Below are 57671 nucleotides of genomic sequence, written 5' to 3'. Positions count from 1 at the left end.
GGTGCGCGCAAGCAACCAGTACGACCCCGATAGCAACCCACACCAGCCGCTCGGTCATCCATCCGCCGCGCTGCCAGCCAGCCAGCACCGACATGCAGACGGTGGTACTCGTTGCCACTGCAGCCAGGACGAGCGCGGGACGACAGGTCATGCAGCCTTCCCACCGAGCAGCGCCGCACGTTTATCCAGCCGGTCTTTGAGGCGGTGGGTGGATGGCTGATCGGAATTGTTGTGACCGTCATCGTGACTGCGATCGTCACCGGACTCTGCTGGATAGAACTCTTCGGCGACTGCGGCGCTCTCTTCGATACTGTCTTCGAACGCACCATTGGCGAAACCCGCGCGTGCCGCCGCATCGAGTGCTGCCTGGGCAAAGCCCGCCGCCCGTCGGCTGGCATTGAGCTCCCGCGCCTGTGTGATGGCTTCCTGCAAAGAACTCCCCGCCCGTACGCCCAAATCGACGTAGTAGATTGCCGAGCCGTAACTTTGCGTGGTGGACTTACCGCGCAGTTTCAGTTCCAGCGGCAGACAGGCGAGCAGGCCGCCGGATACCGCGTTGAAATACTGCAGCCGTGCCGAGAGCGTGCGGATAGAGTTGTACGAGGTGGTACGAAAGATAAACGAGCCGAGCTCGTCTTCCTGGCCGATCGTGACGTTCAGGCGCCCGTACGGCTTGCAGCCACCGGCTTCGCCGAACGCGCAGCCATCTGGCGTCGGACAGTCCATTGTGGTGATGCCACCGTCAGTCACACGTTTGCATGTCTCGCCATTTCCGACGCACAAGGGACGGCCCGTCCTGCGGTCAAAGAGACTGTATTCGGCCCTCAGGTTGAGGTCCGGATCGTTGAACAGCATCCGTACCGGTATCGAACGCAGTTTGCCGGTGGTCGCCTTGCGAAGTGTTTCGTTGAGTGGATGGAGGACCCAATCGCCTCGATTGATCACTTGAGTTGTTAAAGTAAACTGGTCGTCTTTCTCGGGGAGTCGCTTGCCGTTCTTCTCGACAATTCTGCCAATCGATATACGGCCGATAGCGGGAGGCGTAATACTGAGGCCCTTGAGCATTCTGGTTCTCCGGTAGATAAAGGAAAGAAAGGGGAAAGCTGCGGCGAAGCAATTCAGACGGATACGAGGAACCGGCGTGAACCGGGTTTCGTGAGCGCGTACTGGGAGGTGAATTCCGGATGATCGGCGAGCAGTCGTTTCAGGTCGACGCCTGCGCCATCGCGACTGCGCTTGTACGACACCGAACCGGTCTCAAAGAGTGCCCGGTCGGCTTCGGACATTGCCTGCTGGATCGTCTGCTTGAGTACCGCTTCCTGTGTCTCGCGTTGCTCGATGTCGGCCCGTACCGCAACCAGATCGGCGAACACCGACGACAGGTGACGGTCATCCGAGAAATCGACAGTGCCTCCGGTTCCTGGATAGAGACACCGTAGCGCGCGATCCGCCGATTCCGAGCCGTCCGCCGGTGGCGGTGTATCTGTCTCGACGTAGCGCCAGAACGCAGCTTCGAGTTCGATCAGGCGAGCAATCAGCGCGTCGTCACGCTGGATGCGATGCACTTCGAGTTTCTGTCCACAGAGCAGTACCGCGACATCCGCCGCCTGTTTGCCAGTGACCGCGAGCTGGTGCTGAACCTGGCAGACCACGTATTCGGGTACGCCTTCGCGCCATAGACGTGCACCGAATTCTCCGGCCGTTTTACACTCAAGGATCTGCACATCTGGCATGCCGACGACCTCGCGGTCGATGTTGGCGAGCATCCACGGAATGGTCGAATGCTGAAGTACCGCGTTGACCCGCCTTACCTTGTTGCCCGTCTGTTTGGTGTAACACGCGGCGACGATCGGTTCAAGGAGTTGGCCCCAGTAGACAGGCTCACTGGTATCGTCTGAGTCCGGCTTTGGCAGGTTGGCATCACGCCCCGTCTTTGTTAGCCAGAGTTCAAGTTGCGACTGGTACGGACTGAGGCCCACGGCGGCAGCAGCATCACTTCCACCGATCCCGGATTTCCTCACCTCTAGCCAATCCTCGCGCGGCATATTCTTCGTATCCACAAGCCGCAACGCAGCACGATTGCTGCGATGCCCTGTAGGTTCAGGCAAAGACATGTTCAGCCTCCACAAATGAAAATGCCCGGTGGGAGCGATCCCGACCGGGCATCTATGCGGTAATGAAAAGCGATCATGCGACGAGTCTCATGGCCTCGTCCCAGGCTTTTTGCTTAAGGGTGGCTCCCGTACCGAACCATGCAGCATCGCGCCGATGATCTTCGCTGCGAGCGCGTCGATGGTGATCACAATACTCCGTCACTGCATTCAGAAGTCCGAAGGCTGTACCGGATGCCGATGCAAGCGTCGCTCCCATCCCCTTGCCGGCATACAGTGACTGTACGGCCTTGATGGCGGAATCGTTGGTAGCCGGAACCGGCTGACCCGAGCCGACCGGATACGTCAGCACACGACGCAAGAATGCTTCCGTAGCCGTATCGTTGACCTTGCATTCGGACAGGGCTTTCATCCTTGCGATGAAACCGTCCCAACTGGAAATCGCGATACCCAATTGGCGCTTGACCGCCTGTGCGTCGAACTGGCTACGATGCGGCACCTTCACGGCCCCGGCCGAATCGCCGAGCGCGATTTGCAAGGTGTTGTTACACACGACCCGAATGCTTGTAAATTGAGCTGTCGTTGCCATCGACCCGTCCGCTGACGTCGAGAGCAACAGATAGCCGTTCACGGTGTCCTTGCCTTTAAGCGACACGCACTGGCCGGTACGGGCGAGTGCCCAGAGTTTCTTGCCGTCTTTTAGTACCCCAGCGGTCTCAAGTTGGTAGCCCCCCACGTCAACGAGATCGCGGTAGAACTCCAAAATGGATTCGGGCTGTACGACCTGATAGCGCGACGAGACAACTGAGAGCGGCATCTTGTTGTCCGAACGATAGAGCACCTTTTGCTCGGGGAATGCGTGGATTGAGCCCAGGTTGGAACCGGCGTTGCCGGAGACAAAGCGGACTTCGGTTTCCTCGATACGCCAGTTCATACCGGCCTGCTGCGCCCACACTTCGAGAGGCTGATTGGCGGCAAGCTGATTGCCCAGGCCGTGCCAAGGCGTTTCGTTGACATAGGCCATGCTTTGTACAAGGTGCATTTGATATCCTAATAGAAAGTTTGAGAAACAGACAGCACAAATGCCTGCAGCCCTTCTGGGCTGCAGGCATGGCATGTCGAAAGATGAAAGCGGTAAAGACAAAGCCCAGCGAATGCTAGGACGCGTGCTGCTTGCCGAATGTGTGTCCACACGCCATGCAGTCGTAGTTGTCGAGCATGTGGTTGTCGATCTGCTCGCCAACGGCGCTGCCTGCGGCACAGCCGGCAGCGCCACCGAATAGTGCGCCCATGAGCGCGCCAGCCAAGCCGCCGAAGATCGAGCCGACGGGGCCTGCGACCATACCGAGGACTGCACCGGCTTCTGCACCGCCGAGTGCGGCAGCAGCACTACCGGCGGCACCGGCCGCAGCGCCAACCGCCCCGCCGGCTTTTCGGGCGTAATCCCGTGTGGTAACACGGGTCGAGTTGCAGCGGGGACAGGAAACGGAGTGGTTCATAGATCAGCCTCATCTGAGTTCAGGGCAAACGACGTTGCCCAGGCATTCCGGGTTGGATGCTCACTAAGGTGATATATGCGCGAGATTTTCTGCGATTGGGGTATTGTTATTGACTGGTGCACGCCAGTGTCTTGTCGGCGAGAGACAGCATCTCGTGGGTCTGCAGCAGATAAGCCCTCAGGAAGAAGGCGCGGCTGTGGCTGAGCTTGAGTTGCGCGACCTGCAGCTTGGTACGCTCGCCGTTGATGACGGCCCAGTCCTCGCTCCAGTCGAACTGGAACGCTTCGCCAGCGGCAAAGCGGAGGGGAACGAACGTCCCGCGCCCGGTCGTCTTTGCCTGCTCGTGCTGCTCCTGTCGCCAGCGCCGGGCAAACGCCGCGACACGATCATAGGAGCCAGTAAAGCCCAGCACGCAGAGGTCCGCGTGAATCTGCTTGAGGGTTCTACGCTGTTTGCGGGGCCGGGTCGCCTCGGTCTTTAGCCAGCCAGCAAGCTTCGCAGCAAACCCGTCGAGCTTGCTGGGGCTGTGGCGTTCGGGATAGGCGGGCAGTACGGTGCCGGCCCGTATGTAACGCCTGACCGTGTTTCTGGACACGCCCAGCCGTTTGGCAATCTCGCGCAACGAGACATGATCGCGAAAATGCCAGCGTCGGATGATGCTCAATATAGCCACGTCGATCACTCCGTTCCCCCGCCCGTTGCCGAGCAGGTCAGTGTTCTACGTGGGTCAATATTCGATGCAAATTACTGCGTAGAGTGGGTCAGGATTCCGTGCATGTATGGCCCCGACGCGTTTTGCAAGCTCGTTATATTGATGGGAAATGGTCTGCATGCATGTATCCGGCTTGCTGGTGGGCAATTGCCGAAGCACGCCCGCAGCCTTGATGAGATCCGCGCACCCTTGTCCTGAACAAATCAACGGCTTGGACTACGCAGCCGGCACGGAAAGCAGGTTTCAGGATGCTGGTTCTACCAATTTCGTCATCACGTACTAGAGCTACGCAAACCTACGTTGGGTGATACCAGAAGTTAAACGTGGATGGTGTTCATACTGCTGCTGGTTTATACAAGGCGTTGGTACTCAACAGGACCTGGAGAATGCGTGCGTTTTTGTTGGCTAGCGCTACTGCCGCGCAGTTGTAGCCGCGTCGGGCAATGAGTTGCTGTAACCATCGGCTCCGCTTGTCAGTCTTGCCGGATGCGTATTGCAGAACGGTTCTTGCACCATGGATCAGAAGTGTTCGCAAATAGGTATCTCCACGCTTACTTATGCCTTGGAGACGAGCCTTGCCACCCGAGGAGTATTGACGTGGTACGAGACCTAGCCACGCTGCGAGATGGCATCCGTTGGAGAACTGTTTGGCATCGCCGATGGCGCCCACAATTGCGGTTGCAGTGAGCGGACCTACGCCCTCGACCGCCGTAATCTTGCGGCATAACGCCGAGTTCTTCACGAAGTCTTTTATCGCTGTCTCGAGACAGTGAATCCTGGCTTCCAGCGCCTGCAGATGCTGCAACATGTCTGTAACCAGCGATTGAGCGAAAGGCGTCTGTTCGGAATCTTCACTGCTCAACAGGACGGGGATGGCACGTTTGAAAGCCTGCACCGAACGCGCAACTATCAGGCCGCGCTCTGCCAGAAGTCCTCTGACCTGATTGATGATGGCCGTACGCTGACGCACGAGAATGGCACGCATTCGATGCATCGCCTGAATGTCTTCCTGCTCGATCGATTTGACGCTCACAAAGCGCATTGTCGGTCGGGACGCCGCTTCGACAATCGCCTAAGCATCGTTGCAATCGTTCTTGTTTGTCTTGACGAACGGCGTCACATACTGAGGACTTATCAAGCGAACTTCGATACCCAAGGCACTAACGCGTCGCGCCCAATGATGCGCCGAACTGCAGGCCTCCATTACAACGATTCGTGGGCGAAGCTTGTGAACTGTCTCGATCAATGTACCACGCCCTATCTTCGAGCGATGCACCGCCTGCCCACTACGCCCGGCACTGTGAAGCTGGAAGAAATGTTTGGCGGAGATCAATGCCGAGAATATCGATTTCCATGATGAACCTCCGATGCGGTCTGGTTAAGACAACACTCAGCAGTATCGCGCTTCCCCGAGGGGGCGTCGGGTCCATCTCAGTAAATCAACAGGCTAACCAAGTTGCGGACCACATCGATCCACTAGTGGTGCAATGCTATCGGGACGGGACAGTCGACGTCCCGGTGCATGTCAGACTATCCTAGCTGCCGTGACATAGCGTACGATTCGTCACTCTTCTCCTAGAAGCTAGATGGTCGGGGTCGGTAAGCAATGACTGGGAGTTGTCCGGAGCTGACGTGGCAAACTAACGATAGAAGAGCGCAAGCGCAGTTGGCAACGTACAAGACACCGGTCCAGCGCTTCCCAGACCAGACAGCGCGTCGAGTTGCACGAACGGTGATTCGCTGGTTGACACGATAGACTCGAAGGGTAACGTGGTTCGTGATGCGTTCGACAATGCACTGCAAACAGGTCTCCGGGACGTTCCCGGACGCAGTCCATGTAAGACGCATCCCCCCTCAGCGAAAAGGAGGCAAGTACGCCGTGGTTAGTCAAAAGCAATGCCAATCGACATGTATTGGGCTCTCAGTTTGGTATCGAGATCGAAGCCTCCGTCGACTGAAAAGCAGCGTCACTTCGGCCCAAGAGCACTTCAACGTAAAACGGTGCCGGACATCCTTGTCTTGTTACTGAAGAGTCGGGTGACGCTCGACATTAACGAACAAGCGTCGTAATGAAGCTCAGGTCCGAGTTGAACCCAGTGACAAGCAATGCGAGATCGGGTCTCCTCGGTATTATGGTCGGCCCGCTATTTGGATTTTGGGTTACTCATGCAGAAAGACGACGAACGGATAGTGATGTTCTTTGACATCAAGGTGGAGACTTACGCGTCCCTAGGGCGCGCCGGAAAGCTCATGGGCCTGAAGGCCCACACCCTTGCAGACCTTTTCAAAATCGTCAAGACGTTACGGGCAGCAGACGATCTGCTGTCAATGAAGAATCGTAAAAGTACCGAGATGTGCTATCTCGCGGATCTTCGGCTTGACGACGATCTGGAGTTCTTAGTATTGTTGATCAACCGATCAGACAAGGCTGCTCCAAATTTCGTCCTCTCGGACCCGGTGAAAAGGCAAAGGCGGGAGATCATCAAGCGCAAGGACGAAGGCGCCGATTATTCGGCACACTTGGCAATTAGGCTTGTGTCTGTTGCTCCTCAAACCTACAGGGCGATACTTGAGGTCTCTCCGGGACTGCCGAGCGCAAAAATAACGGCTTATCTCAATCACGTGATGAGGTTGTGCGACCTCGCCTTCCCACAGGCTTTTCACCGTCCGCACCCAGACGGTTCCGTCGATCGCGATGGCAATCCGCGGATTGTCAAGGCGCGCCATCGGTTCGAGTTGCGCGGTCATCCTTCAACCGGCTTCTTCAAAGATCTTGAGTCTGGCAAGCTCGAAGGCATTGAGTTACTGGATGACAAACACAAGGATAATCCGTGGGACGCCAATGGATATATCGTGGAGGAGAAGCGTTCAGTGTTTCTCCATGAGAGTCACCAAAAGATCAAGGGCAGAATAATTGATGCTGTGAAATCGGTATGTGCTGAAGCGCGCAAGAAGAGCTTCGATCGGATGCGGGTCAAATTTAAGACGCAGGATGAGATTAGCCGGACGGTCACACTTGAGACGGAATCGGCGCAAATCGCCGACGACGAGAGATACGTTAAGAAGGAGACCATCCGAGATTTTCCCGCTCCACTTCCCGCATCGTTCGAGGTCATTTCGACCGAGATTAGCGAGCGCATGTGTGTTCTTCTGAAAGGGTAAGCGATAGCTATGATCCTTTATCAGCTGTGTCGTCCGATCGCGTATTTGGCGATAAAGCATCCCGAGAAAAAAATTGCAGACTGGTATGTGCCGCTATTTTTGGCATCCCTAGGGAGCATAGGTGCATTGCTGGCCCACGGACATATCAATTTCTTCGGGGCCGGTGGACTGGTCAGCTCGGTGTTGGGTTTTGTTCAGAATCTTCCAGGGTTCTATATCGCGGCCCTGGCAGCAATCGCTACGTTCGGAAGAAACGACATTGATTCTGTCATGCCAGGGAATCCTCCGCCTCGACTTGAGACGCTGACTAACAGTGGTGTCAGCAACTTAATCAGTTTGACGAGGCGTCGCTTTCTCTGCTTGCTGTTTGCGTTCCTCACGGTTGAATGTGTAGCGTTGACTATGTTATCCATTGTTGCCATTGCAGTAGCTCCGACGTTGTCAACCTGGGCCACGAAATGGCCAGTCGTTCATCTCGTGGCGTTTCTTGGCGTGTTCTTTGTTTACGCGATTTTGCTGTCACAACTTCTCGTTGCGACGCTGTGGGGCCTGTATTACCTAGGTGACCGTATTCATCAGCCCGATTCGTGACAGTTTGTGCGTGCCGTGTGTTTTCCACGCATTCGATGCTCAGGCTAAAATGAGACCATGCGCAGGCGGCCGGAAGGGCTACCTCCACGATTGGCTGGCATAGCGCCCTGTCAGACGTTGTTCGAGGTTTGCTGGTCATCGTAACGGATGACACCCCGGCCACCTGCGTACTCGGCGAAGTATCTGCGACGCGCTGACTATGCGTTATGTCAAGCGCATATGACCATGCGAACGATCAACTTCGCCCGTACCAATTTAAAAATTAGCGCAGATAAGGTTTACAGGATATCGCATGCCAGCACTGCAGTGGATCGGCAAGGAAGCTGTCACTCAGCATCACAAAGACATACCCTTTCGGTTGATAGAGCCGGTACCGGAGATTTCCGCTGGCCAAGAAGACACCGGAAACCTAGTTATACGGGGCGACAATCTTGAAGCGCTCAAAGCGCTACTGCCGCGCTACTCGGGCCAGGTCAAGTGCGTCTACATCGATCCGCCTTACAACACAGGCAACGAAGCCTGGATGTACAACGATAACGTAAATAGTCCGGAGATTCGCCGGTGGCTGGGCGAAGTGGTGGGTAAAGAGGGCGAAACGTTAGATCGACACGATCGCTGGTTGTGCATGATGTATCCACGCTTGTTGTTATTGAAGCAGTTTCTCGCGTCTGATGGGGTGATTTTTGTTTCCATTGGCGACGACGAGCTGCATCACCTGCGCGCTTTGATGGATGAGATTTTCGGTGTCAAACGCCGCCTCACCACGTTCGTTTGGCGCACGGATGGAAACTTCGACAATCAGGCAAAGATCAAGAACTGTCACGAGTACATCCTTGCGTATGCGATGTCCCCTGAACTTTTTCCGTTCCCAAAACTTGTCGATCCATCCGTTGGTGGCAACAGCAAACTGAACCGGGATAAGATTCAGAACACTATCGTAAAGAACGGACCCAAAAATCCGGTTAGCGATGTGACATTGCCTGCTGGATTTCCGGCCAGTATTGAGTGTGCGAACATCTCAGCGCGTACGGATAAATGGCCGCGGTATGAGCATGACGTTTTAATTGAAAATGGCGCACTCGTTCGCGCGGTTGTTGCCTCTAGCGGGTGGTCGTCCAAGGATATTCTGCTTCAGTTCATCCAGAACGGATTCGAGGCGGTAAAAGATAGTAAAGGCCAACAGACGCGGTTCGTGTTGACCCACACCGGTGCTATTGAATCAATTAAGGAACGGCAGGCTGCGAGTCACGTAATCTCCGTCATCAGTGGGGTGGGTAGCACCCAATCACAGTCCGCGGAGCTCGAAGAGCTTGGATTCAAATTCCCATTTCCGAAGCCTGTCGATCTGCTGAAGTATCTGTTTTCCATGATCGATACGACCGAGGGTATTTTTCTGGACAGCTTTGCGGGATCTGGAACCACTGGCCATGCGGTCCTAAAAAAGAATGCCGAAGACGGTGGTAAGCGACGTTTCATCTTGGTTGAGCTTAGCGAGAAGATTGCGCAGACTGTCACCGCCCCGCGCCTAAAGGCTATCTGTGAGGGCTACAGGACGAGTAAGGGTGTCGATGTTCCTGGACTGGGCGGCGGCTTCCAGTTTTGCCACCTCTCGGATCGCGCATTGTTCGCCACAGATGGCGCGATACGGTCTGATGTGACATTCGATGAATTGGCCGAATTCGTGTGGTTCGTTGAGACAGGCACAGGCGTTGGTATGACGTCGCAGCGGCCCGGGCAAGCTCGCAGCCCCTTGCTGGGCGTCTTCGACGGGCGTGCGGTCTTCCTGTTCTACAACGGAATTCTCAAAGATCGGTCTGATGCCGGCGGTAATGTGTTGAATGCGAGAACACTCGCGATAATGGACGAGATATTGCCCCATTTCGGGGGAGCACGCGTCGTGTACGGCGCGCGCAGCCGGTTTGACAAATCGAAGCTCTCGCAGCTAAACCTCACCTTTAATCAGCTTCCCTACGAACTGGCGGTTAAATCATGGGCTTGAAGGACTATCAGACTAAACTGCTGGAAGCGTTCGAGACATTCTTGGCACGCACGCGCGAGCTAAAGAGTCCTGCTGCGGCGTTCGCAGAGAGCACTCTTGCGCACTTCGGGCATGCGTTGCCGTATCACCCGTTACCAGGTGCCGATGCTGTACCGTATGTTTGTCTTCGTGTTCCGACTGGGGGAGGGAAGACGCGCATAGCCGGTCAGGCGATTGCGAAGGTGAATAAGGCATTTTTAGCAACTGAAAATTCGCTCGTCTTGTGGCTTGTGCCGTCAGAGCCGATCCGGGAGCAGACATTACGCGCCCTTAAAACGAAAGGTGAGCTGCTTAATGAAGACATGTGCGCGCTATTCGGGAGAGTGAATGTCCTTGACGTAGAGGAGGCACTGGCAATGACAGCGCCCACTCTGAATGCAGCGAACACGATTGTCGTGGCGACCATGCAGAGTTTCAAGCGTGACACAGCCGATGGTCTGCGCGTGTACCGCCAAAATGGCGCACTGTTGTCGCATTTTGAAGGCTTATCTGGCCCGCAAATGGGTGAGCGTTCTCTTGCTGACGTAATCCGGTTGCGGCGTCCGTTCATCGTCGTCGACGAGGCGCATAACCAGGGCACGCCATTGGCCGTTGACACTCTCGTTCGGCTCAATCCTTCATGTGTTTTGGAGCTGACGGCGACGCCTGATCGAGCGAGCCAGCCGTCGAATGTTTTGCGTAGCGTTTCCGCATCGACCCTTCAAGCTGAAGACATGTTGAAGCTTCCGCTGGAATTGGCAACGCATCCTGAATGGCGGGTTTCGTTGTCCGAAGCCATCGGCCGTCTGCGATCGCTTGAGAGAGAGGCGGGCGAGGAAGTCAAGCTGACTGGTGAAGTTATACATCCGGTAGTTATGCTAATTCAAGCAGAACGCAAGGACGCGCGAAGTGAGACGTTCACCCCGGAACGGGTGAAGCGCCACTTGGTCGACGACTTTAACGTGGCACCCGAGACGATAGCCATCGCCACGGGTGCGCTTGATGAACTGTCAGGGCGACAACTGAGCGATGCGGACTACCCTCAGTTCATCATCACTGTCGACAAACTTCGTGAGGGGTGGGATTGTCCGTTTGCCTACATCCTGTTTTCATTTCGCAACACAACTTCCGCGACGGCGGTGGAGCAGGTGCTCGGTCGAATTTTGCGCATGCCGCACGTTAGCCGAAAAAAGCGAGAGGCACTCAACCGCAGCTACGCGTATGTTGTCTCAGGCGAATTGGCATCTACGGTGCAAGGTCTGCGAGATGGGCTTGTGCAGAGTGGTTTTGAGCGTCTAGAAACCAAGGATCTGATTCGAGGACCTAGCGATAGTGGAAAGATTGATGATTTATTCGCAGGCCATAAAGATCTCATCGTCGCACTGCCGGAAATTGGCAACGCGCTCGTCCTTCCCGATGAAGGTGCCATCGCCGCATTGCCCAAAAACGTACGGGAGAAACTCGAAATTTCTCCTGAATCGGGAACGCTTACAATCAAAGGCGGGGCTGACGAAGCAGAAATTAGAAAGATCTCTGAGACCTTTCGCCAGCCCGAGGCGGCAAGAGTTGTACGACAGCAGTTGGATGCCGAGATCGCCGCGCAGATGGCGCGTTTTTCCCGTGGCGAAACACCAGCTGAACGTGGCATAACGGCGACGGTACCTCTTCTCGGAATCACCCAGCACGGGTTCTTCGACGTGTTCAACGAGACGCCATTGCTTGATGCGGATTGGGAGATATCTGACTTTGATCCCAAACTGACTGAAAGCGAGTTTGCGCATGATGTCGAGGCCATGCGTCGTGCGGCTTTGTCGATTTCTCAACTTGAAAAAATCGAATGTGACGTGTTCGATAGGCTCGATAGTCAGCTCGCCCTGTTCGGCCGCGAACAAGGTTGGTCGCCGACGGACCTTGTTCATTGGTTGGACCGCAATCTGTATTTCCCGTACTCCGACCAAGGGGAAAAAGCTGCGTGGCTTAACGCTGCGGTTTCATATTTGACGGCGACTCGTACCTTTAGTATCGACGAGCTCGCATATCGCAAATTTCGTCTTCGTGGCGCACTTGAAAGGAAGATGGTTGCCGGTTTGGTGCTTGCCAAGCAACGCGTATTCGAGGGCCTATTTGGCGATGAGAGTTCGTTCGACGTTCGCGACGAGCATTGCGTCGAATTAAGGCCGGGACGCTACGCGTATGACACTCCGTATGTGGGACTGCTGCCTCTGAAGCGCCACTTTTTCCCCGTCATCGGCAACCTGAAACCAAGTGGCGAAGAGTTTGAGTGCGCGGAAAAAATCGCCAACGAGCTGGACGGTGTTGAATGGTGGGTGCGCAACGTGGAGAAAAAGCCGAGCTCCTTCTGGCTACAAACTGCCTCCGACCGGTTCTATCCCGATTTTATCGTCCGGCTACAGTCGGGTGTGACATTGGCAGTTGAGTACAAAGGTAGCCATATTGCTGACGGTACGGACAGTAAGGAAAAGAAGCGTATCGGGGATCTGTGGGCGCGACGCAGTCAGGGGCGATGTAAGTTTGTATGGGTAGAAAACCGCGATTGGGGCGTGCTCAAAGCAGCGATTCGCTAACGTCGCTACCCGTCAGCTAACATGTGCCGAGGGGAAGGCCACACTGGGCAGGGTGTTTGGTATCGGTAAGAGGTCTGTCGAGTTCGAAGGTCGCGTTGCGAGGATTCTTTGACTTCGCGTGGGCCACCAGCAGGCGCAGGTCGTCGTGGTAAGGCAGCACCTGTGTTTCGAGCGTGATGTTGTCTTGTCTTGCCAGTCGGTCGAGCCGCCAAGCCGGAAGGTACAGAGCGCCCATATGCCCGCGCAAGCGATGGCGACGCACGACAGGATTTTCAGACACAGGTCGGCGAGATCGATGGCTTTTTTCATAACTGTCTCCTCTGCTTCAACCAGGACTTCCGGCAGAATCTCTTGTGATCGCGCCTCGTCGACGAAACCTGTCATAAGGACCATCTCTAAAAGGATGCGCACGCCGAACGCCGAACCTTGCTGGGCTTTCAGTGCGGAGAGAACGAGATGATTCGTTAACGAAAGACGATCAGAATCCTGGCGAGGCATCGGCAGCAGAAGCATTGTCCGCCAATGCAGGTGTCGAAGGCTGGCTTTGCCGGACTGCCCTAGCCTTGACTCGCTCCAAAGAAATTGCCTGTCGATCGGCGGTGAAAGTCATGCGGAGGGCGGCGTTGCGGGTGGGGCATGAATGCCGCCGCGTTGTGCTGTCTGTCTCGGCTTCCTTGCCAGCTTCGACGCTCCGGCTGCATTTCTAGCGGGCTTATAGTTGGCGGTTTTCAGGAAGACTGGATCGACATCGATGCGTGCTAACGCGACTCCGAAGCCAAGCCCGTTCAAGCCGATGATGGCGTTCTTGAGCGTGATCTTCGAAAAGAACGGCAGATCTTTTGGAAGATCCTTCGTGGTTGCGATGGCGTAGACGATCCGGTAGTTCTCGGCCTTAGGACGCGCGAGAGGGTCGTCGAGCTTGATGCTGGCGGGGAGCTTTTCGTTGAGCTTGACCCGAAACTCCTCATGGCGCATGAAGGTCTCGGCCGATACGCTTCCTTGGGCGAAGAGGTGGCTGAGCGTGGCTGAGCTCCTATAGAGCTTCACGTGGATGAGATCGCGTCCGTCGCGCACGAGGTCGCAAAATTCGATCTTGTCGTAACCGTTGCCAAACGAAATGTTTTTCTTGTCGAGCAGTTCGTATCCGGAGTTTTCCGTTGCGACGCTCGCGTTATATAGCCCTTCATTGGCGTGTTGGTAGAAGGGCATCTTCGCCGGGTCAACTTCGAGCCGCCTGAAGTGAGCGTCTATCTCATCGACGAACTTGCGGCTGACTTCATACCACAGGCCGTTGCGTAGAATGAAGGTCTCGTCGCCCATGGGGAGTTCCGCGTATAGGCACCGATAGGCCGCCCAGCTTTTGATCGACTGGTAGTTTGCATCGTTCACGTGGACGGAGATGGATCGGAGCAGTGTCGCGTTAGGTTTGCCGCCATGGTCGGCGATGTAGTCGATCAACTGGTCGAGTTGGAGCGTGCGGTGGTGCGCTGTCTTGGACCGCTGGTCGAACGAGTAGCCGGTCTGCTTTTCCCAATCGACAATCTCTGGTTCCCCAAGCCAGAGGTTCTCCGGTCGGGGATCGGATTGCAGGGCGTCGGTGAGTGCGTCGTCGAGGCATTCGATCATCGTTGAGTCGCGCACTCGATGAACATTGTCTATCCAGGCGAATCGCTCGGGGAGCGGCTTGTCCCGGTGGGCCAGTGCCTCGGCCAGAATCTTTGGTAGGTCGTCGAGAGTCGCTGGTGGATTGATGGTCAGCGCGTCGCGACCGCTAATGTGCTCGCCGAAGAGCGCGACCTCAGATGTTCCTGTGACCGCATGGACCATGTCGAGCTCGGGGTCGATATTCAAATCGAATATATCGGCGTCTCGCGAGCTTTGGCTCCGTATGTGCAACGGATTGACCTCGTGGCTCGCCTTGTCGAGGCTGCGCAGCTTTTGCGGGTCAATCGAATTGAGCGTCACACGCAAGCCGAAGTCGCGATCGGCGAGGTCAAGGTTGATGAGGTGGTGCCCCATCCCGAACGAGAGCGCGAACACCGCGCCGGCATGCCGGACCAGCAGGACGGCTCCCTCCGACCGGTTACCCTCGAAAAGATCGGGCGGCACCTCTTGGTTGCGGACGAGAAACGGAGCCCAGTCTGGCAATTTCGGACGCGAGGTTTTCTTGGCGTAAAGGCGGGCGTTTCCCTCGCTAATTTTCAAGTCAATAGGCGGCTTTGCTCGGTCGGTTTTGACGATTTGGTCGTCTTTCAGCTTCACATCCCTGACCAGATAGATCGTAAGATGCTCTCGTTTGGATTGATGCTCTCTCATCATCGCCCCCGCCATCATTTTCGTTTTCCCGGCGTCGCGCCCAGCGGGCGTGAAACTGAGTTCCGAAACAGTGCTCCCAATATGCGGCGATCGTCAATATCCTTCGACAAAATGCAGCCCCAAAGGGTTGAAAGCAAATTGTTAGAAAGGATGGCTCGTTCCACCTACGCCCTTCTCTACATTGCTACGTCGTTGGCTATGATCGAACATAAACTTCGATTGCTTGGAACAAAGGGAAACGCCGATGACTGACGCCGGGATTTCGACTTTATTCAATCGCGAGCAACTATTCGGGGAGGTGTGGGCCGCTCCAATGGTGCGCGTTGGCGAGAAATACGGTATTTCTGGCGCCGATGTTCGGCGAGTATGTGACGCACTTCAGGTGCCGGTGCCTGCGCTAGGGCATTGGACGCGCGTTGAACTAGGGCGGGCAGTAGAGCGGCCCGCACTTCCGCCTATGTCGGCACAACAAATTGTGACGGCTACTTCAGCGATCGAAGCTGTAGTCGATCGTCCGAGACGGCGCGTAGGCCTGCGAATCCGCGAGCAGGCGCGGCGAAATGTCAGCGATTTGATTGAGACTTTGCAGGAACGGCGAGATTGGCATCGCGCTATCAAGGGATTGCGCGACCAAATGGAAAAAGACGCTGCTCGTGCCGATCACCTTAAAAAGAGACATGAGTGGGAGCAGGCTCATCCGGGAAAGCGTTATCCACCTGATGCCGATGCCATATATGGAAGGTGGGAGTACTTTTGTGACGCCGGTCAACTGCTGCTGACTGCCACGCATCGCAAGCTTGTTGCACGTCTGTCCCTGGGTAGTTATAAACGAGGGCTGTCGGTGCTCAACATGATCTGCCATTCGGCAGAGCTTGGTGGATACGCAGTCGAAATGACAAATGGTGACGAGCGATTAAAGTTGTCGAAGGATGGCGCCTATGTTGAGATTCGCGTCACCGAAAAGCTGACTCAGGGTACCCGATACCGTATCAACAGCTGGGACAAGTCTCGCGAACCCATGCGAACGCTGACGCCCACTGGAAAGCTTGCGCTATTTGTCGAGCAGCAAGGCACAGGTCACACAGAGCTACCTGACCTTCCGGATCAACTGCTCGAGCGCCAGCTTGAACGCATTCTTGCGGCCATCGACTATCGACATAGTGGCTCTCTCGAAAGGATCATCGAATGGGCCGAACGTGACCGGAAATGGAAAGAGGCTGAAATCAGTCGACAGGAAGATGAACGGCAGCGAAAGGAAGCAAAAAGGAAGGTCGAGGAAGAGGGTCAACGACGCGAGGAGTTACTTTTAGAAGTCGAGAGTTGGCAACGTGCAGAACTGATCCGTGCCTATCTCGCGTTGCTCGATAGCAGGTTAGGAGGCGCTGCTCGGCCCGCGGACGGATACAGCGCTTGGCGCGAATGGGCCGCGACGGTTGCAGATGAGTTAGATCCTACCCGTCGCCGCGTGAGCAGCATGCCCACAGATCGAGACTAGGCCTGCGATGAAGTGAAGCCGCAGTGACTTACCTCGTTGGCTCGAACGAAATTTGGGCTTGCTCGAGCATCCAAGCTTCGATTTTATCGTGCCACATCCTCAGTAGATCGAGCGGGCGGCGTCGATAATGCTTCTCCGCGATTGCCGACGGCTTATGCCCCTGGATTTGGGCGACGACCCCAACAGGGACCTCTACCCACTCCGACAGAGTACCGAACGATCGGCGCAGGCCGTGCAGTGAAATGTGCGGCAAACCCGTTGGGGCCAACGCGCGGTTGTGCGCATGCCGCGGTTCGGCAATCTTCCCATCTGATGCCGTTTTACTGGCAAATACCCACTCGGATGGTGCCCACTGCTTGCCATGTTGGGCGAGACGCGTGCCCTGCCGCTTGTTGGGAGGAGTTTCATTCAGTCGTTTCAGATTCAACAATAGACTCGCCAAATACGGAGACAGCGGGATAGTTCTGCCGCCGGTACCCTCGATTTTGTCGTTCATGGTTATGCTGCGCCAGCGGAAGTCCACATCTTCCCAGCGCAATGCCGCTAGCTCTTCCCGACGAGCGCCTGTGATCAGAAGGCCTTGCAGGTACGCACCGATGACAGGATTCTCGATGCAACGGACGGCGCCAAACCAAACATTCAGCTGTTCGCGCTGCAGACAGTCGTCTTTCGCGACGCTACGAGGCAGAATTCCCTTTACCTTTGGCGACGCGTAGGCGTCGTGGGATATAGTGCCTGCGTATGTGTCGTGCGTGTCACACCATCGAATGAACGCCTTAAACAGACCAAACGCATGAGCGGCGTTCGTCGGTCCTCGGGCTATTTCAACCTCAAGCCACTCGGTCATACTCGTTGCCGTGATCTCGGACAGTCTGTGTGGCATGAGTGGTGCCAACGGGCCGCGTACTTTTTCTTTGCCTCCACGTTTTGCGATACCACCGCCGGGCGCGGAGAGGTTGATATGGTCTGTGATGTACCTTTCCGACCTCGGCTTCTTCGTCTTGGGTGAAATCTTCGTTCTCAGATGCTCTAGGTACTGGTCCCAGGCTTCCCTGACGGTCACACCCTGACGGCGTTTGGCTGCCTGTCGCGCCTCGTGTACAGCCTTTTGCTCAGCCTCTCGTTCCCGCGGATCGATGCCGCCGTCGATGAGCGTCTGGAGGCTACGTGCTCGCTCCTGTGCCACATCGATTGCCCAACTTCTCGGATCACCGATGGTGATCCGTACCGTCGAACCATGTATTTTCCCTTGGAAAATGTAAGCTTTGGCACCGCCAGCTGTGGCCCGCAAACCCAGCCCCGGCGTCTTGCTGTCCCAGAGAAACGACTGTGACTTACCTTCGGTGCAGCGATGGGCTTCTATCCGCGCTGCAGTGAAATTGACCTTCGCCACCGAGCCTCCTTTTTTGTGAGTCGGCAATCCCGTGTAACTGCTGTGTAACCGAATTATGGGGTAGTGAAGGTATTTTGATCAACATGAATGAGTTGTTGATCTTAAGATATTCATTAAAATACAATGATTTGCGCGGGTCGATGTATGTCGATCTATCCAGATGAATCTCGACTTGTTCGTATTCGCAATGCGAAGGTCGGGAGTTCGATCCTCCTCCTCTCCACCAAACGGCCATATCAGAGCCCTGCAAGTCCAAAGACTTGCAGGGCTCTTTCTTTTCCACTCAAAGACCTAAACCCCGAGCGATGCAATCCGGGAGCAAAGGCGCATCCTCAACGCCAAAGCCTCGTTACAAGCCATCAACCCGAACCAACCCGTACTAACCCGCGTCAAGCGCCCTCGAACGTGCCCGGGCAGCTTCAGCCGGCGAGTTGGTCGATCGCGCCGAGCGGCTTGGCATTCGTCTACTCGCTGGCCGTCGGTTCTCGCCTAATGGCGAGGACATGCAAAGCGTGCGGGCTGGCTACGGCAATCTCGACGAAACCGAAATGGCCGCCGCACTCGCGCGGCTCGGCGGCGCGGTTCGATATTCGCGTTGATGCAAGGAAGCCGAGAGGAAACGTTTGTTTGATCTTCCAACGCTGGTCGCATGCCGCGCGTCTGCGACGCATCACGCCTCCGCATGCTTGCGCCGCGCACCCTGGCACCGCGCTTAGTCAGAGAAGAACGCTCAGAACCGATCCCACCCGTCATCCGCACCGACCGCCACGGCTGCCGTCGCCATTGCGGCAACCGGCGCGGCAACCGGCGCGGGCGTCGCGCGCACGGCGCGCCGGACAGGCGCAACAGCCGATTCGCGTCGCTGTATTTCCTTATGCACGGGAACAGCAGAACCAGAAGCCATTGCCGCATCGCTATTCAGAATCTGAAAGAATGCCACCGCCTCGTTCAACTGCTGGCCCTGATCTTCCATCGACCGCGAAGCCGCCGCCGCTTCTTCTACCAAAGCGGCATTCTGTTGCGTGACGTTGTCCATCTGCGTGATCGCGAGATTGACCTGCTCGATGCCACGGCTTTGTTCGCTCGATGCCGCCGCGATTTCCGACATGATGTCCGTCACCCGCGCCACCGCCTGGGTGACTTCGGCCATCGTCTTGCCGGCTTCACCCGCCAGTACCGAGCCGTCGCGGATCCTGTCCACGGAGCTGGCAATCAGGTCTTTAATCTCCTTGGCTGCGCTCGATGAACGCTGCGCCAGGCTTCTGACTTCGCTCGCGACCACCGCGAAACCGCGACCCTGTTCGCCCGCGCGTGCAGCTTCGACGGCCGCGTTGAGCGCAAGAATGTTCGTCTGGAACGCAATGCCTTCGATAATGCCGGTGATGTCGGCGATCTTGGTGGAGCTGTCGCTGATGTCGTGCATCGTGCTCACCACCTGGCCGACCACTTCGCTGCCTTTTTGCGCGACTGACGAAGCATTTGTGGCCAGCATGCTGCCCTGCTGCGCATTGTCGGCGTTCTGCTTCACGGTGGAAGTGAGCTCTTCCATGCTCGACGCCGTTTCCTGCAGCGACGCAGCCTGCTGTTCGGTACGCTGGCTCAGGTCCATATTGCCCGCGGCGATCTGGCGTGCCGCGCCGGCAATACTCGTGCTGCTGTCGCGCACGCGTGCGACGATCGTCGTCAGCCGTTCGTTCATCTCGCGCAGGGCGCCCAACAGCTTGCTGGTTTCGTCGCGGCCGTTCACGGTGATGCGCGTGCGCAAATCGCCTTCCGACACGGTGCGCGCAACGTCGATCGCCTGGCGCAACGGTCCGGTAACGGCGCGCGTGATCAGCACGCATGCGCCGATCGCGAGTGCCACCGCGATCAGGCTCATCGCGATCAGCAGGTTGCGCTGGTTCTCGTAGTGCGCCGCGTATTCGTTGATCATCTGTTCCTGGCGGCCGTGCGTGTAGTCGGCATACGCGTTAGTCGCGCGAATCAGCGCGGCGAGCAGCGGCCGGCATTGATCGTCCATCTTGACGATCGCTTCGTCGCGTTTGTTGTTCAGCGCGAGATTGACGATGTCGGTGGCGACCGGTCCGTACGCTGCCTCCACCCGATTGATCTCGGCGACGAGGCTGCGCGCTTTCTCCGAGGTGTCGGTCGCGGCGGCGATCATGTCGTTGAGCTTCTTCAGATTGGTTTGCACATCTTCATGTGCGCGCAGCACGTCGGCTTTCTCGAGGTCCAGATCCTGAGGTTTCGTTACGAGCACGAGATTACGCGCGGCGATGGCCCGGCGGTCGACGGCGGTTCGCACCTGCACCGCCATGTCGGCGCGCGCGTTGATGCCGTGCACGAAGCCGGAAAATCCATCGGTTGAGTCGCTCAGCGCCTTCAGCGAAAGCGAGGAGACCGCGACGACGATTAGAGACAGCATGCCGAAGCCGGCAATGAGTTTGGCTTTGATTGTGAGGTGCTTCAATGTCATGATTTTTCTCCAATAACGAAACGTGAATGCTTCGCAATGGACTCTCAGGTCCGGGCATGGGAGCGTCTGTGTGGCCGTCGTACATGGCGGCGGCCCCGCGCTGTTTACCGCTTCCGTGTCTCATGTCGAATGCATGACTTGCCGCATCGACGTAAGACGCAAAAGAGGCATCCCATTCACCGAATATCGGATCGCGACCGCTACTCCTGAAGGCTAATCGGGTATATCACTAGAAAGTTTGCGCACGATGACCGAAGAAACGCACAATTTCGTGCCGATTGAATAATTTGGTCATTGAGTGAAAGGCTCGGATTACACTTGCGTCTCGTGTCGGCGTTCTGAACGCGGACGGAGGACATGGCAAAAACCCGCCTTGCGGATCGTTCGGCGCGCCACAGCGTCTGGTACGCTACCGGTTCACGGTACGCGCCAGCCCGGACGCGGCCTTCATGCTCACGCGCGCGGGTCCGCGCCTGCTCGAACGAAAAACCATGGTGACGAGCCGACCGAACATCGTGATTGCGATCAGCATCGTGCTAGCTAGCGCGATTCTCGCGATCGCCGTGTGGGTGCTGGCGCAAATGCGCGACGACGCATTGCGGCGCGCGCAGGATTCCGTGTTTAACGTGTCGTTGCTGGTAGAGCGCGACGTGTCGCGTAATCTCGAGATCTACGACCTTTCGCTGCGTGCGGTGATCGATGGGCTGAAACAGCCCGGCGTGCTCGACCTGAAGCCGGCACTCCGCCAGATGGTCCTGTTCGACGGCTCGGCAAGCGCGAAAGACATGGGTTCGATCCTCGTAACCGACGAGGCCGGCAACGTCAGGTTCGACTCACAGGCCTCGCCACCGCGCCAGATCAATCTCGCCGACCGTGATTACTTCAAGGTGCAGCGGGACTCTCCCAATGCCGGCCTGTTCATCAGCCACCCGTTCATGCCGAAAGTGAGCGGCAAAGACGTCAGCATCGCGCTGAGCCGGCGGATCACGCGGCCGGACGGCAGTTTCGGCGGCGTGGTGGTGGGCACCATGCGCCTCACCTATTTTCGCAGACTGTTCGCCGGCATGAATCTCGGCGCCGGCGGATCGATGGCGTTGATGCTGAACGACGGCACGATGCTGATGCGGCGTCCGTACGATCCGAAAATCATCGGCATCAATCTGACCGGCACTTCCAATTACTCACGCTTCACCCAGCAGCCGAGCGGTGACTTCTTCGGCACGGCGGCGATCGACGGCGTCGAGCGCTGGTACGCGTTCCGTCATATCGACATGTATCCGCTGATCCTCGACGTCGCGCTGTCCACGCACGACATTTACGTGGAATGGCGGCGCCGTGCGTGGATCATTGGCTCGCTGATCGGCGCGCTCGACGTGACGATTATCGCGCTGGCTATGCTGTTCTCCCAGCAACTGCGCCATCGCCGCGCGGCGGAAGAAGAGTTACGCGTGCTGGCCCGCACCGACGGGCTGACCGGCCTCTTCAATCGCCGCACCTTCGAGGAGCAGGCGGAAGAAGAGTGGCGCCGCGCGCAGCGCAACGCGTGGCCGTTGTCGATGCTGCTGATCGACGTCGACAGTTTCAAGGGTTTTAACGATCTGTACGGCCATTCGGCGGGCGATGAAGCGCTCATTAGCGTGGCCCGCTGTATTGCGCAGAGCGTGCGGCGCCCAGGCGACACGGCGGCGCGCTATGGTGGCGAAGAGTTTGCCGTGCTGCTGCCGGATACCGACGAAACCGGCGCAACCCATATCGCGGAGAAGATTCGCGCCGCGGTTCAGGCGCTCCAGCTTCGCCACGTGGCGAGCTCGCACCATGTGCTCACCGTTAGCATTGGCGTCGCGACTGCGCTACGCGACACATTCGCCACGAGTCGCGCCCTCGTGAATGGTGCCGACGAAGCTCTCTACGAAGCCAAAGACGCAGGCCGCAATCGCGTGCTGTGCTACCACGCGACCACCCGTGCGATGCGTGTGATCCGTGCGACGCCCGGCTCTGCCTCTGCAGCGGAATCCGTCACCCAAGCGAAAAACTCCACCTGACGAATCGGGCGATGCTTCGATTGCGCGATGCAGATTGCTCGACGCGTCGTGCGCTGCCGGAGAGGACAAAGATCGCCAAAGACGTGCCGCGCAGGCGCCGCTTTCGCAACACACGCGTGAACGCCAACGCGTAAGTGCGCTTGCGCGAGTAACAGATCGTGCGCGAGCAACAAATCATACTGACGAAAAAAAACCGCTCACGCTGGGGGAGCGTGAGCGGAAAAGTCGGAGAGTTACAACATCGCATGCGCTTGCTCATGGGGATCAACGCAGCAGGCCAAGTCTAAGTGTCCGCCGCCGCCCCATAAATCAGACAAATCCCAATCGTGGCGTCAACTTGCCGATCGTCCGGTCTTTTGCGATCCGGCCCAGTCCCTTCGGCATCGCTTACAACATCCTGTCCCGGTTATTCCTGACATTTCGCGCATCAAGTCGCGGTGATGGCCGCCGTAAATGAGGTGGGAGCGTCGCTGCGCAGCCAGAAGGTCGCGAAATACTTCGCGATGGCGCGGCGACTCGAGCGTCCCGTCGTGACTCGTGAAGGATGGTGAAATGAAGTGGTTCGACCGCATGCCTGTGTTCAGGAAACTGCTGCTGGCGTTTTCCGTTGTGATTGGTTTTTGCGTCGTGATCGGCGTGACTTCGCTGAGTACGCTGTCGTCGATGCACGACATTACCGAGGCGATCGGCAATAAACACATGAACGGCCTCTATTGGATGGAAGAGGCGAACCGCCACAAGATCGACTCCGATCTGGCCGCCGCGAACCTCGGCTATGCGGCCGACGACGCCGGCCGTCAAAAGTTGAAGGACAGCATTGTCGGCTCGCTCAAGGAAATGCACGGCGGCTACGACCAGTACCGCGCGACGATCGGAACGAGCAAGGGTCAGGCCATGTTCGACGACGTGCTGCGCGCGTCGGCGGCGTGGGAAGGCATCGTGCATCAGCAGATCGGTCTCGAACCGGTTCCGGCCGGCGTCGACAACAACGAACTCGTGCGTCGCGCGATTGCGTCGAGTGAGGCGCTGCGCGATCGCATCATGGCGCTGATCGACTATCGCCGCGAGCAGGCCAACGCAGCGCAGCAGGAAGCCTCCGCCGGCTATCAGCACATGCGCATCGTCATGAGCGTGCTGGTGCTCGGCGCGATCGTCGCGGGGATGCTGCTCGCCATGGTGATCGCGCGCCGTCTGTCCGCGCAACTCGGCGGCGAACCGGATTACGCGATGCAGATCGCCAACCGCATCGCGGACGGCGACCTGAGCGTGCGCGTCGAGACCCGCACCGGCGACACCCACAGCCTGCTGTTCGCGTTGCGCAACATGCGTGAGCGGCTGGCCGGCATCGTGTCGGGCATCAGCGAATCGAGCGAGTCCATCCTGATGGCGTCGGGTGAAATTGCGCAGGGCAATACCGATCTGTCGCAGCGCACCGAGGAACAGGCCGCCGCGCTGCAGGAAACCGCGTCGAGCATGCAGGAGTTGACCTCGACAGTGAAGATGAACGCCGAGAACGCGCAGCAGGCGGGCGGCGTCGCGCACGGCGCTTCGGAAGTGGCGGCGCGCGGCAGCCACCTCGTGGGCGACGTCGTCGAAACCATGCGCGAACTGGCGGCCGGCTCGAAGCGCATGACGGACATCATCGCGGTGATCGAAGGCATTGCGTTCCAGACCAATATCCTCGCGCTCAACGCGGCGGTGGAAGCGGCGCGCGCCGGCGAACAGGGGCGCGGCTTCGCGGTGGTGGCGGGCGAAGTGCGCTCGCTCGCGCAGCGCAGCGCGTTGTCGGCCAAGGAGATCAAGGAGCTGATCGAAAGCTCGACGGCGCGCGTGGGCAGTGGCGCCGAACTGGCCGAGCGGGCCGGGCAGACCATGGCTGAAGTCACGCACGCGGTCAAACGGGTGACTGACATCATGGGCGAGATTTCGTCGGCGTCGCAGGAGCAGAGCACCGGCATCGAAGAGGTCAACCGCGCGGTCGCGCAGATGGACGACGTGACGCAACAGAACGCGGCGCTAGTCGAGCAGGCGGCTGCCGCAGCGGCGTCGATGGCGGATCAGGCGCGGCAGCTGCAGGCGGCCGTCACGGTATTTTCGCTGGAAGCCCGGCACGGCTGAACTTGCCAGGCCTGGTGGCACTCCGTACACTCGCGCGTAATTCCTGGGCGACGCCTTGTTCCGGCGCCGCGCCACCATAAATAGCGCCGAACAGAGGAGAACCCCCGCCATGGCCGATTCCTACTTCCCCCGTTGGCGTGCGCAGCCCGCACCGGCCGAGGGCCGCATCGTCGGCACCGACGAGCGGCTCGCGTGGCCGCAAATGTTCGCAATGGGCGTGCAACACGTCGTCGCGATGTTCGGCTCGACTGTGCTCGCGCCGTTGCTGATGGGCTTCGATCCGAACCTGTGCATCTTCATGTCGGGCATCGGCACGCTGTTGTTCTTCGTGCTGGTGGGCGGGCGCGTGCCGAGCTATCTCGGCTCGAGCTTCGCGTTCATCGGTCTCGTGATCGCGGTGACGGGGTACGGCGGCCACGGGCCGAACCTGAACATTCCGGTGGCGCTCGGCGGGATCATCGCGTGCGGCGTGGTGTATGCGGTGATCGGCCTGATCGTGTCGGCGGTCGGCACCCAATGGATCGAGAAGCTGATGCCGCCGGTGGTCACCGGGGCGATTGTCTGCGTGATCGGTCTGAATCTGGCACCGATCGCCGTGCACGGCGTGAGCGGCAGCAACTTCGATTCGTGGATGGCGCTGGTCACCGTGCTGTGCGTGGGCGCGGTCGCGGTGTTCGCGCGCGGCATGCTGCAGCGTCTGCTGATTCTGGTCGGCCTGCTGATGGCGTATGTGATCTACGCGATCGTCACGAATGGCCTCGGCATGGGCAAGCCGATCGATTTCGCCATCGTCGCCAACGCCGCGTGGTTCGGTATGCCGCACTTCACGGCGCCCGTTTTCAACATGCAGGCCATGACCTTGCTCGCGCCGATCGCGGTGATCCTGGTGGCGGAGAACCTCGGGCACATCAAGGCGGTGAGCGCGATGACGGGCCAGAATCTGGACCGCTACGTCGGCCGCGCATTCCTCGGCGACGGACTCGCGACGATCGTGTCCGGCTTTGCCGGCGGCACCGGTGTCACGACGTATGCGGAGAACATCGGCGTGATGGCCGTCACCAAGATCTATTCGACGCTGGTCTTCGTGATCGCCGCGGTGATCGCGCTGGTGCTGGGCTTTTCGCCGAAGTTCGGCGCGGTGATCCAGACCATTCCCGGGCCGGTGCTGGGCGGTGTGTCAATCGTCGTGTTCGGGCTGATCGCCGTGACCGGCGCGCGCATCTGGGTCGTCAACAAGGTGGACTTCTCCGACAACCGCAATCTGATCGTGGCCGCGGTCACGCTCGTGCTCGGCGCCGGCGATTTCTCGTTGAAGCTCGGCAGTTTCGGTCTGGGCGGCATCGGCACCGCGACGTTCGGCGCGATCATTCTCTACGCTCTGCTGAGAAGGAAGCCGGCGCAAGGTCCGGTGGCCTGAGCCTCCTCTCTCGTATCAAGCGGTTCGGCGGCGGCGCGGGCTTCTGTCTCCGTGATGTCTCATGCGGAGAAACGCGCCAGCCGCTGGAACCGCCATCACGCAGCGTCGCGCGTCAGCGCCTGCGCGCCGTCAGCGCAGTCTCTGACAGGTCCACTTCGCGCATCAGCTTGTTCAACGTCTCGTCATTGATCTCCTGAGTGCTGCGCAGCGCGAGCAGTGTCTTGCGCTCGGCTCGCATGGCCGCGAGCTTCATTCTGAACTCCAGCGCATCGGCGCGGCGCGCCAGCTCGCGGGGCTCCTGCTCTTCATCGAGCGTGGCGAGGCGGCGCCGATAGAGGTCCATGACTCGCGCGGTGACATCCGCCGCGTACGCCGAAGCCGATTCATCCAGATCAGCGCACTCGGTGTCGTGCACCTCGTCGACGGCCCGAATCGCCGCTTGCGCGGCCATCGTGCGCGCGAGCAATTCCTCGGCGGCATGCGGATCCTTGCCACGGCGCCAGCCATTCAGCAACAGCGGCAGCGCCACGACGGCCACCAGCAGCGAAAGCAGAATCACGCCGGATGCGATGAAGATCGCCAGATCGCGGCCCGGCAGCGGGACGCCACCCGGCAACACCTCCGGCAAGGACAGCACGCCCGCGAGTGTCACGGCCCCGCGTACGCCGGCCACCGTCGTGATCGTGACCGTGCGCAAACCCGGCACCGCATTCGCCACGCCCTGCTTCGCGGCGCCGCGGCTCGCGAACCAGCGCAGCAGCCACACCCACACGAAGCGCATCGCATAGAGCGCCACTCCGACCGCGGCGATATAGCCGATCAGCAGCCAGACCTGCGCGTTGCTGGTCTCGTGCGCGTCGAGCAATGCGCGTCCGAGAATGTGTGGAAACTGCAGCCCCAGCAGAATGAACACCATGCCGTTGAAGACGAACTCGATCATCGTCCACGTGCTGGTGGCGCGCACCCGTGACGACACCGGTCCGGCGTTCGCAATCGTCGCGTAGTTCATCATCATGCCGGCGGCGACCGCGGCCAGAATGCCGGACAACTCGAGGCGTTCGGCGATCAGATACGCGGCGAACGGAATCAGCAGCGTCATCACGACGCCGGGCGCCGGGTCGCCTTCTTCGGTGAGATTCAGGAAGCGCGCCGACACGAAGCTGAACAGCCAGCTCACTGCCGCGCCGATCGCAAGGCCGCCCGCGGCGATGATCACGAAACTGATCGACGCTTCGCGCAACGAAAACACGCCGGTCAGCGCGGCGGCAATGGCGAACTTCAACGCGACCAGTCCCGACGCGTCGTTCATCAGCGCCTCGCCTTCCAGAATGTGCATGAGCCGCCCAGGGATCTTGCCCTTGCCGACGATGCCGGACAGCGCCACCGCATCCGTCGGCGACAACACCGCGGCCAGCGCGAACGCAACCGGCAGCGAGATCGACGGCACCAGCGCATGCACGAAGTAGCCGACCACCAGCACCGTCATGAACACGAGGCCGAGCGCGAGCATCAGGATCGAGCGGCGCGCCATGAAGAATTCGCGCTTGGGAATGCGCCATCCGTCCGCGAACAGCAAAGGCGGAATGAACAGCATCATGAAGATTTCCGGGTCGAACGTGACGTGCAGCCCGAGCTTCGGCCATGCGAGCAACGCGCCGATCGCGATCTGCACGAGCGGCAGCGGCAACGAGACCGGCAAGATGCGGGTGACGACGCCCGAGGCGGCGACGGCGAGCAAAAGAATCAATACGGTAAAGACAATGTCCATCGGTCTATTTCGGGGGATATAACGGCGTTGCTTCGGTGATCTTCGCCTATCGGCCATGCGGCGCTTACGAAGTGCAAGGCCGAAGTTTAGCCCGTCGACGGCTTGTGCCATCGCCGGCGCGGCACGAGGGTGGCATGAGGGCGTCACGAAGGCGCCGCGAAGGCGCCAATCCGCGGCGCATGAGCGCCTCGACGAGGTTGCGCACCTTAACGGTGCGCTCTACGCCCACGAGCGGCGCATGCTCCCGTCCGCGTGCGCAATCTTTCGTATAAATTTCATTGGAATGTGCGTCAGCGTGCGCATGGAGCTTGCTTAAGGTATATCGATGACGCACATTTGAGAAACGGCGCCGAGGTTGTTCGCCTCCGCGTTCGGACCGGCCCGGCTCTCGCGTGAGAGGACTGCATGACGATTGCGCAACAGGAAAGAACGGCCAGCGCGCCGCATGGCTTCGAGGTCGAGATGACGTCGGGGCTCGAACGTTTTACGGTGCAGCATGGCGAGCTCACGCTAAGCAGCGTGTTTCAGCCGATTTTCAGTCTGTCGCATATGCGGGCTGTCGGCTACGAAGGGCTGCTGCGGGCGCATGATGGGCTCGACCGGCCCGTGTCGCCGCTCGACGTATTCGGCGAAGCCGCGCGCCTCGGCGACGTGCTTCAGGTGGACCGGCTGGCCCAGACGCTGCATCTGGAAAATTTCAAGGTGCTCGGCGCGGAGCGCGAATGGCTGTTCCTGAACGTGCATCCCGGCGCGCTCACCGATCCGTATCTCGCCGCCGCGTTGCTGGCCACGTTGAAGCGGCTCGATTTGCCGCCGCGGCGCATCGTGCTCGAAGTGCTCGAACATCGCGCGGAAGATCTGGAGCGTCTCGCCGACGCCGTGCGCCAGTTCCGCGAGCGCGGTTTCCTGATCGCACTCGACGACTTCGGCGCGGGACACTCGAACGTCGAACGGATCTGGCAATTGAATCCGGATATCGTGAAGCTCGATCGCGTCATGCTGTCGCACGCCGCGCATCGTGCCGACATGGCGACGATTCTGCCGGGGCTCGTCGCGCTGCTGCACGAGGCGGGCAAACTGGTGCTGATCGAAGGCGTGGAAACGGAGCATGAAGCGCAAATGGCGCTCGCCTGCAACGCGGACTTCGTGCAAGGCTTTTTCTTCGGCCGCCCGAACCCGGGCGCGGCCGACGCGCTGCACGCCACCACGTGCATCAGCGAGCTCACCGAGCGTTATCGCGACCAGACCGAAGCGCGCGAGCGCCGCAACGCAAGCCGGCTTGCGCCGTACTTGCGGGCTTTCGAGCGGGCGGCGGAACGCCTCGCGGCCGGCGAACCGCTCGAGGAAGTGTGCTGGAATTTTCTCGCCCTCGACCATGCGGCGCGCTGCTTTCTGCTCGACGCGAAGGGCAAGCAGGCGGGCCGCAACGTCGTGCTGCGCGCCGATCGCGCGGCGCATGAAACACGCTTTCTGCCGCTCGCCGACGCGCAGGGCGCGAACTGGCTGCGTCGACCGTATTTTCGCGATGCGATCAATGCGCCGGAGCGTGTGCATGTGACGCGTCCCTATCTGTCGATCAACGAGGCGTTGCCGTGCGTGACGCTTTCGGTGGCGACGCGTGTCGGCGCGCAGACCTGCGTGTTGTGCGGCGACATTGATTGGGTAGACGAAGAGCATTTTTGAGTGTCCCTAACTGTCGTTGCGCGGCAGCCTCTCAAGGGAGCGCAAAAAAGTTGGGGCGGCCCGGGGCATTTTTGGAGATCATGTCGGTTTCAACGATCTTCAGCCGTGCTTATGTCCGTCCTTCTAGAAGTCATTGCCACGACCGTTGCCGACGCGCGCCTTGCCGCGCAAGCGGGCGCCGACCGTCTCGAACTTGTCACCGCAATGGGCGAGGGCGGCCTGACGCCGAGCCTCGGCTTGATCGAAGCGGTGGTGGCGGCGGTCGAGATTCCCGTGAACGTAATCGTGCGGCCGCATAGCCGCTCGTTCGTGTACGACGCCGACGATTACGCGGTGATGCTGCGCGACGTGCGGGCGGTCAAGGCGGCAGGCGCGAACGGGGTCGTGATCGGCATGCTGAATGCCGCGGGCGAGATCGATCGCGAAGGCCTCGCGCGTGCGATCGACGCGGCAGATGGACTGGCAATCACCTTTCACCGCGCGTTCGACGAAGCGCGTGATATGCGCCAGTCGCTCGACGTGCTGCTCGGTTTCGATGCCGTTACGAATGTGCTGACCTCGGGTGGACAACCTTCAGTTCTGCACGCGGAAGCGACGATCCGCGAGCTGGTGCGGCAAGCGTTCGGTTCGCATTTGACGGTGCTGGCCGGCGCCGGCTTGACGGTCGATGCCGTTGCCGGTTTTGTGAGCAGCACGCAAGTCGAAGCGGTGCATTTCGGTTCGGGCGTTCGCGTGGACGGCAAGGGTCTCGCGCCGGTCGATGCGGCCAGGGTCGCGAAAGTCAGAGCGCTGCTGGACGCATCGCGTAGCTAAATCGCCGGGCAAAGAAAATGCCGCTTAGAGATCGCTCCCGAAGCGGCATTGATTCACGCATGTCCACGTGCAAGGACAGCGAAGAAAACTACTTCGCCACGACCACCGGAATGCCGCGCAACTGCCCCGCGCCCTTTACCTCTTCGAGCGATTTCCGCACCGATTCACCGGTTGCCGCTTCGATCTGCATGCGTGCGGCCAGATCGCGCTCGCCACGCTTCACACCCGCCAGATTCGCGAGCTTTACGTGACCATAACCGCGCACGCGGGCGTGCAGGTCGGCGAGCTTCGCCACGTCTTCCAGATTGCCGGCGTTGAGCTTGGCGAACGCGCGTTGCATCGTGGTCTCGTAGTCGCCGGCAAGTTCACGCTCCATCTTGCGCTCCAGCGTGCGGCCGAACGGATCGAGCATCGTGCCGCGCAGGCTGCTGAACTTCGCCAGCGTGCCGAGCACCGGCCACATCCATTGGCCGAAGGTTTTCTTGGCCGGATTCTTGCCGGGTTGCGGGCGCGTGAGCGTCGGCGGCGCGAGATTGAACTTGATGCCGAAGTCCTTGCCGGCCACGCCTTCGAATTGCGCTTCCAGCGCTTCACGGAACGCGGCATCGGTATGCAGGCGCGCCACTTCGTATTCGTCCTTCACCGCGAGCAGACGATAGAACGTGGTTGCCACCGCGCGCGTCACGCGTTCGCTCTTCGTGTCCACGGCCGTCTCCGCGCGGCGTGCCGCATCGACCAGCGCGCGGTAGCGCTTCACATACGCCGCGCCGCCGTAAATCTGCAGACGCCCTTCGCGATGCGCGATCAGTTCGTCGAGCGTATCGACGCGCACAGCCTGCTTCGCCAGATGCCGTGCCTGCCACAGCGATTCGAGCGCGGCCGGATCTTGCGCAGCGAGGCGGCCGATCGAAAACGCGAGCTGGTTCATCTGCACGGCGACGTTGTTCAATTCGATCGCGCGCATCATCGCGCCGAACGATACGGGCACGAGTCCAAGTTGCCAGGCATAACCGAGCATCAGAATGTTCGCGCCGATCGTGTCGCCGAGAAAGCGCGTGGCGAGTGCCTGTGCGTCGCACGTCGACATGCGCTCCGCGCCTGCCGCGTGACGCATCTTGTCGATCAGGGCGTCGGCGTGCAGCGTCGCATCAGGATTGGTCACGAACGTCGCGTTCGGAATCGCATGCGTGTTCACGACAATGCGCGTGCGGCCATGACGCACCGTTTGCAGCGCATCGGCGCTTGCGCCGACCACCATATCGCAGGCGAGCAGCACGTCGGCTTGCTGCGTGTCGATACGCACCTGATTGAGCCACTCGTCACGCGCGGCGAAACGCACGAACGACAGCACCGAGCCGCCCTTTTGCGCGAAGCCCATGAAGTCGAGCACGGACGCGCTCTTGCCTTCCAGATGCGCAGCCATGCTGATCAATGCGCCGACCGTCACGACGCCCGTGCCGCCGACGCCCGTCACCAGAATGTCGTACGGCGCGGCGTCGAGATGCGTTGCGGGAATCGGCAAAGCGTCGACGCGTGCGGCCAATGCTTGCGGATCGAATGCGACGCCCGCGGCTTTCTTCAGCTTGCCGCCTTCCACCGTGACGAAGCTCGGGCAGAAGCCATTCACGCACGAATAGTCTTTGTTGCACGACGATTGGTCGATGCGGCGTTTGCGGCCCAGTGCCGTTTCAACCGGTTCGACTGACAGGCAATTCGACTGCACGCCACAATCGCCACAGCCTTCGCAAACTTCTTCGTTGATGAAAAGACGCTTGTCCGGATCGGGGAATTCGCCTTTTTTCCGGCGCCGGCGTTTTTCCGCCGCACAGGTCTGGTCGTAGATCAGTACGGTCACACCGTCGGTGTCGCGCAATTCGCGCTGCACGGTGTCCATTTCGCTGCGATGGTGGAACGTGGTGCCCTTCGGGAAAAGGTCGTGATGGCCGTCGTATTTCTCCGGCTCGTCGCTGACCACGACGAAGCGCGATACGCCCTCGGCTTCCACCTGACGCGCGATCTGCGGCACCGAGATGCTGCCGTCCACCGGCTGGCCGCCCGTCATCGCGACGGCGTCGTTATAGAGAATCTTGTACGTGATGGTGGCTTTCGCGGCCACCGCCTGGCGGATCGCCAGAATGCCGGAGTGGAAGTAGGTGCCGTCGCCGAGATTCTGGAATACGTGGCGCGTTTTCGTGAACATGGAGTGCGACGCCCAGTCCACGCCTTCGCCGCCCATCTGGATCAGGCCGGTCGTGTCGCGCTCCATCCATGAAGCCATGAAGTGACAGCCGATGCCCGCATGCGCGATCGACCCTTCCGGTACTTTGGTCGAGGTATTGTGCGGACAACCCGAGCAGAAGTACGGCGTGCGCTTCACGCTGTCCGCCGCGTTCGAGAGAATTTGCGGCGCGACCAGATCGACCACGCGTTCGCGACGATCGAGCGCGGGCTTGTGCTTCGCGAGCCAGTTGGCGAACACCGGCAGAATGCGCGACGGCCGCAATTCCCCGAGCGAGGACAGCAGCAGCGTGCCGTCTTCGGCGTTCTTGCCGATCACGATCGGCCGCGTGCCTTGCGAGCGGTTGTACAGATAGTCCTTGATCTGCTGTTCAATGACCGGGCCTTTCTCCTCGATCACCAGCACTTCGGACAAGCCGGAGACGAACGCGTCGATCCGCGTCATTTCCAGCGGAAACGACAGGCCGACCTTGTAGATCCGCACGCCGGCCGCTTCCAGATCGGCGACGGTCAGATCGAGACGGCGCAGCGTTTCCATCAGATCCAGGTGTGCCTTGCCGCAGGTCACGATCCCCACGTTCGCATGCGGACTCGGCGCGATCCATTTGTCGATGCTGTTCACGCGCGCGAAGTGGCGTACCGCGTCGAGCTTGGCGTGCATCCGCGATTCGATCGTCAGGCTGGGCAGATCGGGCCAGCGGTTGTGCAGGCCGCCTGCCGGTGCTTCGAAATCCTGCGGCGCGGCCCAGTCTGTGCGCAGCGCGTCGAGATCGACCGTCGAGCCCGATTCGACCGTTTCGGAGATCGCCTTGTAGCCGACCCACGCGCCCGAGAAGCGCGACAACTCCCAGCCGTACAAACCGAACTCGAGCATGTCGGCGATGTTGGACGGATTCACGACCGGCATATGCCAGGCCATCAACGCGAAGTCGCTCTGATGCGGCATGGACGACGACACGCAGCCGTGGTCGTCGCCCGCCACCACCAGCACGCCGCCGTGCGGCGACGAGCCGTAAGCGTTGCCGTGCTTGAGCGCGTCGCCGGCGCGGTCCACGCCCGGGCCCTTGCCGTACCACATCGCGAACACGCCCTCGACGGTGCGCTCCGGATCGGACTCCACTCGCTGCGTGCCGAGCACGGCGGTGCCGCCGAGTTCTTCATTGATGGCGGGCAAGAAGCGAATATCACTCGCCGTGAGCAGTTTTTTCGCCTTCCACAACTGCTGGTCGACCATGCCGAGCGGCGAGCCGCGATAACCGCTAATGAAGCCGGCGGTGTTCAGGCCGCGAGCCTTGTCGGCGGCGCGCTGCATGAGCGCGAGGCGCACCAGCGCCTGCGTGCCGGTCAGGAAGATGCGGCCGCGCGTCGCGGTGAGGTTATCGGATAGCTTGTAATCGGCCAGTGCGGGCGTGCCGTCGATGCGCAGGCGAGCGGTCATGGGGGAGTCTCCGTTGTCGATCGGAGTTGGCGCTTTAGCGCTTACTCCGATCCCATGCAACATGGTTGCGGTTTGCATCCGTGCGCGGTGGTGGGGACCACGAAGTTGGCGCAGCGAAAGAGACTCTATTTTTTAGCGCCGATTAGAGTGAATTATTTCTACTTTGGTCAGCAACCCGCGAAGAGGCGAGAAGAGCCGAGCGTTTTAACGGAGTTTTGAGATAGATCTGCCACGCGGCGGCGGCATTCGGGTATGCCCTGGTGCGTTTCGACCCGCTTACTGCACCGGCGCCGGCGCTCTCGGGGCCACGACGGGCGCGTCGTCGAGCGGCACGATTTCGTCGAAATGCGCGTAATCGATATGGCTTACGCCGTCCTGCTCGCTCATGATGTCGGCGAAACGGTGATGCCAGTAGATCTGATCGCACGACCACATGTGGCGCGCCTGCATGGTTTGCGAGGTCGACTCGTCGACGCCTTCCAGCGTGAGAATCAGCGACGTGTCGCGGCCTTCGAGCGTCTCGGCGGTTTCGCCGAACAGCGGACTGCTTTCGTCGATGATGTGCATTAGCGTCCAGCCCAGTTTGAACACCGGGTGTTGATCGCGCAACAGCGTCAGGTCATAGAGCTTGCGCAACGTATAACCTTCGGCGCTGGTCTCCTGGCGCAGAATGCGCAGTTTCGCGCGGGCCTCAGCGATCACGTTCTGACGCGCGTTGGCCGAGCGCACCATCAGCGTCATGCGGCCGTCGATCGGCCGGATCACCGCGTAGCGGGTGAACATGATCTTGGCGTGCGGGCGCGAAAAGCGCGCGAAGATCAGCCCCGTCGCCAACGCAATGCTGGACATGCCGACGAAAATTTCCAGCGTGGCGATCCAGTGCGCGTAAACGGTTTGCGGATGCATGTCGCCGTAGCCGACCGTGGCGAGCGTTTCCACGCTAAAGAAGAATGCACCGCTGAAACCCGCCGGAAACTGATTGGCGATCGGCGCGTCGCCCAGCAGGTAGAGCGTGGCGAACGCAGTGTTGAGCAGCAGGAACAGGACCGCGAGCGACACGAAAAAGGTCGGCCAGCGAACCACGAGGGCGCGGTGATAGAGATCCTGCCAGAGCGGTGTCGGCATGCCGTGGGCGATGACCACGCGATCGTCCAGACGCAATTCGCGGCTGCCGCGCGGGCGGCGTGCCGGCGCGCGTGCTTCGCCATTGCCGAAGCTTGAAGGACGGTCTGTCGGTTCTGTCGCCATTGCAGGGTCGTGGAAATGAAAACGGCCAAAGCGTAGCACGCCGTTTTGGCCACGGAGCGTGGTTTTGGGCGGGTGCGCGGGCGCTTGAAAGGCGAGCCGCGCGGCGGGCTGCCGCGTGCGACTCTTACGTCAAGGCACGGCGTACTGCCGGGCACTGAAATGATCGCGCAACCCTGTCATTAACGCGAAAGCCTGCGCGGTTCGCACTCACGGAAACGCGCGCGGTTTGGGAATGCCCGCACCGTGTTCGATATCGTCGACAGCTTGCTGATGCGCCGCCGCGACAGCTTCGGTCGCGGCGCCGTAACCGTTGTCGCCGCCGACCGTCGTCCACGGTTTGACGGCTTTCTCGCGATGGCGGATTTCGTATTCCGCATCCCAGCGAGCACCGCTGAGTTCGAGCGGGCGGACGTGAATCGAATACACGCCGTAGAGGAAGAGCTGTTCAGCCATGACCGCCTCCGGCCAGTTAGTCCAGGGTGGCGCAACGCGAACGCAAAGAGCAAACGCAAGAAGCAAACGCGAAAAGCGAAAAGCGCGGCGCCGGTCTGCCTAGAGTTCGATTTCCCCGAGAATGCGATGAGCGAGCGCCTTGGCTTCCTCGAGGGCTTCCTCAGGCGTGGACGAAGTGGCGTCGACTTCGTAGACCGTGGTTTCCTGGTCGGCGGTTGCGTCGCCTTCGTCGCGCGTGAGGGTGACCACGCCCTGCCAGGTATCGCTATCTATTTCGCGTATCGAGGCAATGGCCGTGTAGATGCCTTTGGTGTAAGTGATGTCGTCCATGGCGTCGCTCCATCTTCCAAAGGTTTCGGTTTTTTCATCCTAGCACGATGGCGGCGCCAGGGTTCTCCACCCTGCCGGCGCGTTATGCCAGTGACAATGCGCGCCGTACAAGGCAACCGGATTACAGGAGCGCCACGACTTCATCGAGCGACGGCGCGTGCGCGCCGGCGTGGCGGCACGCGGCCGCGCCGGCGGCCAGCGCGAACGCAAGGTGCTCCGGCCACGCGCGCTGCGGCGCGGTCATCAGGCTGAACAGCAGGCCGCCGATCGACGCATCGCCCGCGCCGACCGTGTCGACCACCTCGACGCGCGGCGGCCGCGCCTCGGTCACCATCGCGCCGTCGATCAACATGGCGCTCTCCGGCCCGCGTGTGACCAGCACGGTGGCGGCGGGATTCATGGCCTGCAGCTGCGCAAGTGCGCCGGCTTCGTCGTCGGTTTTGAACAGCAGGCGCAAGTCTTCGTCCGACACTTTGATCAGATCGGCGAGCGCGGCCATTTTGCGCAGCGTGGGTTCATAGCCGTGCTCCATCAGATTCCGGTAGTTCGGATCGAAGCTGATCTTCACGCCTTGCGAACGCAACTCGGCGGCAAGCGTGGCGAGCGTGTCGCCGATCGGCTGCCGCACGAGGCTGATGCAGCCGAAGTGCGCCCAGTTCACATGGCTCGCCCAGCCCGCCGGCAGTTTCGCCGGATCGAAGGCCAGATCGGCGCTGTTCTCGCCCATGAAGAAGTACGCGGGCGGATGCGTCTGATGCACGATCGCGAGCAACGGCGGGCGTTCCACGCGCTGCATGAAGCGCATGTCGAGCCCTGCGGCCACGCTCGCGTTCCACAGTTCATCGGAGAAATTGTCGACGCCTAGCGATCCGGCGCACGCAGTGGGCAGGCCGAGCCGCGCCACGCAGCGCGCCACGTTCCAGCCGGCGCCGCCGGGGCGCGACAGCCATTGCGAAGGGCCGGTGCGCACGAGATCGGTGAGGATGTCGCCGGCTGAGACGAAGAGAGGGAATTCGCTATTCGCGCTGGGGTTGCTCATGTTGTCTGCTCCGCGGATTCGGACGCCGTGGCCGCGCCATCGGGCAGCGCGTGGGCCAGTACTTCGTAGCACGCGCCCATGGTGTGATAGTCGGTCTTGCCGGCCGGACTTTTTTCGTCGCTGTACTTGCGGTTGTCGCACGTGAGGATGCGATACCACGCGCCATACTTGTGATCGACGAAATGCGCCCAGCTATAGCGCCAGATCTCGTCGTACCAGTCCCAGAAGCGTTCGTTGCCGGTGCGCTTGCCGAGCAGCGCGGCGGTCGCGAAGGTCTCCGCCTGCACCCAGAAATATTTGTCGTGGTCGCACACGGTGCCGTCGGGACCGAAGCCGTAATAGAGGCCGCCGTGGTCTTCATCCCAGGCGTGCGTCATGGCGGCGTCGAACAGTTCGATGGCGCGCGGCAACAGCCACGGCAACGGCCGGAAGCGCTCGAGAATCAGCAGCAGCTTGGCCCATTCGGTTTGATGCCCCGGCTGGAAACCCCACGGCCGGAAAATGTTCGAGCTGTCTTCCTCGTTGTAGTGCCAGTCGACCGACCAGTCCGCGTGAAAGTGCTCCCACACCAGCCCTTGCGACAACTTTGCCTGCCGCAGCGTGATATTCGACGCCACCCGTTCGGCGCGATCCAGGTAGACGAGATGGCCGGTCGCTTCGTGCGCGGCGAGCAGCGCCTCGGTGGTGTGCATGTTCGCGTTCTGCCCGCGGTACGAACTGACCCGCCATTCGGGCGATGCTTCGTCGGCATAGAGGCCCGCGGCGGCGTCCCAGAAGCGGTGTTCCATCAACTCGAAGGTCGCGCCGATCATGGGCTTCGCTTCCTCGATGCCGGCCATCGCCGCATGCGAATACGCGAGCAGGACGAACGCGAGGCCGTAGCAGTGGCGCGTCGCGTCGAGCGTGCGCTTCTTGCCGTCGTGCCATTCGAGTTCCCAGTCGTAGCCTTCGTGCTGGGCGTCCCAATGTGCCTCGCGCAGGAACTGCAAACCGTGGCGCGCGTATTCGAGATGCTGCGGGTCGCCGAATTGGCGATACGCCATCGCGTAATTGAAGACGTAGCGGCAACTGCTCACCAGATGCCGTGTGGTTTTGTCGTAGACCGAACCGTCGTCGCGGAAGAAATGGAAAAAGCCGCCGCTCGGATCGAACACGTTCGGCGCGTAAAAGCGCAACGTGTCCTGCACATGCGAGAGCAGAAAGTCGCGCTTGCGAAAGCTCTCGACGGGCGGCACCGCAACGGCGCCGTTAGCGGGGTGAAGCGGATCGGATTGCGTCATGGCGTTTTCACCAAAGTACTGGCACGGGCAATGAGATGAACGGGCAGGCGGACTTCCAGTTCGGCAGGTGCGTCTTCAAGCAGAAGCTCGACGCCGCGCCGGCCGAGCGCTTCCTTGTCGACCGAGATGGTGGACAGCGGCGGCGTGGCATGCGCGGCGGCGGGAATGTCGTCGAAACCGATGATGGCGATGTCCTCGGGCACGCGCAGGCCGCGCGCGAGACAGGCGCGCAGCGCGGCGAGCGCGGCGGCGTCGTTGTAGGCGAACACGGCGTCGGGACGTGGGCCCGGCGCGTCGAGCAGCTGATGCATTGCACGCGCCGCGCCGCTGTCGGGATCGAGGCCGGCGTCGATAGGCACTTCCAGCGACGGGTCGAACAGCAAGCCCGCTTCGAAAAACGCGCGCCGGTAGCCGAGCGCCCGCTGCGCGATGCTGAAGTGCGCGAGCGAACCGCCGATAAACGCGACGCGCTTGCGCTGCTGTTCGAACAGGTGCCGCATGGCGAGCGTGGCGCCTGCGGCGTTATCGAGATTCACCGAACGCATGCCGGGCGCCCACAGGTCGATCAGCACGAGCGGGCGTTGCATCGCCACCAGCGTGGCCAGCGTTTCCGGTTCGACGAAACCGGCAATCGCCACCGCATCCGGCGCATGCAGGCGCATCTGCTGGATCACGTCTTCGGTGGGGCCGGCGGTCAGCACGGAGGGCACGATGCCGCGTTCGCGGCAGGCGTCTTCCACGCCGTGCAGCACATGCGAAAAGAACGGGCTGACGGCGAAATTGTTGTGCTGACGGTGCAGCAGGAACGTGAGGCGGCGAATGCGCGGACGCAGCTGGGCGGCGTCATAGCCGAGCTTGCGCGCCGCTTCGACGACGCGCTCGCGGGTGGCCTCGGACAGGCCCGGCTGGTTCTTCAGTGCGCGTGAGACGGTGCCGATCGACACGCTGGCCGCGCGGGCGACGTCGCGGATGGTTGTGGCCATCGAATCAGGCGGCCGCTGGTGGCGGCCACACGGTGTTTGGGTTCGGGCGATTGTATAGTAAAATTGCCCTAGATCAGCCCGGAAAACCTGCGATCCACACCCGGAAATACCCGTAGATAATGGTGTTGGCCTGAAATATGTTGTTTAGTAAAACAAGCTAAACAATGCTCGGGTGATGTTGTTTGGGCTACCTGTTCACTCGGGCAGCACAGGCGTGACTTCGCCCTGTCCGCGCAACAGCGACACGCTTTCGTCGGCGTCGATCAGCACGAAACCGCTGGCTTCGTGCTTCGCGCGCCGCTTGGCGAGTGCCGCCACGGAGGCAATTTCCTCGCTGCTATAGAGCGACGGTCCGTCGCCTGGCTCGACGCGCACGCAGCCAATCGCCATCGTCACGAAACCGAAGAAGGTGGGATTGCCGCGCCGGTCCTCGCCATGTATGCCGCCCGCTAGCCGGTCAGCCGGCGCATAAAAGCGCTGCGCTCCTTCGTTGAACACGTGGATCGCGCGCAGCACGCGTTCGCGCCAGTCTTCGCTCTGGAACAGGATCAGGAAGTCGTCGCCGCCCACGTGCCCGAGGAAATCGCGGGTCGGGTCGCATACGTCGGCAAGCACGACGGCGGCGAATTTCAGCACTTCGTCGCCTTGCCAGTAGCCGTACTGATCGTTGAACGGCTTGAAGTGGTTCAGATCGACGTAGCAGGCGTAGAAACCGGCGTCGTTGCCGAGCAGGCGGGCAATGTGCGAACTGATCGGGATGTTGCCCGGCAGGAAGGTCAGCGGGTTCGCATAGCGGGCGGCTTCGATCCGCACCTCGGTCACCGCGCGCACGAGATTTTCGCCGGTGCCGAGGCCGGCGTACTTGCCGTTGTCGGTGATGACGAAGCCGTCGGCGAGATAGCGCTGATCGTCGCTCGCGAGAAGCTGGGCCATCTGCTCGACCGTCATCGATTTCTCGATGATCACCGGCGATGCATTGGCGAACAGCAGGCAAGGGCGCTTGCCGAACAGCTCGCGGTGATACGGCAGCGCGTAGCGATCCATGAAGCTGCGGCGGTTGATCAGCGCGACCGGTTCGTCGTGCTCGACCACCGCGACCGCGTGCAGGTCGGGCAGGCGGTTGAACAGTTCGAGCACGTCGTTGTTGGTCGCCTGGCGCGGCAGCGCGGGCGCGTGCACCAGCATTTTCGCCGACGCCATGCCACCCGAAGGCGAAGCGCTGCTCAGCGTGCGCGTGGTCTCGGGAAATACGGCGATGTGGCCGGCGCGCAGCGCGTCACGAGCGTCGTCGGTCACCTTGCGGGCCGGTTGCGCGTGCGGACGGCCGAAGAAAAAGCCCTGCCCGCAGCCAATCCCCATGTCGCGCACCACGATCAGATCCGCTTCGTTTTCGATGCCTTCGGCCACGAGCCGTGCGCCGCTTGCGTTGGCGAAGTGCTGCATCGCGCGTACGGCTTCGAACTTGAGCGGGTCGCAGGCAATGTCGTGAATGAAGAAGCGATCGATCTTCACGACGTCCGGTTGCAGCCGCACCCAGAGGTTCATGCTGGCGTTCGCGGTGCCGTAATCGTCGAGCGCGAATTGCGCGCCGGTTGTGCGCAGGCTCGTGATCACTGGCAGGAAACTGCCCACGTCCAGAATCGTGCTTTGCTCGGTCAACTCGACCACGATCCGTTGCGGATCCACGCCGCGATGACGCAGCAGCGCGAGCGTGTCGTCGCGCGCCTCGGCCAGCTGACGCATTGCGCCCGCGCTGAAATTCAGAAACAGCTTGCCGTCGAAATCGAGCCGTGCGAACGCTTCGATGCAGGTGCGCGCGGCGGCGCGTTCGAGCTCGATCGTGCAACCCTCGGCGAGCGCTTGCGCAAACAGGGCGAACGGCGCTTCGAGCGGCGTGCCGGCCGGGCCGCGGATCAGCCCTTCATAGCCGAGGATCGCGCCGTCTTCGAAATCGATGATCGGCTGGAAAACGGCGGACAGCTCACGCCGGGCGATCAACTCCTCGATGCGCGGCGCGGCGGATCGGGAGGGCGAGCGAGGTTGCATGGCAGGTAGGCGTAGCGATCGACCTTTGGCTTATCGGCTGGACCTGAGCGTAATTAAGTGAACTTTTAGTGACGCGTTGCACCGGGGTGGTGCGGGTGCGGGTGCGGGTGCGGGTGCGGGTGCGGGTGCGGGTGCGGGTGCGGGTGCGTTTGGGTTTGGGTTCGGGTCTGCACGGGCGTGCGGGTTTGCCTTTCCGTGCGTGCTGCCGCCTGCGTCGGCGCGCTCCGCATTGCCAGGAATTCGCCTATGCCATCCGGTCGAGGCGACAGCCGCCGCGTTTGCGCGTGAAATAACAAAAAAGCCGCGCGAGGCGGCTTTCTTCAAATGACGCTCAGGGAGGGCGCTTATGAATGTCCTGTTTGCATTGCGCGCGTATTCACCGGCGCGCGACGGCGGCGGCGGTCCGCTCGCGCGAGGCGGCGTGGGTCTCGCCGCTGGTGTCGCGCGCGCCCCAGCGCTGCGCGAGCGCGGCGCACACCATCAGCTGGATCTGGTGGAACAGCATCAGCGGCAAGACCACGGCGCCCACCGCATGCGAGGCGAAAATCACCTTGGCCATCGGCACGCCGGCGGCCAGGCTTTTCTTCGAACCGCAGAAGATGATCGTGATCTGATCCGCACGGCTAAAGCCGAGCCGCTTGCTGACGAAAATCGTCACGCCAAGCGCGAGAGCAAGCAGTACGACACAAACCAGCAGCAGGCCGGCGAGTGCGGAGAGCGGAATCTGGTGCCACAGGCCTTCGGTAACGGCCTCGCTGAACGCGCCGTACACCACCAGCAGGATCGAGCCCTGGTCCACGAACTTCAGCACGCCGCGATTGCGCTCGATCCACTTGCCGATCAGCGGCCGCAGCAACTGCCCGGCCACGAACGGCACCAGAAGTTGCAGCACGATGTTGCCGACCGTGTGCCACGGCGAAGCGCCGCTCCCGGCCGCCTGATTGGCGATGACGAGGCTGACGAGCGCGGGCGTGATGAAGATGCCAAGCAGGCTCGAGGCCGACGCGCTGCATACGGCAGCCGGCACGTTGCCTTTGGCGATAGACGTGAACGCGATCGACGACTGAACCGTAGACGGCAGCGTGCAGAGGAAGAGGATCCCCGCATAGAGCGACGGCGTGACAAGTGGCGAAAGGAGCGGCTTAAGCGCGAGGCCGAGCAGCGGAAAGAGCGCGAACGTGCTGAGCAGCACTACGGCGTGCAGGCGCCAATGCGTCGCGCCCGCAATGATCGCTTCGCGTGAAAGCTTGGCGCCGTGCAGGAAGAACAGCAGGCCGACCGCCACGTTCGTCACCCAGTTGAACCCGACGGCGGCCTGCCCGTGAACCGGCAAGAAGCTGGCAAGGATCACCGTGCCGACGAGGCATAAGGTGAAGTTGTCGGGAAGCAGTTTCGGGCGAGCCATGTCGGAATCTCGATTCGGTGACGCGGAAAAGCGCGGCTGGCCGCGCGCATGAAGGCGCCGTTCCAGCTTATGGGAAACGGCTATTGTTGTTGATTTTCGATTGAAAAAGCAAATTCATTTGCCGAATCGATTAATGAGTGTTGCGCATTGCAGTGCATGTTCCAGAAAATTCGGATGGTCCTGCAAGCTGTGTTTCAGTATTGGCGAGGACTTCTATTTGGTCCATCCACTTTTGACAATCAGGTCGAAAACGGGACTGTGATTCGTCATACGCAAAAGCTCCTCCGCTATCTCGCTAAGGTCTTGAAAGCAAGCGGTTTCAGGGCTTGCGCGCAAGCGCTCTGTCGCAAAAAAACGTCGCAGTAACAAGGTGTTACATCCGCGGCCGAGGCCTAACACTTTTTGGCTCGACACCCTTTGCCGGCACCCATAAATTACGGTTCAAAGGCCGTCGGGATGTCCCGCGCCGCGATGTCTGTCGCAGCGCCCGTACCAGTCCCAAAACAAGTCCGTCGCAGCTCGAACGGTGGGCTTCAGGCAAGTCTTCGGGCATGAGAGTCACTGGGTGGACGGGTTGTCGAGAACGAGGCAATGGGCGTGGGGCGCGGTTATCGCTGCGCTGTGCTCGTTCGCCTATGCGAAAGCGCCAGGCATGCCGCATTTCGGCGGTGGCGGCTATTCGCATGCCTCTGCCAATCATGGCGTACGCGGCGACCTGCATAACGGCGCCCGTTTTAATGGCGCCGCTCCAGCGCCGGCCCGCAATACGAATACGGACCGCAATGCGCATCTACCGCATGGTGGAGCAAGTTTCGCGGGCGGAAATTACGGCGACGGGTTTGGCGTCTACAGGCCGGACATGCGCCGGGTGGCCGGACCGGCCGGTTACGCCGGCGACGGCCGCGGCGGCATGCAATACGCCGGTGCCATCACGCCGGTGAGCGCCGAGTCGCGCGGCGTGCCTCGGCCGCCGGTCAATGCGCCGGTTCGCGCCGGCTCGATTCGGGCCGACGTTGCCCGCTATAACGAGGAGCGCGGTTCTTCGCGCGCCATGCCGCGCCAGGCGGACGACCCACGTCAGCCAGAAGGCTCGCCGTACCGTAACTAGGCCATGCGCGGTCGTCTTTGTTCGCGGCGCGGGCTGAAGTACTTCTCCGCTGAACCTCTTTCGGCTGAAACCTCTCGGCTGAAACTTCTCGGCTGAACCGTCTCTCGGCCGAACCATCTTTCGGCCGAACCACCTTCCGGCTCAACCACTTCCCGCCTTTCCAACCGCTGCGCAGCGACCTGCCGCTGCCCCGCGCCCCAAGGCTGCGCGCCATGTGACGTTTCGACGCCACACTTTTTTGAAAACACTCGGCAGCACACCCCCTCTCGTCGTCAAATTTGGTCGTTTATGCGGCGGCGCGTCATCCGCATGTCATCTGAGGCGTTATCACGCGGTCGGGCCTAGAGTCGGTAACGTTTTGCGCGCCGCTACGGAGTCTGCGGCAGCACCGCGAACGCGCTATCGACCAAGGCTTTATCAGGCCGATAAACGATAAAACTAATCAGTCCGATATACCCGCAATAACCAACGATATTTTTGTTCATAAAAATGGTCCGCAAAGATGGTCCCGCCCAGATTGGCTCGATGATCGAACGGACAACAACAATGGTTCGCGCGAGCCTCCCCTTTCGCACAGCCACACCCCTTTTGACAAAGACAGGAGAACCCATGAAATCAAGCATCAGCAGTGCGCTGAAGACCACCCTCAAGGCAACCGCGTGTGCCGCTCTGCTGGCCAGTGCATCGTCTGCTTTTGCGCAATCGAGCGTCCAGCTCTACGGTCAGGTCGACGAATGGGTCGGCGCGCAGAAATTTCCGGGCGGCAAGACTTCCGTGCAAGTCTCGGGTGGCGGCATGTCGACCTCGTACTGGGGCCTGAAGGGGGCGGAGGATCTGGGCAACGGCTACAAGGCGATCTTCGCGCTGGAAGGCTTCTTCCTTGCGCAGAACGGCCAGTATGGCCGCTTCACGGGCGACACGATGTTCTCGCGTAACGCGTACGTCGGTATCGAATCGCCCTACGGCACGGTGACCGCGGGCCGTCTGACGACGCCGCTGTTCGTGTCGACGATTCTGTTCAACCCGTTCATCGACTCGTACGTGTTCTCGCCGATGGTCTATCACACGTACCTCGGCCTGGGCACGTTCCCGACGTACTCAACAGACCAGGGCGTGACGGGTGACTCCGGCTGGAGCAACGCGGTGCAGTATTCGTCGCCGAACTTCAACGGCCTGTCGGCGTCGGCCATGTATGCGCTCGGCAACACGACCGAGAACGGTGCGAAGAAGTGGAGCGGCCAGGTGCTGTACTTCCACGGCCCGTTCGCGGCAACGGCTGTCTACCAGTACGTGAACTTCAACAACGTGCCGAGCGACCTCGGCAGCTTCAGCACCTCGGGCGTTCCCGGCCTGAAGAGCCAGAGCGTCGCGCAACTCGGCCTGTCGTACGACCTGAAGTTCGTGAAGTTCTTCGGCCAGTACATGTACACGTACAACGACCAGCAGGTCACGAGCTGGCACGTGAACACGGCGCAGGGCGGCGCTTCGGTCCCGTTCGGCCCGGGCACGGTGATGGCGTCGTACGCTTACTCGCGTGACGGCGGCGGCTTCGACCAGACCCGTCAAACGGCGGCGATCGGCTACGACTATCCGCTGTCCAAGCGCACGGATATCTATGCGGCGTATATGTACGATCACATCACCAGCCAGTCGAGCGGCAACACCTACGGCGTCGGCCTGCGCGCGAAGTTCTAAGCGCTCAGGGCCGGCTGCGCGACGCCTCCTTGCCGGTGTCGCGCGGCAGCGGCTGCATCGAGCTTGATCTCCCAAGCCCGCCTTCTTTGGAAGGCGGGTTTTTTTGCTTTTGGGCTCCGCTTCTCATGGTTCGCAACGCCGTTTTGCCGACCATCTTTTGATAAACCAGGCAAAATGACACCGATTGATTCCTGAAGTGAGCGATTGAGATGGATACCCTCGTCAGCATGAAAGTGTTCCGCCATGTGGTCGAAGTCGGCAGCTTTGTCGGCGCGGCCGAACGGATGGAGATGTCGGCGGCCATGGCGAGCAAGCACGTAATGCATCTCGAACAGCAACTCGGCGCGCGGCTGCTCAACCGCACCACGCGGCGGGTCGCGCCGACCGAGGCGGGCCGCGAATATTACGAGCGTCTGAGCCAGGTGCTCACCGAACTCGAGGAGGCCGAACAGGTGGTCGGCGCGGCGAGCGTCGTGCCGCAGGGGCGCTTGCGGGTATCGTCGCTGTCGGCATTCGGCTTGAGCCACGTGATGGCCGCGGTGGCCGACTATGCCGCGCAGTATCCGCAGGTCACCGTCGATATGACGCTGTCCGACCGGGTGGTCGAGTTGATCGACGAAGGTTTCGATGTCGCGATCCGGGCTTCGCCGAGCGGGCTCAAGTCGTCTTCGTTGATTGCGCGGCAGATCGCGACCGCGCATCTCGTGCTGTGCGCGTCGCCTGCCTATCTGAAGCGGCACGGCACGCCGAAGACTGTCGCCGATCTGGCGCGTCACAACTATCTGCAATACGCGGGCGTGTCGGCGCTCGAAATCGCGCCTGCCGCCGGTGACGCTTCGACGCGCGTGCGCCTGACGGGCAACCTCATCGTCAACCATCTGGAAGCGCAACGCGTGATCGTGCTGCAGGGCGCGGGCATCGCGATGCTCGGCACCGAAGTGATCGGCGACGATCTGGCCGCGGGGCGTCTCGTGCCGCTGCTGGTGGACGATGTTCCGCCGCGCGAGTTGCCTATTCATGTGGTCTACGCGAGCCGGCGGCATCTGTCGGCGAAGGTGCGCTCGTTTGTCGACTTCCTCGCCGAACGGTTCGCGAACGAGTCGCTGTGGCCGTCGCTCGAACAGATCAAGGCGCTGGCGGTGCGCTAGGCGCGTGGGCCGGTCAAGCGCCGCGACCCGTTTCGCTATACTGGGTGCAGCACCCATACGCGTAACGATCTGGGGGAGACATGACCGATCTGTCCACGCCGCAGCGCATCGGTAGCCACAAGCTGCCCGCGGGCCGGCGATTGCGCTTTGTCACGGCGGCTGCGTTGTTCGATGGCCACGATGCGTCGATCAACATCATGCGGCGCATTCTTCAGGCGAGCGGTGTCGAGGTGATTCACCTCGGCCATAACCGCTCCGTCGATGAAGTCGCCACCGCCGCGCTGCACGAGGACGCCGACGGCGTCGCCGTGTCGAGCTACCAGGGCGGTCACAACGAATACTTCCGCTATCTGGTCGACCTGCTGCGCGCACGCGGCGGCGAGCGCATCAAGGTATTCGGCGGCGGCGGTGGGGTGATCGTCCCGGAAGAAATCGCCGAACTCGAGCGCTACGGCGTCGAGAAGATCTATTCGCCGCAGGACGGCCAGCGGCTTGGCCTGCAAGGCATGATCGACGATATGATCGCGCGCTGCGCCGAAGGGGCACGCGCGGCGGCGAGTGAGGTGAGTCCGGTTGGCGCGTGGGTGGCCGAGCTTTCGGAGCATGGGCTGCCGCGTTCTGATTCGCATGACGATGCTGCCGCAGAGGATCACGCGGCAGCCGCGCGCGATCCGGCCAGCAAGGCGATTCAAGCGGGCAGGGCCACCACCGCCGCCACCGCCACCACCCCCAACCCAACATCCCTCGCTTTCCGCCGGCTCGCGCAACTCATCAGCGCATTCGAAACGGCCGCCATCGACGCCGCCTCGCGCGAAAAACTGTCCGCCGTGGCCAAAGCAACCGCGATTCCCGTCCTCGGCATTACCGGGACAGGCGGCGCCGGCAAGTCGTCGCTCACCGATGAACTGATCCGCCGCTTTCGCCTCGACTACGGCGACGCGCTCACCATCGCCGTGCTCGCCATCGACCCGTCGCGCCGCAAGTCCGGCGGCGCGCTGCTGGGCGACCGCATCCGCATGAACGCTATCGGCGACTGGGGTGGCGGCGCGCGCGTGTACATGCGATCGATGGCGACGCGCGAAGCGTCGAGCGAAATCTCCGCCGCATTGCCCGACGCGCTGATGCTGTGCAAGGCGGCGGGCTTCGATCTGATCGTCGTCGAAACGTCCGGCATCGGTCAGGGCGACGCGGCGATCGTGCCGTTCGTCGACGAATCGCTGTATGTGATGACGCCGGAGTTCGGCGCGGCCAGCCAGTTGGAGAAGATCGACATGCTCGATTTTGCCGGCTTCGTCGCGATCAACAAGTTCGATCGCAAAGGCGCACCGGACGCGTTGCGTGACGTCGCCAAGCAGGTGCAGCGCAATCGCGGCGATTTCACGAAGTCGCCCGAAGCGATGCCGGTGTTCGGCACGATCGCCTCGCGCTTTAACGATGACGGCGTGACCGCGCTGTACCTGCACGTCGCCGAAGCGCTGCGCAAGCACGGCTTGCGTGCGGGCGGCGGCCGTCTGGTAGCGCCCAAAGGTCTGCGGTTTTCGAGCGGCCGCAACGCCATCGTGCCGCCGACGCGGGTGCGTTACCTGGCGGATATTGCGCAGACGGTTCACGCTTATCGCGAGCGCGCCGACGCGCAAGCACGCGTGGCGCGCGAGCGCTGGCAACTTGTCGAGGCGCGCAGGATGCTCGGGGAGGCGGGGGCGGCTGCACGTGGAGTTGCAGTTGCGAGCTCAGGTTCCGCCGCAGGTGCAAACGCTGATTCAGGCACAAACGCCCCTTCAGCCACAAACGCGCCTGCGAACTCAACCTCAACCGCAAGCCCAGAAACGACCACACCCGCCGCCACCGGCAACCAGAATCTCACCCAACTCGACACCCTGATCACCCAACGCACCGCGGCACTCGGCGAACGCGAGCGCATCCTCCTCGACACCTGGCCGCAAACCGTCGCCGCCTATTCGGGCACCGAACACATCGTCCGCATTCGCGACCGCGAAATCCGCACCGCGCTTACCGTCACGACGCTGTCCGGCTCGGAAGTGCGCAAAGTCTCGCTGCCGAAATTCGTCGACCACGGCGAGATCCTGCGCTGGCTGATGCTCGACAATCTGCCCGGTTACTTTCCCTTCACCGCCGGCGTGTTCCCGTTCCGCCGCGAAAACGAAGACCCGACGCGGATGTTCGCCGGCGAAGGCGATCCGCAACGCACCAATCGTCGCTTCAAACTGCTCTCGGAAGGCATGCCGGCCAAGCGTCTGTCCACCGCGTTCGATTCGGTCACGCTCTACGGAGAAGAGCCGCACGAGCGCCCCGACATCTACGGCAAGGTGGGCAATTCGGGCGTTTCGGTCGCGACGCTCGACGATATGAAGACGCTCTACGACGGCTTCGACCTGTGCGCGCCGGAAACCTCGGTTTCCATGACGATCAACGGCCCGGCGCCGACCATTCTCGCGATGTTCTTCAACGTCGCAATCGATCAGCAGATCGCGCGCATGACGCAACAGCAAGGCCGCCCGCTCACGGACGACGAACTCGCCGCGACGCGCCGCGCGGCGCTGGAAAACGTGCGCGGCACCGTGCAGGCCGACATCCTGAAGGAAGACCAAGGCCAGAACACCTGCATCTTCTCGACCGAATTCAGCCTCAAGGTGATGGGCGATATTCAGGCGTACTTCGTCGAGCACGGCGTGCGCAATTTCTATTCGGTGTCGATCTCCGGCTATCACATCGCCGAAGCCGGCGCAAACCCGATTTCGCAACTCGCGTACACGCTCGCGAACGGCTTCACCTATGTCGAGGCCTATCTCGCCCGCGGCATGTCGATCGACGAATTCGCGCCGAATCTGTCGTTTTTCTTTTCGAACGGCATGGACCCGGAATACACGGTGCTGGGCCGCGTCGCGCGACGCATCTGGGCCGTTGCCATGCGCGAGCGCTACGGCGCGAACGATCGCAGCCAGAAGCTCAAGTATCACGTGCAGACGTCGGGCCGCAGCCTGCACGCGCAGGAGATCGACTTCAACGATATCCGAACCACGCTGCAAGCGCTGATCGCGATTTACGACAACTGCAACTCGCTGCACACGAATGCCTTCGACGAAGCGATCACCACGCCCACGGAAGAGTCGGTGCGCCGCGCGGTGGCGATCCAGTTGATCATCAACCGCGAATGGGGGCTCGCGAAGAATCAGAATCCGAATCAGGGCAGCTTCGTGATCGAGGAACTGACTGACCTGGTGGAAGAGGCGGTGCTGGCCGAATTCGACCGGTTGACCGAGCGCGGCGGCGTGCTGGGCGCGATGGAAACGGGCTATCAGCGTGGACGCATCCAGGACGAGTCGATGCTGTACGAACATCGCAAGCATGACGGTTCGTATCCGATCGTTGGCGTGAACACGTTCTTGAGCCCGCATCCACACGAAGCGCCGCAGCCGATCGCGCTAGCCCGCTCCACCGACGAAGAAAAAGAGAGCCAGTTGCACCGTCTGCATGCATTCCAGGCGCAGCATCGCGAAGCGGCGCCTGCCGCGCTCGAACGCCTCAAGCGCGCGGTGATCGACGATCAAAACGTGTTCGCGGTGCTGATGGACGTCGTGCGTGTCTGCTCGCTTGGGCAGATCACGCACGCGTTGTTTGAAGTGGGCGGGCAGTATCGCCGCAACATGTGAGTCTTGCTGCACGGCGTTCGCTGCGGCTCGGCCTGACGGTCGGGCCTGACGGTCGGGCCTGAGGCGAGGGCCTGAGGCGCGGGCCTGACGCGCGGCCGCAGCGAAATCTCCTCAGATGCGGCGCCTCAGCCGAGGCGCTCCAATGGGACGCTCAGCGCGCAATTCCCAGTCGCGCCTTCGCGTCGTTATATTCCTTCGTCAGACGCTGCACCAGTTCGCTCACGCTCGGCACGTCGTCCATCAGGCCGACGCCCTGGCCCGCGCCCCAGATGTCTTTCCACGCCTTCGCCTTGTCGCTGCCGAAGTTCATCTTGGTCTTGTCCGATTCCGGCAGCGCGTCCGGGTCCAGCCCCGCGTTCACGATACTTTCGCGGATGTAGTTGCCGTGCACGCCGGTGAACAGGTTCGTATAGATGATGTCGGACGCCGTGGAATTGACGATCGCCTGCTTGTAGCTGTCCACCGCGTGAGCTTCCTTGGTCGCGATGAAGCGCGTGCCCATGTAGGCGAGGTCCGCGCCCATGGCCTGCGCGGCGAGAATCGAGCCGCCGTTGGCGATCGAGCCCGACAGCACGATCGGGCCGTCGAACATGCGCCGCACTTCGCCGACCAGCGCGAACGGCGAGGTCGTACCCGCGTGGCCGCCCGCGCCGGAGGCCACCAGGATCAGTCCGTCGACGCCCGCTTCCAGCGCCTTCTGCGCATGCCGCAGATTGATCACATCGTGCAGCACGATGCCGCCGTAACTATGCACGGCGTCGACGATTTCCCGCGCCGGCGCCCGCAGGCTCGTGATGAAGATCGGCACCTTGTGTTCGACGCACACGCGCACGTCGTGTTCGAGCCGCGTATTCGACTGATGGACGATCTGGTTGACCGCTATCGGCCCGATGATCGCATCGGGGTTGGCCGCCTTGTGCTCGGCGAGCTGCGTCTGGATCTGCGTGAGCCATTCGTCGAGCAACTCGGCCGGGCGGGCATTCAGCGCGGGGAACGAGCCGACGATCCCCGCCTTGCATTGGGCCAGGACGAGTTCGGGATAGCTGACGATGAACATCGGCGAGGCGACGACGGGCAGCGCAAGTTTTTGCAGAACGGCGGGCAATGCCATAGTGCGAGTCTCCTGATTTGAGCGGACCGGTGCGTCGTTGCGCGCCCGGCGATGAATGAGTTTAGCGGCACATGGCTTGCGGCGCTTTTATCAGCCGCAGCCACCCGAATATTTAAGAACGGTCGTTCGATTATAGGCGAAGCGCCGTGCTTGCGTCCGGTCGCTGCGTTTGGAACAGTTGGAAGGAGTGTTCAGGTTCTATGCTTGCGTGGGCTGTCCCACCTCGCGCGGTCATATTGGGCTCCTACAATGCAGTGACTCCAAATCACAAAAGAGAGAGACGCCATGGCCTTCGAGAATTTCACGCCCTTTCGCGTCGCCGTGGGCGATGTCGATATTTTCGGAGTGAAGGGCGGAGCGGGGCCGCCTCTTCTGCTGCTGCACGGTCATCCGCAGTCGCATCTGATCTGGCAAAAGTGCGCCGCGCAACTGGCCGAACATTTCACCGTCATCGCAACCGACCTGCGCGGCTACGGCGCATCGGGCAAGCCGCCGAGCGACGCCGCGCACACGCCGTATTCCAAGCGCGCAATGGCCGCCGATCAGGTTGCCGTGATGCGTCATTTCGGCTTCGAACGTTTTCTCGTGTGCGCCCACGATCGCGGCGCGCGCGTCGCGCACCGCATGGCGCTCGACCACAGCGACGCCGTCGAGCGTCTGATGCTGCTCGATATCGCGCCGACGCTCGCGATGTACGAAGCCACCGACCGCGCCTTTGCGACGCACTATTTCCACTGGTTCTTCCTGATCCAGCCGGAGCCGCTGCCCGAGACGTTAATCGGCGCGAACCCGGCGGCCTATGTCGACGCGGTGATGGGCAGCCGTCACGCGGGTCTGGCGCCGTTCGAGCCCGCCGCGCTCGACGCCTATCGGTCGGCGCTGGCCGAACCGGGCGCCGTGCACGCGATGTGCGAGGACTACCGCGCGTCGGCGAGCATCGACCTGGAGCACGACCGGGCCGATATCGAACGAGGTCACAAGATCGGCTGTCCGCTGCGCGTGCTGTGGGGCGACAAGGGTGTGATCGAGAAGTGCTTTGACGCGCTGGCGGAATGGCGCCATGTGGCGCGCGACGTGAGTGGCCGCGCGTTGCCTTGCGGGCATTACATCCCCGAGGAAGCGTCGAGCGAACTGGTCGCCGAAATGCTGTCCTTCTTCGAAGCGGTCGAACAGTAACTCAGCCGCTTCGTTCCCTTCGTTCCGCCGCGCACACGCACCCGCGCTTCGTCTAGCCGAGCGGCGGCAAGCGGCGCGACCGGCGTCGACTTGACGATGGCGGAACTGGTCTCCGCGCGCTCGGCGACTTTCGTCAGAATCTCGTCGAGCTGCTCGATCGACTGGAGGTACAGGCGGCAGATGAAACAATCGTCGCCCGTCACCTTGTCGCACTCGACGAACTCCGGAATCCGCCGGATCACTTCTTCCACGAGATGCAACTGACCGGGCAGCGGCTTCACGCGCACGATGGCCTGCAACGTGTAGCCGAGGGCGCGCGGATCGATGTGCACCGTAAAGCGCTCGATCACGCCTTGCGCTTCGAGCCTGCGCACGCGCTCCGCCGTACTCGGCGCCGACAGTCCGACCAGACGCGCCAGTTCGCTGACCGGCTGACGGGCGTCTTCTGCCAGCGCGGCGAGTAGTGCGCGGTCCGTCTCATCGAGTGGGGCAGGTGCCGAGGGAGTAAGGCGTTTGGTCATAACGGCCTTCGATTATTAGGTTTCATCGCAGTTGCGCTTAAGTTTAGCCATGTATTCAGGCGATCGGATTAATTACACTGCTGGTCGTGCAGGAATCAATTCGAGGATTGAATCATGGCGTCAAACGAAATTCGCCGCGGAGCCGCGGAAATGACCATGGCCATGCTGATGTCCGGCACCATCGGCTGGCTCGTGGTGTCGTCGCAGCAAGGCCCGTTCAATGTCGTGTTTTTCCGCTGCATTTTCGGCGGCGCGACGCTGGCGCTCGTCTGTGCGGTGCTGGGTTTGTTCCGGCGCCAGCTCTTCTCGTGGAAGATGCTCGGCCTCGCCTTGCTCGGCGGGGCGGCGATCGTCATCAACTGGGTGCTGCTGTTCGCCGCGTATTCGCGCGCGTCGATCTCGATGGCCACGGCCGTCTATAACACGCAGCCGTTCATGCTGGTGGCGCTCGGCGCCCTGGTGTTTCGCGAGCGCATCAGCCCGTCGACCGTGGTCTGGCTGGTGGTTGCGTTTATCGGCCTCGTGTTCGTCGTGAGGGTCGAGCCGGCGGTGTTGGCGGTGCCGGGGCAATACCTGGTCGGCGTCGCGTATGCGGTGGGCGCGGCGGCCATGTATGCCGTGTCGTCGATCATCACGAAGCGGCTCAAAGGGACGCCGCCGCATCTGATCGCGTTGATCCAGGTGTCGCTCGGCGTGCTGATGCTCGCGCCGTTCGTGCGCTTCGACGCGCTGCCCACAAGCGGTGTGCAGTGGCTCGAACTGGTCGTGCTCGGCATCGTCAATACCGGGCTCATGTACGTGCTGCTGTATGGAGCGATCCAGAAGCTGCCGACTTCAATGACCGGCGCGCTCTCGTTTATCTATCCGGTGGTGGCGATCATTGTCGATCGGGTTGCGTTCGGGCAAACGCTGGCGTGGATTCAGGTGCTCGGCGCGCTGCTGATTCTGTTGGCTGCCGCGGGCGTCAATCTCGGCTGGCGGATCGTGCCGCACAAGCGCCTGTCGTCGACATGACAGATATTGTGTCGTTGCAGCGTGCGGTAATGCTATGGATTCCAGAGTAACTGGGCGCCGGGATTGTTCGTATGAGCGGACTAATGTTTCGAAAGCTGCACGACTACGGGGTTTTGTAGTGTGACGTGTATGCCGCTTTAAAAGCGCGCGTCAAACTTCTGTAGGGAAATCACTGATGCGGCCAAAAAACCGGCACGCGTATCATGCGACTTGACGCTGATCACGTCCGACAGAATTTCCGCCGCTCGCCAGTCATGGTTGAGCGGCTTTCTTTTTGTACCGACGGTTCGAGCATCTCGCGCTGCCTGTCGGCGGCGGCGCGCTCCACGTCACGTCACGTCACGACGCACGCGCGACAATGCGCTCACCATCCACTTCCAGCGGCCCATTTCTCGCCGCCAGCTCGTGCACGATCTCTTTCACCAGCGCGGGCCACTCGCCGCGCGGCTTGAGTATCGACGCGGCGGCGCGCATCACGGCGGCGTCGTCGAGCATGTGCAGCAACGTGTCGAAGCGCATTGCGCGGACTTCGAGCAGCTTGAACACGATCAGCACCTTCAACGCATTCTTTGCGTTGCGCGCGGGATCGGCACGCAGCCACGCCAACCGCGAGAAAGCGCGTTCAAGCGCCTGTTCGACATTCGTGAAGGGTGCGCCATGACCGGGAATGACGAGGCGCACGTCGAGCTTCGCAATGGCTTCCAGTACGGCCTGCTCCTCGGCGAATCCGCTCTCGCCCTCCAGTTCGGGAAAGATCACGCCGAAGCCGTTTTCCCACAGCGCATCCGCGCTGATCAGGATGCGCTCGCCCGCGCAGTAGAGCATCAGCGAATGCGGATCGTGGCCGGGCGCGCCGAGCACGTCCCAGTCGAGCGCGCCGAGCCGCAACTGTGCGCCGGGTGCAATCGCTCCAGTGAAGCCGAAGCGCTCGCAGTTCTGGCCGGTGGCGCGAAACGTGAGGCGTGCCTCGTCCCAGTCGCGCACGGCATCGGCTTCCGAGGCGGGAATCACGGTGCGGCATGGCCACGTCGCTTGCAGGAGCGCATTGCCGCCGCAGTGGTCCGAGTGCAGATGCGTGTTGACGATCAGATCGAGCGGCCGTGTGCCTAGCGCCTGCCGCACCAGCGCGACCGTTTGCGGCGCGTGCGTGGCATAGCCGGTATCGATGAGCGCGGCGCATGCGTCGTCCACCAATAGCACGTTGTTCGACGATAGCCAGCCGCGTTCGAAGACGCGAATCGATTCCGGCAGCGTGATCATGGTGAGTGGGGCGTCGCGCTTGCGTGAGCGGCGGCTTCGGGTTTCGGCATGACGAGAATGGTCGACGAACCGATCAACATGAGCTCGCCGCGCTGATTCACGACCGTGCCTTCGAGGTGCGTCAGATCGCCGTTCAGGCTCGGTTTCCAGTAAGCGTGCTTCACCCGCCAGCTGATGGTGAGCGTGTCGTTCGCATGGACGGCTTTCTTCAGCTTGATATCGAACTCGAGACCAAGCGGTTGCGCGTAGGCCGAGTAATGCGTCGCCAGCAGCGCCATGAAATGCGCGGTTGGTTGTGTACCGGACGCGATCAGGCCGCCGAAGCGGCTCTGCGCCGCATACGCTTCGTCGTGATGCAACGGATTATGGTCGTTGACGAGCGATGCAAACGATTTCACCGATTCCGCCGATAGCGCCAGCGTCGAACTGAACGTCTCGCCAATCGTGACGATGCGCGGCGCGGCGTTCATCGCTGCTCCTTCGGCAGGCTCGCCATGAACTCCACGTGGCGCGCCTCGATCGCGTCCCAGACCGCACGCTTCGCGTCGTCGTCGAACGACGACCAGCCGGCGATTTCGTCGATGGTGCGCAGGCATCCTTCGCACCAGCCGGTCGATGCATCCATCCTGCACACGCTGATGCAAGGCGACGGCACGGCGTGGTCGTCTTCGTTATCGAAGCCTGCTGTCATGTCGTCACGCCGTCTCGCGCAGCGCCACGTCGATCACCGGCGCGCCCGTCAGCGCGATCAGTTCCTGCGCCGTCAGATTGAACACCGCATGCGGATGGCCCGCGGCGGCCCACAGGCTGTCGAGTTCGAGCAGATCGGCGTCGATCAGCGTGACCGGTTCGGTGGCGTGACCGATCGGACAGACGCCGCCAATCGCATAGCCGGTTTTTTCGCGGACGAACTTCGCATCCGCGCGGCCGATTTCGCCGACCTGCGCGGCGACCTTTTTTTCGTCGACGCGATTCGCGCCGCTCGCCACCACCAATACCGGCGCATCGTCTTCACGGCGGCGAAACAGGATCGATTTGGCGATCTGCGCGACCGAGCAGCCAAGTCCGGCGGCGGCTTCGGCGGATGTCTTGCCGGTTTCCGGCAGCATCACGATGCGGCCCGCGTGACCGCGTTCGCGCAACAGCAGCGCGACGCGGCGTGCCGAGTCGGGCAGCGCGGTGAGATCGTCGGATTCGAGAGAAGCGTGGTCCGTCATCGTTTCAGGTCCTGATGGTTTGCATGAGTATTGAGCGCATGCGTCGAGCAAGCGTCAGACGCAATTGGCCGCTTCGCTGCGCGCCTTGGCGAGCAGCGCTTTGCCGGCGCGCGAAACATTGGGCCGGCCGATCGACGTGGAGATGAAATCGCCGATCGCCACGACTTGCGCGAGGTCGATGCCGGTTTCGATGCCGAGCCCATTCATCAGATACAGCACGTCTTCGGTCGCGACGTTGCCGGTCGCGCCCTTCGCATACGGACAACCGCCGAGGCCCGCCACCGACGCGTGATAGATCTCGATGCCTTCCAGCAACGCCGCGTAGATGTTGGCGAGCGCCTGGCCATAGGTGTCGTGAAAGTGGCCCGATAGACGCTCGCGCGGAAACACCTGGGTGACCGCTTCGAACACTTCACGCGTGCGCCTGGGCGTGCCGACGCCGATCGTGTCGGCGATATCGATTTCGTCGCAACCGAGCGCCGCGAAGCGCTCGACGACATCCACCACCGACGCCACCGGCACTTCGCCCTGATACGGACAACCTAGCGCGCACGACACGCTGCCGCGAATCCGCAGGCCGTGCTGCTTGGCCGCCTGCGCGACGGGCGCGAACCGGTCGATGCTTTCCGCGATGCTGCAGTTGATGTTTTTCTGCGAGAACGCTTCGCTGGCGGCGCCGAAAATCACGATCTCGTCCGCACGCGCGGCGAGCGCGCCTTCGAAGCCGCGCAGGTTGGGCGTCAGCACCGAGTAGATCGTGCCGGGGCGCCGTTCGATGCCGGCCATCAGTTCCGCGCCGTCCGCCATTTGCGGCACCCATTTCGGCGACACGAACGAAGCGGCCTCAACGTTACGGAAGCCCGCCGCTGACAGACGGTTGACCAACTCGATCTTGGTCGCGGTGGGGACGAACTCTTTTTCGTTCTGCAGTCCGTCACGCGGACCGACTTCGACGATTTTCACTTGCTGGGGCAGTGCCATGATGTGTCTCCTATGCGGTCCCATGCAACCGGTCGCCGCCAGATAGGGCGGCGCTCCTTCAACGGGATCCGATATGTTCAATATCCACGTTCGATATCCACCACGCCGCTG

General features: G+C 61.2%; 42 protein-coding genes and 3 pseudogenes (2 of these 45 running past the window's edge). 16 read left to right on the top strand and 29 right to left on the bottom strand.

What is annotated here, in order from left to right:
* The 7 genes and pseudogenes from BLW71_RS14785 to BLW71_RS14755 all read right to left on the bottom strand — a co-directional run.
* A protein-coding gene (locus BLW71_RS14785) for a hypothetical protein (RefSeq protein ID WP_091797056.1) crosses the window boundary here: on the bottom strand, positions 1–151 show its start. The gene continues 758 nt to the left of window position 1, outside the view; the window shows 151 of its 909 coding nt (coding positions 1–151); the start codon lies at positions 149–151; its stop codon lies beyond the left edge, outside the window.
* Positions 148–1065 carry a recombination directionality factor gene (locus tag BLW71_RS14780; RefSeq protein WP_091797054.1) on the bottom strand — a complete coding sequence of 306 codons (918 nt, stop codon included), beginning with the start codon at positions 1063–1065 and terminating at the stop codon, positions 148–150. Before BLW71_RS14780 ends, BLW71_RS14785 begins: the two co-directional genes overlap by 4 nt.
* A gap of 53 nt (positions 1066–1118) precedes the next feature.
* On the bottom strand, positions 1119–2114 hold the full coding sequence (locus BLW71_RS14775; RefSeq protein WP_091797052.1) for a YqaJ viral recombinase family nuclease: 996 nt from the start codon (positions 2112–2114) through the stop codon (positions 1119–1121).
* A gap of 73 nt (positions 2115–2187) precedes the next feature.
* Positions 2188–3153, bottom strand: coding sequence for a DUF932 domain-containing protein (locus BLW71_RS14770; RefSeq protein ID WP_091797050.1), 966 nt, complete (start codon positions 3151–3153; stop codon positions 2188–2190).
* Positions 3154–3268: 115 nt separating this feature from the next.
* Complete coding sequence (locus BLW71_RS42265) at positions 3269–3454, bottom strand: hypothetical protein (protein ID WP_286162000.1); 186 nt, start codon at positions 3452–3454, stop codon at positions 3269–3271.
* A 301-nt stretch (positions 3455–3755) separates the two neighbouring features.
* Positions 3756–4292 (bottom strand): annotated as a pseudogene (locus BLW71_RS14760) (helix-turn-helix domain-containing protein); the annotation flags it as partial.
* A 364-nt stretch (positions 4293–4656) separates the two neighbouring features.
* Positions 4657–5677, bottom strand: a pseudogene (locus BLW71_RS14755) (IS110 family RNA-guided transposase).
* Positions 5678–6488: 811 nt separating this feature from the next.
* Between BLW71_RS14755 and BLW71_RS14750 the strand changes: the two are divergent.
* The 4 genes from BLW71_RS14750 to BLW71_RS14735 all read left to right on the top strand — a co-directional run bounded on the left by BLW71_RS14750 (position 6489) and on the right by BLW71_RS14735 (position 12677).
* The gene (locus BLW71_RS14750; RefSeq protein ID WP_143048339.1) at positions 6489–7484 is read left to right on the top strand and encodes a hypothetical protein; all 996 of its coding nucleotides are present in this window, start codon (positions 6489–6491) and stop codon (positions 7482–7484) included.
* A gap of 9 nt (positions 7485–7493) precedes the next feature.
* A complete protein-coding gene (locus BLW71_RS14745; protein WP_091797044.1) occupies positions 7494–8075 on the top strand; it encodes a hypothetical protein in 582 nt (193 codons plus the stop codon).
* Positions 8076–8367: 292 nt separating this feature from the next.
* Positions 8368–10074 (top strand): site-specific DNA-methyltransferase, encoded by a 1707-nt coding sequence (locus BLW71_RS14740; protein ID WP_091797041.1) that lies wholly within the window; start codon positions 8368–8370, stop codon positions 10072–10074.
* Positions 10065–12677: a DEAD/DEAH box helicase gene (locus BLW71_RS14735; RefSeq protein ID WP_091797039.1), complete on the top strand. Its 2613-nt coding sequence runs from the start codon at positions 10065–10067 to the stop codon at positions 12675–12677. Before BLW71_RS14740 ends, BLW71_RS14735 begins: the two co-directional genes overlap by 10 nt.
* A gap of 12 nt (positions 12678–12689) precedes the next feature.
* Here BLW71_RS14735 and BLW71_RS14730 read toward each other — a convergent pair whose 3' ends face one another.
* Together BLW71_RS14730 and BLW71_RS14725 are read right to left on the bottom strand one after the other, a co-directional pair.
* Positions 12690–13190: a hypothetical protein gene (locus tag BLW71_RS14730; protein WP_091797036.1), complete on the bottom strand. Its 501-nt coding sequence runs from the start codon at positions 13188–13190 to the stop codon at positions 12690–12692.
* Positions 13191–13283: 93 nt separating this feature from the next.
* Positions 13284–15011: a TIGR04141 family sporadically distributed protein gene (locus tag BLW71_RS14725; RefSeq protein WP_218157119.1), complete on the bottom strand. Its 1728-nt coding sequence runs from the start codon at positions 15009–15011 to the stop codon at positions 13284–13286.
* Between the two features lie 226 nt (positions 15012–15237).
* Here BLW71_RS14725 and BLW71_RS40925 point away from each other — a divergent pair, with 226 nt between their 5' ends.
* Positions 15238–16488, top strand: a complete 1251-nt coding sequence (locus BLW71_RS40925; protein WP_143048338.1) for a hypothetical protein — start codon at positions 15238–15240, stop codon at positions 16486–16488.
* A 28-nt stretch (positions 16489–16516) separates the two neighbouring features.
* On the opposite strand, the gene BLW71_RS14710 is transcribed toward BLW71_RS40925, so the two are convergent.
* Entirely contained in the window at positions 16517–17881 is a 1365-nt protein-coding gene (locus BLW71_RS14710; protein ID WP_091797030.1) for a tyrosine-type recombinase/integrase, read from the bottom strand.
* A 730-nt stretch (positions 17882–18611) separates the two neighbouring features.
* A complete protein-coding gene (locus tag BLW71_RS14705; protein WP_091797028.1) occupies positions 18612–20357 on the bottom strand; it encodes a methyl-accepting chemotaxis protein in 1746 nt (581 codons plus the stop codon).
* Positions 20358–20848: 491 nt separating this feature from the next.
* Here BLW71_RS14705 and BLW71_RS14700 point away from each other — a divergent pair, with 491 nt between their 5' ends.
* From BLW71_RS14700 to BLW71_RS14690, 3 genes are all read left to right on the top strand, one after another.
* Positions 20849–22399 carry a sensor domain-containing diguanylate cyclase gene (locus BLW71_RS14700; RefSeq protein WP_091800855.1) on the top strand — a complete coding sequence of 517 codons (1551 nt, stop codon included), beginning with the start codon at positions 20849–20851 and terminating at the stop codon, positions 22397–22399.
* Between the two features lie 552 nt (positions 22400–22951).
* Positions 22952–24517 (top strand): methyl-accepting chemotaxis protein, encoded by a 1566-nt coding sequence (locus BLW71_RS14695; protein WP_091797025.1) that lies wholly within the window; start codon positions 22952–22954, stop codon positions 24515–24517.
* A gap of 109 nt (positions 24518–24626) precedes the next feature.
* Positions 24627–25934 carry a solute carrier family 23 protein gene (locus BLW71_RS14690; protein ID WP_091797023.1) on the top strand — a complete coding sequence of 436 codons (1308 nt, stop codon included), beginning with the start codon at positions 24627–24629 and terminating at the stop codon, positions 25932–25934.
* A 112-nt stretch (positions 25935–26046) separates the two neighbouring features.
* Here BLW71_RS14690 and BLW71_RS14685 read toward each other — a convergent pair whose 3' ends face one another.
* Positions 26047–27702, bottom strand: coding sequence for a Na+/H+ antiporter (locus tag BLW71_RS14685; protein ID WP_091797021.1), 1656 nt, complete (start codon positions 27700–27702; stop codon positions 26047–26049).
* A 405-nt stretch (positions 27703–28107) separates the two neighbouring features.
* Between BLW71_RS14685 and BLW71_RS14680 the strand changes: the two genes are divergently transcribed.
* Together BLW71_RS14680 and BLW71_RS14675 are read left to right on the top strand one after the other, a co-directional pair.
* Positions 28108–29385, top strand: coding sequence for a sensor domain-containing phosphodiesterase (locus BLW71_RS14680; RefSeq protein WP_091797019.1), 1278 nt, complete (start codon positions 28108–28110; stop codon positions 29383–29385).
* 111 nt (positions 29386–29496) lie between these two features.
* Complete coding sequence (locus tag BLW71_RS14675) at positions 29497–30198, top strand: copper homeostasis protein CutC (protein ID WP_091797017.1); 702 nt, start codon at positions 29497–29499, stop codon at positions 30196–30198.
* An 88-nt stretch (positions 30199–30286) separates the two neighbouring features.
* Here BLW71_RS14675 and BLW71_RS14670 read toward each other — a convergent pair whose 3' ends face one another.
* From BLW71_RS14670 to BLW71_RS14625, 9 genes are all read right to left on the bottom strand, one after another.
* Entirely contained in the window at positions 30287–33874 is a 3588-nt protein-coding gene (locus BLW71_RS14670) for an indolepyruvate ferredoxin oxidoreductase family protein (RefSeq protein ID WP_091797015.1), read from the bottom strand.
* Between the two features lie 276 nt (positions 33875–34150).
* Entirely contained in the window at positions 34151–35122 is a 972-nt protein-coding gene (locus BLW71_RS14665) for an ion channel (RefSeq protein WP_091797013.1), read from the bottom strand.
* A 207-nt stretch (positions 35123–35329) separates the two neighbouring features.
* Entirely contained in the window at positions 35330–35575 is a 246-nt protein-coding gene (locus BLW71_RS14660) for a hypothetical protein (RefSeq protein WP_091797011.1), read from the bottom strand.
* 99 nt (positions 35576–35674) lie between these two features.
* Entirely contained in the window at positions 35675–35905 is a 231-nt protein-coding gene (locus BLW71_RS14655) for a hypothetical protein (protein ID WP_091797009.1), read from the bottom strand.
* Positions 35906–36026: 121 nt separating this feature from the next.
* Entirely contained in the window at positions 36027–36944 is a 918-nt protein-coding gene (locus BLW71_RS14650; RefSeq protein ID WP_091797007.1) for a carbohydrate kinase family protein, read from the bottom strand.
* Positions 36941–38224, bottom strand: a complete 1284-nt coding sequence (locus BLW71_RS14645; protein ID WP_091797005.1) for an AGE family epimerase/isomerase — start codon at positions 38222–38224, stop codon at positions 36941–36943. Before BLW71_RS14645 ends, BLW71_RS14650 begins: the two co-directional genes overlap by 4 nt.
* Positions 38221–39207 (bottom strand): LacI family DNA-binding transcriptional regulator, encoded by a 987-nt coding sequence (locus BLW71_RS14640; protein ID WP_091797003.1) that lies wholly within the window; start codon positions 39205–39207, stop codon positions 38221–38223. Before BLW71_RS14640 ends, BLW71_RS14645 begins: the two co-directional genes overlap by 4 nt.
* Before the next feature lie 195 nt (positions 39208–39402).
* Positions 39403–41253, bottom strand: coding sequence for an EAL domain-containing protein (locus BLW71_RS14635; protein WP_091797001.1), 1851 nt, complete (start codon positions 41251–41253; stop codon positions 39403–39405).
* Positions 41254–41629: 376 nt separating this feature from the next.
* Positions 41630–42658 carry a bile acid:sodium symporter family protein gene (locus BLW71_RS14625; protein WP_091796997.1) on the bottom strand — a complete coding sequence of 343 codons (1029 nt, stop codon included), beginning with the start codon at positions 42656–42658 and terminating at the stop codon, positions 41630–41632.
* Between the two features lie 565 nt (positions 42659–43223).
* Between BLW71_RS14625 and BLW71_RS14615 the strand changes: the two genes are divergently transcribed.
* The 4 genes from BLW71_RS14615 (at position 43224) to BLW71_RS14600 (ending at position 50280) form a co-directional block, all read left to right on the top strand.
* Entirely contained in the window at positions 43224–43766 is a 543-nt protein-coding gene (locus BLW71_RS14615) for a hypothetical protein (RefSeq protein ID WP_286161999.1), read from the top strand.
* Positions 43767–44375: 609 nt separating this feature from the next.
* Positions 44376–45461, top strand: a complete 1086-nt coding sequence (locus BLW71_RS14610; RefSeq protein WP_091796991.1) for a porin — start codon at positions 44376–44378, stop codon at positions 45459–45461.
* Positions 45462–45670: 209 nt separating this feature from the next.
* Entirely contained in the window at positions 45671–46609 is a 939-nt protein-coding gene (locus BLW71_RS14605; RefSeq protein WP_091796989.1) for a LysR family transcriptional regulator, read from the top strand.
* 80 nt (positions 46610–46689) lie between these two features.
* Positions 46690–50280 (top strand): methylmalonyl-CoA mutase family protein, encoded by a 3591-nt coding sequence (locus BLW71_RS14600; RefSeq protein WP_091796987.1) that lies wholly within the window; start codon positions 46690–46692, stop codon positions 50278–50280.
* A 151-nt stretch (positions 50281–50431) separates the two neighbouring features.
* On the opposite strand, the gene BLW71_RS14595 is transcribed toward BLW71_RS14600, so the two are convergent.
* Positions 50432–51391 (bottom strand): NAD(P)H-dependent flavin oxidoreductase, encoded by a 960-nt coding sequence (locus BLW71_RS14595; protein WP_091796985.1) that lies wholly within the window; start codon positions 51389–51391, stop codon positions 50432–50434.
* 285 nt (positions 51392–51676) lie between these two features.
* Between BLW71_RS14595 and BLW71_RS14590 the strand changes: the two genes are divergently transcribed.
* Entirely contained in the window at positions 51677–52567 is an 891-nt protein-coding gene (locus BLW71_RS14590) for an alpha/beta fold hydrolase (RefSeq protein WP_091796983.1), read from the top strand.
* 52 nt (positions 52568–52619) lie between these two features.
* Here BLW71_RS14590 and BLW71_RS14585 read toward each other — a convergent pair.
* A pseudogene (locus tag BLW71_RS14585) lies at positions 52620–53088 on the bottom strand (Lrp/AsnC family transcriptional regulator).
* Positions 53089–53202: 114 nt separating this feature from the next.
* Between BLW71_RS14585 and BLW71_RS14580 the strand changes: the two are divergent.
* Positions 53203–54102 carry a DMT family transporter gene (locus tag BLW71_RS14580; RefSeq protein WP_091796981.1) on the top strand — a complete coding sequence of 300 codons (900 nt, stop codon included), beginning with the start codon at positions 53203–53205 and terminating at the stop codon, positions 54100–54102.
* A 339-nt stretch (positions 54103–54441) separates the two neighbouring features.
* Here BLW71_RS14580 and BLW71_RS14575 read toward each other — a convergent pair whose 3' ends face one another.
* The 6 genes from BLW71_RS14575 to BLW71_RS14550 form a co-directional block, all read right to left on the bottom strand.
* Positions 54442–55362 carry an MBL fold metallo-hydrolase gene (locus BLW71_RS14575; RefSeq protein WP_091796980.1) on the bottom strand — a complete coding sequence of 307 codons (921 nt, stop codon included), beginning with the start codon at positions 55360–55362 and terminating at the stop codon, positions 54442–54444.
* Positions 55359–55832: a MaoC family dehydratase gene (locus BLW71_RS14570; RefSeq protein ID WP_091796978.1), complete on the bottom strand. Its 474-nt coding sequence runs from the start codon at positions 55830–55832 to the stop codon at positions 55359–55361. Before BLW71_RS14570 ends, BLW71_RS14575 begins: the two co-directional genes overlap by 4 nt.
* Positions 55829–56053 carry a DUF1289 domain-containing protein gene (locus BLW71_RS14565; protein WP_091796976.1) on the bottom strand — a complete coding sequence of 75 codons (225 nt, stop codon included), beginning with the start codon at positions 56051–56053 and terminating at the stop codon, positions 55829–55831. Before BLW71_RS14565 ends, BLW71_RS14570 begins: the two co-directional genes overlap by 4 nt.
* A gap of 4 nt (positions 56054–56057) precedes the next feature.
* On the bottom strand, positions 56058–56579 hold the full coding sequence (locus tag BLW71_RS14560) for a YbaK/EbsC family protein (protein ID WP_091796974.1): 522 nt from the start codon (positions 56577–56579) through the stop codon (positions 56058–56060).
* Positions 56580–56633: 54 nt separating this feature from the next.
* Positions 56634–57560, bottom strand: a complete 927-nt coding sequence (locus BLW71_RS14555) for a hydroxymethylglutaryl-CoA lyase (protein ID WP_091796972.1) — start codon at positions 57558–57560, stop codon at positions 56634–56636.
* 77 nt (positions 57561–57637) lie between these two features.
* Positions 57638–57671, bottom strand: the 3' portion of a protein-coding gene (locus BLW71_RS14550) for a 2-hydroxyacid dehydrogenase (protein ID WP_091796970.1). The gene runs 908 nt beyond the window's last position; 34 of the gene's 942 nt are visible here — the last part of the coding sequence; the start codon falls outside the window, past its right edge — the gene reads right to left on this strand; its stop codon occupies positions 57638–57640.

Origin of the sequence: Burkholderia sp. WP9, from assembly GCF_900104795.1 — a bacterium.
Lineage (GTDB): Bacteria > Pseudomonadota > Gammaproteobacteria > Burkholderiales > Burkholderiaceae > Paraburkholderia.
The sequence above is the reverse complement of the archived record's forward strand: the minus strand, read 5'-3'. Positions and strand labels throughout refer to the sequence as shown.

Bases quoted from the DNA above. Each gene is read 5' to 3' on its own strand.
- BLW71_RS14780 (WP_091797054.1), bottom strand. From the start codon at position 1,065: ATGCTCAAGGGCCTCAGTATTACGCCTCCCGCTATCGGCCGTATATCG.
- BLW71_RS14555 (WP_091796972.1), bottom strand. From the start codon at position 57,560: ATGGCACTGCCCCAGCAAGTGAAAATCGTCGAAGTCGGTCCGCGTGAC.
- BLW71_RS14580 (WP_091796981.1), top strand. From the start codon at position 53,203: ATGGCGTCAAACGAAATTCGCCGCGGAGCCGCGGAAATGACCATGGCC.
- BLW71_RS14705 (WP_091797028.1), bottom strand. From the start codon at position 20,357: ATGACATTGAAGCACCTCACAATCAAAGCCAAACTCATTGCCGGCTTC.
- BLW71_RS14625 (WP_091796997.1), bottom strand. From the start codon at position 42,658: ATGGCTCGCCCGAAACTGCTTCCCGACAACTTCACCTTATGCCTCGTC.
- BLW71_RS14590 (WP_091796983.1), top strand. From the start codon at position 51,677: ATGGCCTTCGAGAATTTCACGCCCTTTCGCGTCGCCGTGGGCGATGTC.
- BLW71_RS14645 (WP_091797005.1), bottom strand. From the start codon at position 38,224: ATGACGCAATCCGATCCGCTTCACCCCGCTAACGGCGCCGTTGCGGTG.
- BLW71_RS14775 (WP_091797052.1), bottom strand. From the start codon at position 2,114: ATGTCTTTGCCTGAACCTACAGGGCATCGCAGCAATCGTGCTGCGTTG.
- BLW71_RS14700 (WP_091800855.1), top strand. From the start codon at position 20,849: ATGGTGACGAGCCGACCGAACATCGTGATTGCGATCAGCATCGTGCTA.
- BLW71_RS14740 (WP_091797041.1), top strand. From the start codon at position 8,368: ATGCCAGCACTGCAGTGGATCGGCAAGGAAGCTGTCACTCAGCATCAC.
- BLW71_RS14735 (WP_091797039.1), top strand. From the start codon at position 10,065: ATGGGCTTGAAGGACTATCAGACTAAACTGCTGGAAGCGTTCGAGACA.
- BLW71_RS14635 (WP_091797001.1), bottom strand. From the start codon at position 41,253: ATGCAACCTCGCTCGCCCTCCCGATCCGCCGCGCCGCGCATCGAGGAG.
- BLW71_RS14685 (WP_091797021.1), bottom strand. From the start codon at position 27,702: ATGGACATTGTCTTTACCGTATTGATTCTTTTGCTCGCCGTCGCCGCC.
- BLW71_RS14655 (WP_091797009.1), bottom strand. From the start codon at position 35,905: ATGGACGACATCACTTACACCAAAGGCATCTACACGGCCATTGCCTCG.
- BLW71_RS14660 (WP_091797011.1), bottom strand. From the start codon at position 35,575: ATGGCTGAACAGCTCTTCCTCTACGGCGTGTATTCGATTCACGTCCGC.
- BLW71_RS40925 (WP_143048338.1), top strand. From the start codon at position 15,238: ATGACTGACGCCGGGATTTCGACTTTATTCAATCGCGAGCAACTATTC.
- BLW71_RS42265 (WP_286162000.1), bottom strand. From the start codon at position 3,454: ATGGTCGCAGGCCCCGTCGGCTCGATCTTCGGCGGCTTGGCTGGCGCG.
- BLW71_RS14600 (WP_091796987.1), top strand. From the start codon at position 46,690: ATGACCGATCTGTCCACGCCGCAGCGCATCGGTAGCCACAAGCTGCCC.
- BLW71_RS14665 (WP_091797013.1), bottom strand. From the start codon at position 35,122: ATGGCGACAGAACCGACAGACCGTCCTTCAAGCTTCGGCAATGGCGAA.
- BLW71_RS14745 (WP_091797044.1), top strand. From the start codon at position 7,494: ATGATCCTTTATCAGCTGTGTCGTCCGATCGCGTATTTGGCGATAAAG.
- BLW71_RS14575 (WP_091796980.1), bottom strand. From the start codon at position 55,362: ATGATCACGCTGCCGGAATCGATTCGCGTCTTCGAACGCGGCTGGCTA.
- BLW71_RS14650 (WP_091797007.1), bottom strand. From the start codon at position 36,944: ATGAGCAACCCCAGCGCGAATAGCGAATTCCCTCTCTTCGTCTCAGCC.
- BLW71_RS14690 (WP_091797023.1), top strand. From the start codon at position 24,627: ATGGCCGATTCCTACTTCCCCCGTTGGCGTGCGCAGCCCGCACCGGCC.
- BLW71_RS14640 (WP_091797003.1), bottom strand. From the start codon at position 39,207: ATGGCCACAACCATCCGCGACGTCGCCCGCGCGGCCAGCGTGTCGATC.
- BLW71_RS14695 (WP_091797025.1), top strand. From the start codon at position 22,952: ATGAAGTGGTTCGACCGCATGCCTGTGTTCAGGAAACTGCTGCTGGCG.
- BLW71_RS14595 (WP_091796985.1), bottom strand. From the start codon at position 51,391: ATGGCATTGCCCGCCGTTCTGCAAAAACTTGCGCTGCCCGTCGTCGCC.
- BLW71_RS14560 (WP_091796974.1), bottom strand. From the start codon at position 56,579: ATGACGGACCACGCTTCTCTCGAATCCGACGATCTCACCGCGCTGCCC.
- BLW71_RS14670 (WP_091797015.1), bottom strand. From the start codon at position 33,874: ATGACCGCTCGCCTGCGCATCGACGGCACGCCCGCACTGGCCGATTAC.
- BLW71_RS14680 (WP_091797019.1), top strand. From the start codon at position 28,108: ATGACGATTGCGCAACAGGAAAGAACGGCCAGCGCGCCGCATGGCTTC.
- BLW71_RS14750 (WP_143048339.1), top strand. From the start codon at position 6,489: ATGCAGAAAGACGACGAACGGATAGTGATGTTCTTTGACATCAAGGTG.
- BLW71_RS14770 (WP_091797050.1), bottom strand. From the start codon at position 3,153: ATGCACCTTGTACAAAGCATGGCCTATGTCAACGAAACGCCTTGGCAC.
- BLW71_RS14725 (WP_218157119.1), bottom strand. From the start codon at position 15,011: ATGATGGCGGGGGCGATGATGAGAGAGCATCAATCCAAACGAGAGCAT.
- BLW71_RS14610 (WP_091796991.1), top strand. From the start codon at position 44,376: ATGAAATCAAGCATCAGCAGTGCGCTGAAGACCACCCTCAAGGCAACC.
- BLW71_RS14675 (WP_091797017.1), top strand. From the start codon at position 29,497: ATGTCCGTCCTTCTAGAAGTCATTGCCACGACCGTTGCCGACGCGCGC.
- BLW71_RS14565 (WP_091796976.1), bottom strand. From the start codon at position 56,053: ATGACAGCAGGCTTCGATAACGAAGACGACCACGCCGTGCCGTCGCCT.
- BLW71_RS14730 (WP_091797036.1), bottom strand. From the start codon at position 13,190: ATGCTTCTGCTGCCGATGCCTCGCCAGGATTCTGATCGTCTTTCGTTA.
- BLW71_RS14570 (WP_091796978.1), bottom strand. From the start codon at position 55,832: ATGAACGCCGCGCCGCGCATCGTCACGATTGGCGAGACGTTCAGTTCG.
- BLW71_RS14605 (WP_091796989.1), top strand. From the start codon at position 45,671: ATGGATACCCTCGTCAGCATGAAAGTGTTCCGCCATGTGGTCGAAGTC.